The organism is Streptococcus sp. W151 (assembly GCF_053010205.1).
Genome location: NZ_JBRKNT010000008.1, coordinates 1 through 56796 on the forward strand (window position 1 = coordinate 1; position 56796 = coordinate 56796).

A 56796-nucleotide genomic window follows, 5' to 3' on the forward strand; every position below is an offset into this window, starting at 1 on the left:
TGAATGTTGTAGAGTTTCAATTCAGGTTTATCAACAACTGGTGGTGTTGGTGGAATTGAAGTGGTTACCAATTTGTTAGTGAAGGATTTCTTATCACCATATGCTACAGAAGCTTTGAGTGTATTGCTTGCATCATCTTTTGTGACAGTTACAGTCGCATCAATACTTCCTTCATCGTAGGTCATTCCTTTTGCTTTGCTTTCAGGAATAACTTCTTTAATCGTGTAGTGGAAGGTTTTTCCTGCGTCCTCTGATGAATATGAAAGGTCATCAAAGGCTACCGTACCATCTGCAGCATTTTGTTTTGTTTGAAGAACTTTTCCGGTCTCATCCAACAATTGGAAATTGAATTCACCATTCTTCAATTCAGCACCTTCTAAAATCTTGCTCGCTGAAATTTTAGCTTTTGCTGGTTGAGGAGCTGTATAAGTATTTGAGAAGGTTTTATTATCTGGATAAGCCACATCTGCTTTCAGGTTGTCGCCATCTTTTTTCACCTTAACAGTTACTTGTTTATCAGTCTTGTCATAGGTAATACCTGGGGTATTTCCAGCTACTTCCTTAACAGTGTAAGTGTGTTCACCTTCTTCGGTGTACTCAATTGGTGCAAATGTTACTTTTCCGTTTTTGTTTGTAACAGTTTGAAGCTTGTTTGTACCTTCGTACAATTCAAAGCTGAATTCGCCATCTGTTAGAGAACGACCTGTCAACTCTTTTGTCAACTCAATTGTTGCAGTTGTTGCGTTTGGTGTGAAGGCGTTGGTAAATGTTTTGCTTTCTGGATAGACGACTTCTGCCTTCAAGGCATCTCCATCACGAGTGACTTTAACAGTCACTTGTTTTTCAGAAGAATCGAAAGTAATAGTGGCATTGTCGCCTTTGACCTCTTTCACAGTATAAGTGTGTTCACCTTCTGCTGTGAACTCAATCGGCTCGAATGTAATTTTCCCGCTTTGGTTAGTCGTTGTTTGAAGCTTGTTTGCACCTTCGTACAATTCAAAGCTAAACTCACCGTCCACCAAGTCACGACCTGTTAGAATTTTATCCAGCTCGATAGTAGCTTGGGTTTTGGCTGGCTTCTCTTTCTTGTTTACAATTGTTTTGCTAACAGGTTTAGTTGGTGTCGTAAATTCACTAGCTTCAACAATTGTATCTTCTGCCAATCCATACCCTTCCGGAGCTTGAATTTCTTTGATGATGTATTTGTCACGAAGGATGTTCTTGACAGTAAATTCACCGTTCGCATCTGACTCGAATTCACCAATCACTTGACCAGTTGCTTGTCGAACAACTTGGAATTTTGCTCCTTTAAGAGGTCTGTTTTGTTCGTCTACCTTAGTAACTTTAATACTAAATTCGTAACCAATACCTTCACCACCAGCAATTTGGATTTTCACTGTACTATTTGATGAGTATTCATCCTTATTGCTTCCCTTGATAGTAGCTTGGTTAAGAATTTTTTCACCATCAACAACAGCATAGTTTACATCTGTCCCATATTCAATAGCAAATTGATCATCAGCAGCAATGTTACCTAGATTAATAGAAAATGAATTTTCATTAATATTCACTGTATAGTCAGCGGTAACATCTTTTGCGTTTTTGAGTTCCCATTTACCATTGTTATATTCCCAAGTTCCTTTTTTAATCTTGAAACTTCCTGGCTTGTAGGTGATACCTGGTGATTTCAAGGTATCTGTAACAACAGCATCATTAATGACTTCATTCGTTCTGTTTACAGAAATTCGGAAGCCAAGCTCTTTGTTTCCTTTTTCGCTCCAACCCGATTTAATGATAGAGTAGCGGTTACCTCCACCGATTGTCCCACTTGTAACTTTTCCTGTGAATTTCACTTTATCATTTACAGAAACTTTAACTGGAACTTCTCCATCATTTGGAGATTTTACTTTATTAACTTGAGCATAGAAGAAGAATGAACCTGAAATATCATTTTTCTCTTCAACAAACTTTGTGAATGTCAATACAATTTTACCAGTAGTTGCATCAACTTTTGCCTTGGCAATTACTTTACTAGTAATTGAGTCAGTAATTTCAAAATCCTGAGATTTGATGTCAATTGGAGAAGCAATAACTACTTCCGTCGTATCTCCTGCTTTAACGTTTTTTCCTTCCAAAGCAAACTTTGCATTAAGACGGAAAGTATCGTATCTTCCAAGCGGAGCTGTTAAATCCCCGCCATCACTGTTTTGAACTTTTACATCTGTGATGACATCCACTTTTTTTGACGTTTCTGCATTTACAATTTTAGAAAAAAGCGTAAAGCATACCATTAATAACGAGAGCATCATCAATAGATATATTGCTAACTTTTTCATTTTATCTCCCCTTATGTTCATAATAATAAGTGAAATTATTATATCAAAAACTAGTAATAATGCAAGTAAAAGGTAGCATTTTTTTATTTAGCATCTTGTCAAAATGAAATGTCCTCACAAAACAATTGATGATCATACAAGTTTTTTTACCTATATTATGTTAAAATAGAGAGGAAAATAGAATCGCCCTTCAAGGCACACATTTGGCCGTTTCGAAGGCGCAAGCGCTAGATTTCTAGCCTTGTTGAAAATAGACATAGAAATGGAAGATACAATGGAAAAACAAACCGTTGCAGTATTGGGTCCTGGTTCATGGGGAACAGCCCTTTCACAAGTCCTCAATGATAACGGCCATGAAGTCCGTCTCTGGGGAAATATCCAAGAACAAATCGATGAAATCAATACCGCTCATACCAATCAACGCTATTTCAAAGATATCGTTATTAGCGAAGACATCACTGCTACGACTGATTTGAAAGCAGCTTTGGACGGTGTGGACGCTATCCTCTTTGTCGTTCCTACAAAGGTGACCCGCCTGGTCGCAAAACAAGTTGCTGAAACACTGGATCACCCTGTAACAGTCATGCATGCTTCTAAAGGGCTAGAACCTGGTACACACGATCGGATTTCTCAAATCCTTGAAGAAGAAATTCCTGCTTCTCTTCGCAGCGAGGTGGTGGTCGTTTCTGGACCTAGTCACGCCGAAGAAACCATCGTACGGGACATCACCCTCATTACAGCTGCCTCAAAAGATATAGAAGCCGCACGCTATGTTCAAGAACTCTTTAGCAATCACTACTTCCGCCTGTATACCAATACCGATGTCATCGGGGTGGAAACTGCTGGAGCCTTGAAGAATATCATCGCTGTCGGAGCTGGGGCCCTGCACGGTCTTGGTTATGGTGACAATGCCAAAGCAGCTATCATCACGCGCGGTCTCGCTGAAATCACGCGCCTTGGTGTTAAGCTAGGAGCTAGCCCATTGACCTATAGCGGTTTGTCTGGGGTTGGTGACTTGATCGTTACCGGTACTTCTGTTCATTCCCGCAACTGGCGAGCTGGGGATGCTCTCGGACGTGGCGAAAAATTGGAAGACATCGAAGCCAACATGGGCATGATCATTGAAGGGATCTCTACGACCAAAGTCGCCCATGAACTGGCACAAGAATTGGATGTCTACATGCCGATTACACAGGCCATTTACCAAGTCATCTACGAAGGAAAAGATATCCGCGAAGCCATCCACCACATGATGAGCAATGAATTTAAAGAAGAAAACGAGTGGAAATAAGTCAACCACCCTAACATCAATCCTACCTTTTAGAAAGGAAACTATATGACTAAAGTTAGAAAAGCAGTCATTCCTGCGGCTGGTTTGGGGACACGCTTCCTCCCAGCTACCAAAGCTTTGGCAAAGGAAATGTTGCCAATCGTTGACAAACCTACGATCCAATTCATCGTAGAAGAAGCTCTGAAATCTGGAATTGAGGAAATTCTTGTCGTAACAGGGAAGGCCAAACGTTCGATCGAAGACCATTTCGATTCTAACTTTGAATTGGAATACAACCTCGAGCAAAAAGGCAAGACTGACTTACTCAAGTTGGTCAATGATACAACAGCGATCAATCTTCATTTCATCCGCCAAAGTCACCCTCGAGGTTTAGGAGACGCGGTTCTTCAAGCGAAGGCCTTTGTTGGAAATGAGCCTTTTGTTGTCATGTTGGGAGATGACCTGATGGACATCACCAATGATGATGCCTTGCCATTAACCAAACAATTGATGAACGACTACGATGAAACCCATGCATCCACTATCGCTGTGATGGAAGTCCCTCACGAAGAGGTTTCTTCATACGGTGTGATCGCACCTCAAGGCGAAGGCATCAATGGTCTTTATAGCGTTGAGACCTTTGTCGAAAAACCAGCTCCAGAAGATGCACCGAGTGATCTCGCCATCATTGGCCGCTATCTTTTGACTCCAGAGATCTTTGACATTCTTGCAAATCAAGAACCAGGTACTGGTAATGAAATTCAATTGACGGATGCGATCGACACCCTCAATAAGACCCAGCGAGTCTTTGCCCGTGAATTTAAAGGCCAACGCTACGATGTAGGTGACAAGTTTGGTTTTATGAAAACATCGATTGATTATGCTTTGAAGCATCCACAGGTTAAAGAGGATCTCAAACAGTATATCATTGATCTTGGAAAACAATTAGAAGAAACTGGGATAACTGTGGACTAAACGATTCACAAATTATAAGAATATAAAAGAGAGGCTGGATGAAACATCCAGCCTCTTTCATTTATTCTCTTGTTTATCTATTTTTTAAGGATGAACATTGTAAGAATAGTTTGTATTTGAATAAGTCTCAATTTCGCCTGGATGGAAATTAGAACCGAATCGATTATTGTTATTTACACTGTTTCCTGCTACAGGAGCTTCAGTTGGAGCTTGAACTTTTTCTTCTGGCTTCACAGGAGTCTCTACTTTAGGAGATACAACTGGTTGTTTCTCCTTGTTAGCAGCATAGCCAAAGCGATTGTTTGGATTTCCTTCTGCATTAGCAGGAATATCGCGTGTAGAAGGGGTTGCTACATAATTTGGAGCTGGAATGTGAACCTTGTTCGCATCTTCACTGATTTTTGGTTTTTCTGAAACTGTTGGTGTGTCTGGTTTCTTAGGATCTTTAGGATCTTTAGACTCTTCAGGATCTTTGTAATTATCTGGTTTAGAAGCACGATAAGGATCAGACTTACGTCCAGCTGCCTCTAATTGTTTTTCCATTAATTTTTCATAATCTTTGAAGTGTTGGAAGAGACGATCAGACAATTCAAGGGCATCTTTTGTCACCTTATCTTCAGCAGCTTTTGCAGCTTCAGGTTGATCTTTCAACGCATAATATTCAATATCTTTCTTCTCTTGATCAACAATAAATTGTTTTTCCAGAGCTTTCCAGTGATCTTGAACTGTTTTTCCAAAGACATCTTGGTTATTGATCGCCATGTTGTCAATGTGCCATACTGTCCAATACCATGAATTTGGATCATAAGTTGCTGTTTGAGGTTTGAAGGCTTCGTAAGTATCTTTTAGATTACCATAGAATGGAACATAAGGTGTGTTCCGAGATGGTCCCATACCAAGCCATAAAGTACCACCAAATGATTTTGGAAGTTTTGGATTGATCTGGTAGACATGGGCATCGATAACGTTTTCATTTCCTAAAGCATACTTGTATTGGTCTTTACGAACAGTGTCGTTTGCGCCATTGTCACCTTGTTTCTTCACGCCAATTTGATCGTCCGGTACGAAGCGACCATTTAAGTGCTCAAAGCGATTCCGTTGCATAGCAAAGGCATCTTCTAAAGTGAATTTCTTATTTGGATCTGTTGGTGACCGGAAGAGTTCGTACTCATCATCCTCATATGTCACTTTTGAATTTGGATCCAATAGAGTGATTCCTGCATAGGTCCGTGAGCGGTCTCCTTCAGCATATTTTTCAGGTCCGTAAGATTTCGCAATATGGAAATTGCCATCTTTATCAGTCTTGTAGTTGCCAGATTCCTTGGCTACTTTTTCTACATCTTTAGAGGCAATGACATTTTCAGTGTCATTCAAATCAACATGACCTAGGTAGTAGGTATTGGCAAAAACTGCATATTTGTCTTCTGGAACTTTAACAGCTACATATTGGTGTCCAGAAAGAATTTCCATGTACCAAGTTTCTTTCTGGTCCGCAATAACAACTGTATTCCCCTCAGCTGAACCTTTTTCTTCAATGACTTTCGCAAGTAATTCGATTCCTTCGCGAGCAGATTTTGCACGAGGTAAAATTACATCAAGCATGGCAGCTTCTGGAATTCCGTTTTCTGTCAATGGGTCAGTCTTCAAGACTTTTTTGTTTGGAATGGCCGTAACAGTTGAGGTCATAGAAACGCCGGCTTCGTTAAATCCATGTTCCCCAAAAGCACCGTTACTACCATCTCCACGAGCAGAGTCATAAGTCGCTGTATATTTCATTTCACTAGCAGCATGTGGATAGGTAAAACCATTGGATTCGTCTTCCAGTTGATCCCCTTCCTTATAGTTCTTCGCATCAACAACCACAAAGTTTTTGTTGTGCTTTCCACCATTTGGATAGTAAGGGTAGTCTTCTGTCCGACCAAAGAGAGTGGTCCCATCCTTGGTCAATTGGCGACCAATGATAAAACCACAACAGGCTTGAACAGCTTGAATCGGTAGGAGCAAAAGTGTCATCGCTACCAATGAGAGTTTTAACAACCATTTTTTCATGGCAAATCTCCTTTATTTTTGCGCTATTTCTGACAAAATAACACTATTTTGATTTTTATATCCCCAGTTTACACCTTTTTCAATTCTTTTGCAAGCGCTTTCTAAATGGATGTTTATACTCTTTTATTCATAACCTCCTAGGTTATCATCCTACCAAGACAGGCTTCATTTGCTCATCCTGATAATATTATAATAAATAGTTACAATTATTGGAAATTTTGTCAATTATCTGTTAGTTTACGATTTCGCTACATTTTTTAGGAAAAAGAAAGCCCCTCTCTTAGAGAAGGACTTTTAAAAAAGATTCACCAATTTGCCTAAAAAATAGAGTAATAGTAAGAGATAAGACAAGGCGGCACTGATCTGATAAGTTCGGTTCATAAAGCGGACCTCCCCTCTTACTGGAAAGGCATAAGCCAGCATCACCCCAGCTACTAAGCCACCGATATGCCCTGCCATACTAATTCCTGGCATAAAGCTAAAAATCAAATTGACCACAATCAAGCTCGTATAAGATTGGCTTAAGTGACGAATATAGGGACTTTGAACAATAAAGCGCAAGGCACCAATGGTCCCAAAAAGTCCAAAGAGGGCTGTAGAAGCTCCTGCCGCAATGGCATCTGGTGTAAAAATAGCGACAAAAACATTGCCCATGATACCTGATAAGAGATAGAGAGCCAAGAAAGCCTTGGAACCAAATAGATCTTCTGCCAAATGTCCCAAATAATAGAGGCTAATCACATTGACCGCAAAATGCTCTAAGCCGATATGAACAAAGGTGGCAGTAATCAATCGCCATAGCTGGCTTGGATCCATCTGAATGACCTCTCCAATGACACCACCGCTATAGTAGATAGCAGCACCCGTTTGGTAGTCACCTCCAAATCGGATAAACATAGAAAGAAAAACTGCCGTTGTGACGAGCAACAAGATACTCGTCACAGGATAACGACGATCATAGAGGAATTTCATAGACTAGCACCTCCTGAACTGCTACATCAAAAGCACTTGGCTGGAACTCCCCTTGCTGGATGGAATAAATGGTGCTGACCGTTTTTCCAGTAAAATCTGCTAAATAACGATCATAATAGCCACCACCATAGCCGATCCGATAGCCTTTAGATTGGAAGACCACTCCCGGAACATGGATCAGATCAATCTCTGACTGATCCACAACCTTCCCCGTTTCATTGGGCTCTAATAAACCAAAGCGTGTCTTTTCCAAAATATCAGGATCATATTCCACAAATTCCATCCGACCTTGTGGATAGGTCCGAGGCACACAGACACGTTTCCCACTTTGAAGAGCATCTTGGATCAAGCTAGCTGTAGAAAATTCATGACCCATGGATAGATAGGTTGCCAAGGTCTGTGCCTCTTGAAAGGCTGGAAGCTGGATGAAACGTTGGGTTAATTGGTTATCTGCCTCTGCTTTCACTGATTGAGGCAACTCTTTCATGGCTGCGATGGTTTCTTTTCGTAGTGTTTTCTTCATGCTAACTCCTTTTGTCTAGCTTTCATTGTACCATTTTTTCAGGCCAACCGAAATCATTCCACACAGGAACATAAAAAATCCAACTCCAGACGGAGTTGGATGAAGGGATTATTGATTAACTTTCATTTTCAAAAACTTACCGATATTTTCGACAGCAAAAGGTAGAGCCGCTTCATTTGGGCTCATCTTAGGATGGTGCAGGGCATAAGGCGTATCAATTCCCAGCCAGAACATGACGCCAGGAACCTTGCTCAAGAGAAAGCCAAAGTCTTCTCCTGTCATCGCTGGCAAGATATCAATCAGGTGTACGTTTTCCTCAGCTGTGAAAAAGTCCATGAGTTCTTTAGCCAATTCTGGTTGGTTTTCAACAGGCAGGTAACCTCCTTGCTTGAGTTCCAGATCTAATTCTACATCAAAAGCGGTTGCAACCCCTTCTGCAATCGTTTTGACCCGTTTTTGAGTCAGTAGGTTCATCTCCATGGTCAAAGTCCGGATGGTCCCATGAAGGAAGGCGGTCTCAGCAATCACATTATTGGTGGTCCCTGCATGCATGGAACCAAAAGTGACCACTGCCCCTTCAATCGGATCGACATTTCGACTCACGACCGATTGGACTTGGGTAATAAAGTAAGAAGCTGCTACAAGAGCATCATTGGCTTCATGTGGAAAGGCAGCATGCCCTCCCTTTCCTGTAAAGGTGATCTTGACTTCACAGGTCCCTGCAAAAAGGGTACCCGTATTGGTCGCAATGTCTCCCACCTTTAAATCAGGGCGTACATGCAGACCATAAAATTCATCAGGGAGCCAGTCGCCAAAAGCATTGTCCTTATACATGAGCATCCCACCAGCCTCATTTTCTTCAGCTGGTTGGAAGAGAAAGAGCAGGTTATTTTTTGGTTGCACTTGGACCAGTTGATCCAAAAGCCCGAGGGCTGTCGTCATGTGCATATCATGACCACAAGCATGCATCCGTCCTTCATGCTTAGAGGCAAAATCAAGGCCCGTTTGTTCCACAATCGGTAAACCATCTATATCTGTCCGCCAACCAATGGTTTTTTCAGGTGCAGCCCCATGGAGATAAACTAGGATCCCGGTCCGCCAAGTCCGTTGCTCTACAAAGTCCTTTCCTGCTGTGATCTCTGCGATTCGCTCTAAGAGGTAGGCTTGGGTTTCAAATTCTTCCAATCCAATTTCAGGGATTTGGTGCAAATCCCGTCTTATTTTGATTAAGTCCAATGTCATCGTTGTCTTCTTTCTATTAGAAGAGGCTGAGACAAAAGTCTTAGCCTCTCAATTGTTTTTGGATTGTCAAGCAAGACGCAGTGGTTGAGTGGGCTCTACTACGCTGATTTCATCAGCTTTTACAGCCCTACTCAACTGTGCGGAGGTGGGACGACGAAATCGAATTCTAACGAATTACCGATTTCTGTCCCACTCTCATTTCTATCTTACAAATTACGCAAGGCGTCTTCCAAGGCTGTTTTTTGTTGTGTTTTTTCGTCAATTTCCTTGATGATGCGAGCTGGAACACCAGCTACAACCACATTTTCAGGGACATCTTGAGTAACGATCGCTCCAGCGGCAACGACTGAACCGTTTCCAACTTGAACTCCTTCAATCACAACAGCGTTGGCACCGACCAAGACATTGTCACCGATCCGAACAGGCTCAGCAGAAGCTGGCTCAATGACTCCCGCAAGAACGGCACCCGCACCGATATGGCTGTTTTTACCAACAGTAGCACGGCCACCAAGGATAGCCCCCATATCAATCATGGTTCCTGCACCGATTTCAGCACCGATATTGATGACAGCACCCATCATGACAACCGCATTATCTTCGATGGTTACTTGGTCACGGATAATAGCGCCTGGTTCAATACGCGCATTTAGGTAGCGTTTATCCAGTAATGGGACAGCTGAGTTACGGCCATCTTGTTCTACCACATAATCCTTGTTTTCAGTCAAGTTAACAAGAAGGGGCTCGATATCTTTCCAGTCACCAAACAAAACATTACCTAGTTTCGTAACAGAAGCAGGAACAGCTGTTGCCAATTCCCCTTCAAAGGTTACTTTCACATTTGTTTTCTTTTCTGCATTCCCGATAAAAGCGATAATTTCTTGAGCAGACATTTTTTGTGCAGTCATGAGACTCTCCATTCATTTCAATTAAAGGTATCCATATTATACCACAATCCTAGTGAGATGAACACCTAAGGCGACGTGGAAGTTGATGTCGCTGGATCTTCTAGACCCTTGATTTCACTGATGGTACGATTGCTGCCAAAGTGAATAATGACGGATCGCGAATCAGAAAGCTTATAGTAAAAGGTTAAGAAGGACTCTGAACTCATCATACTCATCCAAGAAACACTGCTAGGAATTCCTACTGTATTCACAAGATCTGAATAGCTCGTTCCTATTTTCATATTGGCAAAATCTTCTCTGTTTAAGCTACCATTTTTATTGGCTAATCGCTCACTGTTTAAGTTTTTAAAATCAAGAGAAGATAAACGGTCAACACCAATTTTTGAAAGTAAAACGGTTACGGAAGAAGGGGACCCTTCAGATCCATAATCCAATTGCGTCATAAAAGGACTGACACCACCTTCTTGGTAGGTTTCTTCCCCACTACTAGCCTTCCCCAGTACAGCTACCACATCCTGTGGAGACAGAGAAGTTGAAGAGTAACGTCCTTGATCCCCCTCACTTAAACCAGGAATCAGGGAAATGGCCTTCTCATAGGTCACTTGAAACTGAAATTCCCCCTCCGGGGCAATCAAGGTACTCGTACCACCCTTCAAGGTTTCCTTTCTGGTCCCATAAGACAGGCCAGTGCTTCCGTATTCACTAGTAGAAGAAGGAGAGCCCTCGCTATGAATACCTCCTGAAGCCAGATAGGCAATTAATCCCAGCATGGCTAATAAACCAAAAAAGGCTGCCAGCGAAGACCCTTCACTCTTAGAGGAAGGAGAGTAGGTTTTCGTCCTATCCGATTGGGAGTCTAGTACCGTTTGTCTTGGTTCTGAATGCCTGCCTCCCCCTATTGAAGCCAGGTCAGCTTCTGAAATCAAGCGACTCCCACCCTGGTGAGAAGAAGTTGCCTTGATGTCTGTCCGTTGATCGTCCAATGATGTCTCCCTTCTTATACCAACACTAATTTCTTGCCTTTTTTCTTGAATTCCATCACCACTTCTGGCCGACCTGGTAGCTGGTAAGTCGCGCGATACCCCATTCCGCCATCTGACACTTCCCCCCAGATTAAGCGTTGAGGATTTCCTAGTTTCTTAATAAGCTGGGCGAATTCTGCACCTTTGTGCTCTTTTTCAGTAATGATTTCTTTCTCACTGCTTGTCTTCTCTTTTGTGTCCAACAAATTCGTCACATCCACCATCGTCAAGCGATACCCCTGGTCTTTCTCTTCTTCAAACCACAAGTTCACACTTTTCTTCCCCTGATCTGTTTGCTTAGCTGCATAAGTCAAGACAAGAATGGTTTGTTCCCCTTGAGCTGTCTTTGTGTAGCGAACTTTTTGTGCTTTTCCCCATTCAGTCACAACTGTTTCCAAGCGGGTTCCTGGTTGCTGACTCTGCTTAAGACGGACTTTCAAATTCGCCACAGCTTCGATGGTCCATTGAAACTGCTTGATTTCTTGATCGTTGCTTACCAAATTCTTGTAATCCTTTGGTTGAAAATGGGAAAGCGTTTGGTCCTCCTTGGTATCGGTTCCCTGCTCTTGCACCTGGATGCTTGCAATCGCAAGTAACAACCCTAAAACAAAACACAAAAACGGCAGCAAGAGTTCTTTTCGATTCTTTTTCATCCACTCGATCATATTTGCTTCACCCCTTCTTCGTCAAACGATACTGACCACTCTGGTCGCGTTCAAAGGTCAAAGAGACCAATCCATCTGTCACCTGATAAGACAAGGCTAAAACTTGCTTGTCCTTTACAGAGGTCAAACTAAGAGAATTGGGAAGACCTGATTTTTTCAAGACTTCTTCTACTGCCGTTCCCTTTTCCTTTTTTCCATCCAAAGGCTTATAACCTGTAAAATCCGCCTGTTTTAAGTTCTTTTTGCTCTGATAGTGAGACGATTTTGGCGCAAATCCTTGAATCGAGCTCAAATAAAAATCATCATCCTGTTTTTGAAATTCTATGGTATAAGGATAGAGCCCCTTCACAGAAGGCCCATAGCCTAACTGGACTTGTGCACCAAAACTCGTATCTTCTTGTGTAAAGCTCGCTGCTTTTCCAAATTTTTTGACGAATGCAGACAAAGTCACCCAACTTTTTTGTACCTTTCCTTCTCCCCTTGCAAGCTCTAATGACAACAAGTCTTCTAGAGCCGGCTCTTTTGAAGAAGGAGCGACAAATTGTTGGCTAGCTTCTTGCATTCGAGATAGGCTCAGCAAACGGTCTTTTGGTAAGGTTTTAACCGGATGAATTATAAACACCAAGCAAGCACCCACTATAAAAGCTAGCAAAGCCCCTGCAGCTTTTTGGAGGATCCGCTTATGATGTTCTATCCACTGTTTCATTTCTTCCATCCTTTATGCTCTTTCTATTCAAACTCCTTCTATTGTATAGAAAATTAGCGCATTTGTCTTGTCTTATTCCAAAAAAGAGGCGCTTGCCTCTTTTTTTATTCATTGGTTTAGTAACTATCCTTACTGCTCAAGAGGAAATCTCCATTTTCTTGACGAATAAAGGTCAAATCTACATAGTCCCCATTTTTCTTTTGGAAGTCCATGACCAATTCCACTATGTCTGAATCATCAGATGAACTCACCGTCAGATTGACTGCATCACCGTATTTTTCTAAGAGTTCTTTGTAAGAGGTCCCTCCAGCACCGGTCTCACTATCTCCAACCTTGAACCCATCTGCAAAGTTATCCTCAACCGTAAGATTTTTCCCAAATTGATTAAATTCAAATTTGACAAGCTGTAATTTTTTTCCTTTCTTAGAGTAGGTCGCTTTGACCTCTTTATTATAAGAGTTATCATCCCAGAATAATTTCAATTCTCCACTATCAAATTGAACAGAACTAGCCTTTCCATAAACGTCGACCATTTCCTCAGGACTCTCTCCATCATCCTTTCCAGTCAAAAATTGAAGTTGCTCGATATCAGACTGCTCCCAGCTAAAATCGGCTTCCGCATCTTCTGCGGTTAATTGCTCCAAATCAATATTGGATGAAGAACCAGACTGGTTGCCTGACCAAGAAGTATGCTTTCTAGATGGTGACGTGCTAGAGCTGGCATGACCAATCAAATAGCCACTGACTCCACCGATGAGGAGACCCACTAAAATCCCAAGGGCAAAACGAATCGCCTTCTTGTCCGCAGTATCCATTGGTTTTCCAACGGGAGGAAGAGGAGCTTGTGTGATATGTGTTCCAGGAACAGGCGCTGTTTGTGGACCAACTGGTTTAACGACCACACTTTGAGGAGCTTCAGGCGCAGGCTGGAATAGAGGGGTCGGTTGGGGAGCAGCGGGCACTACCGCGTCTTCTTCAACTGTCGTTTCAACCACTTTTGGGAGCTCCACCGTTTCTGAAATAACTGGCTCTTTTGCCTCTTCTTCCATTGCTTTCTTCATCTCTGTCGCTGAAACGCCACTAACTTCTGGAACTTCCAAGTCTTCGACTTCTTCTTTTGGGACAAATGCCGGCGCAGCCACATCAAAATGGGGTGTTCCATCTAAGGGAGTCTGTTTCATCAATGGTTCTTGATCTTTCTCTGACATTTTGAATTCTCCTTTTTATTCTTCTCTTCTACTATAACATAAAACCAAGCAGGGACCAACTCCTGTCTTGATAGACTAAAAAAGATCGGAGAGATATCCGACCTTTTAGACACTTATCTTAAAATTTCTTGCGAAAGGCGACAATCGCAATTAGATTACCGTATGATCGAGAAATATAACTAGATCGTATTTTTATAATTGATTCTAAGGGACAAAAATATAAATTTGTTTAGCAAGTAAAAAAACGACCTCTTGCGAGATCGTTTTGTCTATTGATTAAAGACGAGCGTTGAGTTCTGCTCCAAGTTCTTCAAATCCTGGTTTACCAAGAAGGGCAAACATATTTTTCTTGTAGGCTTCAACACCTGGTTGGTCAAATGGGTTAATCGCGTTCAAGTAGCCTGAAAGGGCGATGGCCAATTCGAAGAAGTAGATGGCATAACCAAGAGTGAAGGCATCTTGCTCAGGAAGAGTCACGTACATGTTTGGTACGTCACCATCTGTGTGGGCAAGAAGAACACCGTCAGTTGCTTTTTTGTTTACGAAGTCAACGTCTTTTCCTTGGAGGTAACCAAGTCCATCAAGGTCTTCTTCCAATGTAGGGATGATCACGTTCTTACGTGGTTTATCCACACGGACAACTGTTTCAAACATGATACGAGTTCCTTCTTGGATAAATTGACCCAATGAGTGCAAGTCTGTTGAGAAGTTAGCCGAAGTTGGGTAAATACCTTTTTGGTCTTTTCCTTCTGACTCACCAGCCAATTGTTTCCACCATTCTGAGAAGTATTGAAGAGATGGTTCGTAGTTGACCAAGATTTCAGTTGCATAACCTTTACGGTAAAGGATGTTACGAACTGCTGCGTATTGGTAAGCTTCGTTTTCAGAAAGTTTGTCTGAAGTGTATTCTTTACGGGCTGCATTCGCACCTTCCATAAGGGCTTTGATATCAGCACCTGATGCAGCAATTGGAAGCAATCCAACTGGTGTCAAGACTGAGAAGCGTCCACCGATATCATCTGGAACTACAAATGTTTCCCAACCATTGGCATCTGCTTCCACTTTTACAGCACCTTTGGCACGGTCAGTTGTCGCGTAGATCCGTTTGTTGGCTTCTTCTTGACCATATTTCTTCACCAAGAGTTCTTTGAAGACACGGAAAGCGATCGCTGGTTCAGTTGTTGTACCTGATTTAGAAATCACGTTGACTGAGAAATCTTTATCTGAAACATACTCTACCAAGTCAGCAAGGTAAGTAGATGAGATGGAGTTTCCAGCATAAAGGATTTGTGGAGCTTTGCGTTCTTCTTTTGTTTGCAAGTTTGCAAAGTGGTGGTTCAAGAAGTCAATGGCAGCTTTCGCTCCAAGGTATGATCCACCAATACCGATCACGACCAAAACATCGCTGTCTGCTTTGATTTGTTCAGCAGCTTTCAAGATGCGGTCAAATTCTTCACGGTCATAATTTTCAGGAAGGTCCAACCAACCTAGGAAGTCACTACCAGCACCTGTTCCTTTACGGATCAATTCATCAGCTGCAGTCACTTGTGGTTGCATATATTCCACTTCATGTGGGGCAACAAATTTACCCAAAACTTTTGAGTAGTCAAATTTAATATGAGACATGTTATTCCTCCAATATTTCTTCTCCTATATGATATCGCTTTACAGGGATTTAATCAAGGGAAACCATCCTATAAAACGTTTTCATTTGCTAATTTTTTTATTTTCACAAATCAAGCAACGACGCAATAGCAATCGTTTGCATGTTTGCACTATTTTTGGCTAGAAAATCCAAAAAAAGAAGCTTCTCACGAAACTCTATTTTTTCTCTTTTATTCTTTGAATATAAACGTAATTTCAACATGACTCTGATGAGTGATAGCCCTCACGTCGCTTTGCTCCTCAGGATCAATATCTCTAAGTTCGGTTGCGCCTTACAGGCTAATTTCATGTTACGCTATAGCCCTCACGTCGCTTTGCTCCTCAGGATCAATATCTCTAAGTTCGGTTGCGCCTTACAGGCTAATTTCATGTTACGCTATAGCCCTCACGTCGCTTCGCTCCTCAGGATCAATATCTCTATGATCGGTTCGCCTTCCAGGCTAATTTCATGTTACGCTATAGCCCTCACGTCGCTTCGCTCCTCAGGATCAATATCTCTAAGTTCGGTTGCGCCTTACAGGCTAATTTCATGTTACGCTATAGCCCTCACGTCGCTTTGCTCCTCAGGATCAATATCTCTAAACTCATCTGCGACTTCCAGTCTTGATTCGTTAAGAGCTATAGAAAAAGAGCACACAGCTCACTTCGCTTAGGGCTGCTGGATTCCTCCCCTGACCCGCTTCACGCAGAACTGTTGCTCCGATAGGTATTATATCATAAATTGTTGGATTTGCAAAGGTCCGGTTTTTATTCTTGTGTTTCGGCCTTGGCTGCGAGTTTGGCTTGTTTTTTTCGTTCTCGACCTTGGCGGAAAAAGGTCTGCATGATGGCTGCACATTCTGCTTCCAAGATTCCTGTTTCCACTTCCACACGGTGATTGAGGCGCTCATCTTTCAAAATGTCATAGAGGCTTCCTGCTCCGCCGAACTTCTGATTGGTCGCCCCGTAAATCACCTGGGGAATCCGAGCTAGACCAATGGCACCACTACACATGACACAGGGTTCAATGGTCACAAACAGAGTCGTATCCAGCAAACGCCAGCTCTCTTCATGCTGATTGGCTTCTTCAATCGCCATGATTTCCGCATGCATGACCGCCCGCTGCAGCTCCTCACGCGCATTATGTCCACGCCCGATAATCTGACCATCCTTGACCAAGACACAGCCAATCGGTATTTCATCATTGGCGAGGGCAATCTCCGCCTCCTTCAGGGCTTCCCTCATAAACATCGCTTTTTCCTCTATCGTGTAGTCCATCTCTTCCTTCTTCCTTTTAGTTTCTTTGTTCATTATACCATAGGCAGCTTACGACTCACAAAAAAAGCCGCCGATTGGGCGACTCTTATGGGAGATTATTATGAAAAAGTTTAGGAGGTTTAAACAAAGTTAGGAGGTCTTTGTTTATGCTTCTAGTATAGCTGGCCTATCTTAAATAAAGCTTAAGTTCTCTGAGTATTGATGATTTTGGAAATATCACCACTTAGAATCTCAAAAATATCTGACAAATTGCTGGCTTACTACTATCCGCTTTGTCGCAGAACCAACTATTGTGGCATCGCTCATCCTTTACGTAACTCAAGGATTTGGTCATAGCGCTCTTCTTCATCAATATGATGGGCTATTTCTAGTACCGTGATCGGCAAAGAAAAGATTAGGTCTCTAACCAGACGACTATTTTTTTCGTCCAAAGCTGATGTCACTTCGTCCGCTAATAAAATATCCTTCTCGCGTAAGAGAAAACGAGCCAACTCTAATCTGACACGCTGACCTCCTGAAATGTTTTCACCATTATTATGAATTTCTACATTCAAAATATCCTGAAATTCATCTATTAAGCCAACTCGGTCCAATACCTCCAATAATTCATGGTCCTGAAAAGGCTGACCAAAAGTTAGATTATAGCGGATAGTATCGTTAAACAGGAAGGGATGCTGGCTAATTAAACCGATATTCCCTTGGAAATGACTCGTTATTTGATTTCCATCATACTGAACGAAAATGTCACCCTCATCACATACTTCTTCTCCTAAAATCAAGCGAAAAAGAGTCGTCTTTCCAGACCCGCTCGGTCCTTTGATTAAGACCTTCTGACCTACTGAAATCGTCGCCGTCAAATCAGAAAAAAGCTGACGTTCAGCAAAACTTTTTGAAATATGATTTAAGCGCAACGATTCGAGATTTTCAACAAATTGATCCTTTGTCTCTTCGAAATCAGGTTCTTCCTCGATAATCTTAAACAGGCGGTTCGCAGTCGGCAAGGCACCTTGGAGATTGGCTGCACTGTACATCAGAGTTTGGATCGGTTCTACCAGCATCCCCGCAGCAACATACATAGAGATGAGGCTTGTAATAGAAATAGAATTTCCCTGTAAACTCAAATAAAAGCCTAAAGCAAGAGGAACAACCTGACTAAAAAAGACCATAAATCCATTAAAGAAAAAAATAATATTATGTGTGAAACAAAATCTTTGGATGGCTTTTTGATATTCTCCGTTTAAATCATTCACGCGCTCTTCATTCAGCCTCATGGCCTGATTAATCCGTAAGGTTTGGCTGCCTTGCATACTATCCGAGACAAGCCCATGTAATTTCGTTCTAAGCTTGGACCAGCTGTCTCCCGAATCTTGTAAACGACGATTCATGATGAACTGAGGAATAGGTCTCATAATCGTAAAAATGACAAAAATAAGTCCTAAGAGAAAATTTTGTGAAACAATATAAATGGCTGTAACAAGGGCGACAAATCCCCAACTCACCATAACATTTATATTTTCCAAATAATTATCGCCCACATATTCCATATCTTGAGTTAGCAGACTAACTTTTTCATCATTGGAAAATTTAGGATTCAATATGACTTTCTTAAATAAAAGGGCACGGACACTTTTGTTGATTTCTCTTCGGAATATATTGTGCGAATAGTTTGAAAACAGCATCAGACTATAAATAACAAGATAGACAGACAAACCAAATAAAACAAAATTGAGAATTTTTCCATAAGAAAGGCCGTCTTGATCTAACTTCAAGGCCTTCGTTAAAATCAGAGGTTGCGCCAACACCAAACCACTATTCACAATACGCCCTAAAAAAATAGGAAAAAGATACTTCTTATCAATGTACTTATAAATATTTCTCATAATTATCATCCATCAAATCTGTGTGACTTAACCTACAGTAAGTATACACCGATAGAAATATTAAATCAAGCAATATTCAGCAGATTAGAAAAGTTCCCAACTTTTAATATTTTGGAAAAGGTTATCCTATAAAAGCTGCAATTTCGCCAACTTCTTGAGCAATATAGGTGGCGCCGGCTTCTTCCAATTCTTCCCTGCTTCCAAAGCCATAAAGGACACCGATAGAATCAAGCTTTTGCGCTTGAGCGCCAAGCACATCGTGCTCCCTGTCTCCAATCATGATGGTATGCGCCAAATCTGTAATCCCATTTTGCTCCAAGGCATACTGGATAACATCGCTTTTTTTACTACGTTTTCTATCCATGGTCGCACCAGCGACAAAGTCAAAATAATCATACAAACCAAAGTGTTTGAGAATTTGAATGGAAAATTCTTCAGGCTTTGACGTAGCTACAATCAACTGTTTGCCAGCCTGCTTGAGAGAAGCCAGCAAGTCAGGAACGCCTAGATAGACCTCATTTTCATAAAGGCCTTTTTCGGAAAAATACTCATGATAGTAGTCAATGGCCTTTAAACATTCTTCCTTAGAAAATCCATAAAAGCGCTCAAAAGACTCCTGCAAGGGCGGACCGATGAAAACTCTCAATGCTTTCTTGTCTGGCACTTGAATCCCATATTTTCCTAAGGCATAGGCCACCGAGTTGGTAATCCCTAGTTCTGAATTGGTCAAGGTGCCGTCTAGGTCAAATAAAATCGTTTGATACATTTTTTCCTCTTTCTGCTTTCAAAAAGAGGCTGGGACAAAAGTCCTAGCCTCTCAATTGTCTTTGGATTGTCGAGCAAGACGCAGTGGTTGAGTGGGCTCTACTACGCTGATTTCATCAGCTTTTACAGCCCTACTCAACTGTGCGGAGGTGGGACGATGAAATCGAATTCTAACGAATGACCGATTTCTGTCCCACTCTCTTATCTTCATTTGCTTATAAACTAGACCACACACTTTCAAGGATATTGGTTTGGTCACGATCTGGTCCGACTGAGAAGGTTGAAATGCGCACACCAACTAATTCACCGACACGGCGGACATAGTTGCGGGCATTTTCTGGAAGCTCATCCAAGTGGCGGACACCTGTGATGTCTTCTGACCAGCCTGGTAATTCTTCATAGATTGGTTTGCAACGTTTGAGTTGCTCCAAGCTTGCTGGGTAGTGGTCGATGCGTTCCCCATCCAAGTCGTAGGCTACACAGATTTTCACTGTATCCAAGCCGGACAGAACGTCGATCGAGTTCAAGCTAAGGTTGGTAATTCCTGACACGCGACGGCTATGGCGCATGACAACTGAGTCAAACCAACCAACACGACGAGGACGACCGGTTGTTGTCCCATACTCATGGCCGACTTCACGGATCCGATCACCCACTTCATCGAAGAGTTCCGTAGGGAATGGGCCATCACCAACACGGCTAGTGTAGGCTTTACATACACCGACAACCTTGTCGATCTTGCTTGGGCCGACACCTGATCCGATGGTCACCCCACCTGCGACTGGGTTTGAAGAGGTTACAAATGGATAGGTTCCTTGGTCGATATCCAACATAACCCCTTGGGCTCCTTCAAAGAGCACGCGCTTGCCGTTATCCAAAGCATCGTTCAAGATAACAGAAGTATCGGTTACATATTGTTTGATTTGTTGACCATATTCATAGTATTCTTCAAAGATATCGTCAAATGACAGAGCCTCTGCATCATAGAGTTTGGTAAATTGACGGTTCTTTTCTTCCAAGTTGATGCGAAGACGTTCTGCGAAGACTTCGCGATCCAAGAGATCCGCAATCCGGATTCCCACACGAGCTGCTTTGTCCATGTAGGCTGGGCCAATCCCTTTAATCGTAGTCCCAATTTTGTTGTCTCCTTTAGATTCTTCTTGGAGACGGTCCAATTCAATATGGTAAGGGAGGATGACATGGGCACGGTCAGAGATTCGAAGGCTGTCCGTTGATACTCCTTCGTCATGGAGATAAGCTAACTCTTTAACCAACGATTTAGGGTTGATAACCACGCCGTTTCCGATGACAGAGATCTTTTCAGGGAAGAAGATACCAGAAGGAATCAAGTGCAACTTGAACTTTTTGCCGTCGATTACGATGGTGTGCCCGGCATTGTCCCCACCTTGGTAGCGCGCAATGACTTCTGCATTGGCTGATAGGAAGTCTGTAATCTTCCCTTTTCCTTCATCACCCCATTGGGTTCCTACTACAACAACTGATGTCATAATTCTTTTTCATATACCATAGATAGTATGCTATCTATGCCTTTCTTCAAACTAAGGGCAGGAGTCTCACCTGCAAGTTTGTCTTACACTCTATTATAAGCAATTTTTAATGTTTTTTCAAGATCCACTCGGCTATCGTTTATTTTTCTCCTTTCTTTTTAAACCAACTTCTCTATGAAACTCGTCTTTTACTTGGAAATTGCTTCTTTCTAGAAATAACGTTCGGAATTTTCTTTTCTTCTCGTCCTTCTTCTGAAACGACTGATTTTCAGAATTCTCCTTGTCCCCACTTTGCTTGATTTGTGCTAAAATAGTAGGTATGGACAAAATTATTAAAACTATCTCAGAAAGTGGTGCTTTTCGTGCCTATGTACTAGACAGTACAGAAACTGTACGAACAGCCCAAGAAAAACATCATACACAAGCTAGCTCCACGGTCGCACTTGGCCGTACCCTCATTGCCAGCCAAATCTTGGCGGCAAACGAGAAAGGAGATACTAAAATTACGGTCAAAGTCCTTGGAACTAGCTCACTCGGAGCCATCATCACTGTGGCAGATACCAAGGGAAATGTTAAAGGCTACGTGCAAAATCCTGGAGTGGATATTAAAAAGACTGCGACTGGTGAAGTTCTGGTGGGACCATTTGTCGGAAACGGAGAATTCTTGGTTATCACAGATTATGGTACGGGAAATCCTTATAACTCCATGACCCCTCTTGTAACCGGTGAAATCGGAGAAGACCTGGCCTTTTATCTGACGGAAAGCCAACAAACACCATCTGCAGTTGGACTCAATGTTCTTTTGGATGACGAAGACAAGGTTAAAGTGGCTGGTGGCTTCTTGCTCCAGGTCTTACCCAATGCCAAGGAAGAAGAAATCGCGCGCTTTGAAAAACGCATCCAAGAAATGCCTGCCATCTCCACACTTTTGAAATCTGAAGACCATATTGAAGCTCTTCTTGCTGCTATCTATGGGGATGAACCTTTCAAACGCCTCTCTGAAGAAGAACTTCGCTTCCAGTGCGACTGCAGCCGTGAGCGTTTCTTGAACGCTTTAGCAAGTCTGCCAGCTAGTGATCTAAAAGAGATGAAAGATGAAGATCACGATGCAGAGATTACCTGCCAATTCTGCCAAACCCACTACCACTTTGACGAAAATGACTTGGAGGAACTCATTCGTGACAAATCTTAATACGCCATTTATGATCGGGAATGTCGAAATCCCTAACCGTACTGTCCTAGCCCCAATGGCTGGAGTGACCAACTCGGCTTTCCGGACCATTGCAAAAGAACTGGGAGCAGGGCTCGTTGTCATGGAAATGGTCTCTGACAAGGGAATCCAGTACAACAATGAAAAGACACTGCATATGCTCCATATCGATGAAGGCGAAAATCCTGTATCGATCCAACTCTTTGGAAGCGACGAAGACAGCCTCGCACGCGCAGCTGAATTTATCCAAGAAAATACCAAGACCGATATCGTCGATATCAACATGGGCTGCCCGGTAAATAAAATCGTCAAAAACGAGGCCGGTGCTATGTGGCTCAAGGATCCAGATAAGATTTACTCCATCATCAACAAGGTTCAATCCGTCCTTGATATCCCTCTGACTGTCAAAATGCGAACAGGTTGGTCGGACCCTTCTCTAGCAGTTGAAAATGCGCTTGCTGCCGAAGCTGCGGGTGTCTCTGCCCTTGCCATGCACGGACGAACTCGGGAGCAAATGTATACGGGTCATGCAGACCTTGAGACCCTTCACAAGGTTGCCCAAGCTCTAACCAAGATTCCTTTCATCGCAAATGGAGATATCCGTACGGTTCAAGACGCGAAGCAACGCATCGAAGAAGTCGGTGCCGATGCTGTTATGATTGGCCGTGCCGCTATGGGGAATCCTTATCTCTTCAACCAAATCAACCATTACTTTGAAACAGGTGAAATCCTGCCTGATTTGACCTTTGAAGACAAGATGAAGATTGCTTACGAACATTTGAAACGCTTGATCGATCTCAAAGGTGAACACATTGCCGTTCGTGAATTCCGTGGCCTTGCCCCTCACTACCTTCGTGGTACCTCAGGTGCAGCCAAACTCCGTGGAGCCATCTCCCAAGCTAGCACCCTGGCAGAGATTGAAGAACTCTTACAATTAAACGCATAGAAATAATAAAAGCAGGACCTCACATGAGGTCCTGTGCTATTTTTAAATAAAATAAGTTAAGCAATTCTGCAAAGAAATATAAATATGTTCTAATTTTTTTGAGCGAATCAAGAAAATGCTGAAACTTTCCGCTGTGAGAAAAGTGCTTGAAACATTACGTTTCAAGCACTCGGGAGTTTTGAAACTTTAGGTTCAAAACTAAGTCATGGAACTTCTTCGAAGTTCGCTGACGTCCGTACTCACCTAAGGAAAGTTTTTAATATGGTTTCGTCTTCAATCTGATAGGACCTCACACAGGGTCCTGTTTTTATAGATTATCTGTTTGCAGGCCGAGTTGTTTAACTCTAGCGGTGTAGTAAGTCATGATCAAAAAGAGGTTGGCTGTGATCAGCCAGATGGACCATTGGTGGAGGAAATGCATGAGGATAGCCACGCTAATAGCTCCCGCCACAAAGCTTCCAACGACAATCCCGTAATTCATGGCCTGACGCCGATACTCGACCAAATCTCCTTCCCCGCGAATGATTCGGTACAAAGCCGTCAGCATCTTGCGATAATTTCCGGAAGTCATAAAGATCACATAAGGGTGATTTTCGATCAAGCTCCCTGTAAAGGTCAACATCATCATTCCCGTCCCAAAAGCTATAAAGGGAACTTCTACAGGTGGTATGACAGACACTAAGGGAATCAGGAGTGTCACCACAAACAAAGGAATCAACATCTTGGTTCGCCAAAAGGCTGTCTTGCGATATTCTTTGATATGGAGGGCAACTACAAAGCCGATGGAAAAGAATAAAATAGATGAAAAACGCATGATGGTATTTTCGACACGGGGATCGTGCCAATCAGCGATGAGAAGCAGTAGGTTCCCAGTTTGGGTTGCGACCAAACTCCGGTAGTGCATGTGGCAAAAAACATCAAGGCCCCCTCCGATAAAACCAAGCAGAGCCCCCATCAGTCGTGTATTTTGTGGTAAGATGATTTTTTCTTCCATAGTCGTATCCCTTTTGATTTCAATTATTTTTATTATACCACTTTGCACACAAGTGGAGCAGGAAAAATCAAAAAAGCCCTTGGCTACAAAAAGTAGCTGAGGGCTGATAGAATACATCTCGCTCGACCTACTCTTTTAAGCGATAGGTCTTCCGTGGTTTTTTCTTGGGAACCCGCTTGACGCCTACTTCTTCCACAAATTCTCCGAATTTCACGAGGAAGTTATTGCTAACGATGGGGCGTCCTGGATTGATTAGATTGACCAATTCAGTTGCTTCATAAACGGTGAAGGGCTCCTCTAACAGATAGAGGAAGGTTGGATTCCAGTCCAAACGTCCCTGAATCCGCTTGATCGACTCTTGGATGATTTGATAGTGGTCAAAGGCAAAATCAGAAGCAACTAAGGCTTTCCCCTCTAGCAAACACTGGGACTTCTTGAAATCGACATCGAGAAAAACAACTTCCTTGGCATCGTCACCTGCATGGACTAAGTCTACTGCTTCTGCTGGCAGATAGACCAGATGAGCGATGGTAATGACCCAGCCTCTGGGGTCCCGCCCAGGGGTGGAAACCGTCATGAGCTGCTCCACCTTATTAACTGGAAGATCGAGACCGACTTCTTCTTTGACCTCCCGGATACAAGCATGGGTTGCATCTTCATCCTTGTTCACAAAGCCCCCCACCAAGGCTAGGCGGTGTTGATATGGGTGGGCCTTGCGGCGAATAGCTAAGAGCTTGAGCTGGCCTTCGACAAAACAGTAGGCCACCATGTCCGCTGTGACACTAGGGGTTTCATAAGTCGGTAAGTCTTGTTCCTTGTACCACTTGAGAAAGTCTGCTTCACTTGCGACCGTCTCAAAATACTCTTTCTCCGTCATTCCTGCTGGAATCAAGAGATTGGTCATTTAGGCCACCTCCTTCTTGAGGACTTTGGTCCATTGGTACCAGCCCACTAGACTATTCAGCGTGTAGACCCAGTACATCCCTTGAATTTGAATACTCTGATCCCACCAGAGGAGTTTCATAATATTGACAAAGCCTTGCTTTTTCGCTTCTCGGTGGACATTTGTAAAGTCTTGGATAAAGGTTGTGAATTTTTTAGTGAGATTGTTCATTAGGTGATTCATAAGCTGCTCCTTAGTCGGCTTGGTAGATGGCATCAATAACTTTCTTGGCTTCTTCATAGTTACCGAGGTAGTCTGATGCGAGGAAAGTGGTCGGAATGTTTCCAAGGTATTGCTGGCGCAATTGGTCTAGGTAATTTGAAAAGCTGGTGCGGATCTCTTCATCAGCCATGGTCATGTCTCGGAAACCATCATTGACATAAGAGCCGATCGGCTGAACAAAGAGGATCAAATCCCATTTTTCTTTAGACAAAATACTAACAAAGAGGTTGTCAAAGGTATCGGTCATGCTGATATCCTGGCCTTCGACTTCCATGTAGTAGTCGTAGTAACCTTTGGTCACCAGAGAATTGGTATCTGCGATGACCAGGCCTCGATTGGCACTACTATCGATGAGCTTAGAGGTTTGATCATACTGTCCTAAGAGGAGGTAATAGTAATCTTTCGGTGTGAGTTCATCATCCTGAACATTGTTCTTGATCTGGTATTCACGGGCATACTCAAGACTAACAGGAGCATCGTAAAAGCGAGCCAAGTCTTTTGCAAGGGTCGTTTTCCCGTTGCTGGCGCTCCCCATGATCAAGACTTTTTTCGTGAACTGGCGACGGAAGGGCTGGGCGATGTATTTCCAGTATTTGCTTGGATTTTCCCGGATCATGGTAGCAGAGATTCCAAAGCGACGTTCCTCTAAGTGGACTTCAAACCCTCTCGCTTCCAACTCTTCCTTGTAGGCTTTCTCCCCCACATAAAAGATCAACTCTTCTGTCTCTGTTTGATACTGGATGGTGTCAAGGGCTGTTTGTAACCAAGGTTCCCACCCCAAGGGATAACGAGGAAGTTCCGTCTCATCTAGCTTATAGACTTGGGCCAATTCATCGTTTGAGAAGGCTTCACGGATATAGCGGAAGCGTTTTTGTAAGGTCAAGCCCACTTCTTCGCCACAGTCCCCTTCATAACCAGATACGATGACACGAACACGATCACACTGACGCTTGGCCCGCTGGATCAGGTCAATATGCCCTTGATGAAGAGGAGCAAAGGTTCCAAACACCACAGCGATTCTTTCTTTATTCATACCGACTCCTTTTTATAAATAAGTTTTCTTTATGTTTTTATTGTATACTATATTTTTTGGATGTCGACACTTTTTTATAAAAAAATATATTTTTCTTCAAAACAGCAAAAAAAGATCTGAAAAGATAAGATTTTCTTTTCAAATCTTTCGACTTTTATTCACGAGTGAGGGAGTGGCTGACACCGTCTTTCAGAACCGTCACACTGGATACAGAGCCATCTTTTCCAACTACGATATCTAGAGTCGCTGCAGACCCATCGCCTGCTGAGAGATTAGCATGGTAATGGCCGTCATCCAAGGTATAGTTATAACCGCTGACGCCATAAGCTACGGGTTGACCCCCAGGAAGTTGGATGGTCACTTGACCACCTTGACCAATAGTGACTCCAGTGTCACGTTTGTCAGACCAATTCCCTGCTGCTGCGGAGAAGTCCCCTGCTGCCACGGAATAGACTCCCTTGTATTGGGCATTCTCCGTAGCAGATGCTTGCTTCTTAGCATGAGCATGACCTTCTTCTAGACTTGGCAATTTTTCTTTAGCTGGTGTTGCTGGAGCGGTCACTTCTTTTGTTTCTTTTGTTACTGGCGCTGCTGGAGTCGCTGCTTTAGCTGGAGCAGGTGTTTGACTAGCTGCAGCTTGGGTATTTTTACTACCAACGGTGTGACTTTCTTCTGATTTGCTATCAGATGACGAAGATGCAATCGGATCCTTGCTAGTGATCACTTTTTTCTTGGAAGAAGAGCTGGTTTGTTTGACTTGACTGGTCTTTGAACTGCTTGCTTCTGTTGCCTTTTCTTCTTTATTCCCGCCACAAGCTCCTAGGAAAAGACTAGCTGTAAGAGCTAGCGCTGCTAGGGAAATGATTTTTTTGTTTTTCATAACCGAACCTCTTTTTGTAACATTTGTAATATTTTGTAACGCTATTGTAACACTGTTATATGAGGCTGTCAATAGTTTCTCAAATATTTTTCTAATTTGAAAGAAGTTTTAGGTAAGTTCCTATACTATCACAAAAAGAGCCGGACACACTGTCCAGCTACTCATTATTTGTACACTTCTTGATAGAATTCGATCTTGTCCCCTTTTTTGACAGTAGTTTCTGCCGCTCCTTTAGGAGCCATTTCGCCATTGATCTTGTACATCCAGTAAAGGCCTTTGGCTTCGTCTTGACTGTGACCGTCAATCGAGGTGATCATGCCATTTTTTTCTTCAATCTTGTAGTTGGCTTTGAGCACTTTCATAAGATTGCTCTCTTCTGCTACTTTCAAGGTTTTCGATTGCGCTTCTTGACCTTCTGGCGTTACACTTACTGTAATCGAAATTTCGTTTTTCTTGGTAACTTCTGTGCTAGAAGCTGTTGGTTGATTGTTTGTGCTATGAGACGGAGTGCAACTCACTAAAAGAAGGGCTGCAAGTAAGGTCGTCAGGCTAGAAATGGTTTTTTTCAACATAAAATCTCCTAAAGATATGATAGATAATGGGATAAAAAGCGATCGTTGATAAAGCATGGGCCAGGTTAAAACTAAAACCATTGACCAAAGCATAGGTCCACCAAGGAATATGGTAAATCAAGGCATAAACACTATCGATCAAGACCCCATAAGCAAAGGACAGTAGCCCCACAAAAAGGATCTGAAGGATAAAGGGCAACCACTTGTAACTGATATGCCAAAGAAGCATCAAGCAGCCAAAGGCGACAATCTGAAAGAACACAATCAGGCTCATCCCCAGGAAAAAGGCGGAGACAAACATGGTGATCATCATAACAAGAAAAGCAAAGCTATACCCTTCAAATATCACCAAGAGAAAGAAGATGGCAGAAATAGGTTGGACATTGGGAAAGGGTGCAAAAGCCTGACGTAGGGCGACACAAAGTGCCGCCAAAAGCGAAATACGGGTTAATCGCTGAAGCGTCATGACGTCCTCCTAGACAATCTCGAACTTGATCGTTCCAGCTGTTGTTCCAACCTTGATGGTTTGCCCTTCTTGGACTTGGCCTTTCAGCAATAGCTCTGCTAGTCGATCTTCCACTTCGGTCTGCAAAACGCGACGGAGTGGCCGAGCTCCCATTTCTGGATCGTAGCCTTTGGTTGCTAGCAACTTGAGCGCTGAAGGCTGGAATTTGAGGATCATGCCTTGTTCGGCCAAGGTTGTAATGAGCGGTTTGACCATGACTTTCACCACCTGTTGCATGTCCTCGCTTGAGAGACTATGGAAGACCACCTTTTCATCAATCCGGTTGATAAACTCTGGACGATAGGTCTTCTTCAACTCTTCAAACATGCGTTTTTCCATATTGGCCTGGTCAAAGCGGATATCTTTGGCACCAAAACCAACTGTCTTATCATCTCGAAGGGCTGTTGCTCCCAGGTTTGAGGTCATGATGATAATGGTATTAGAGAAGTCGATCTTCCGGCCTTTGCTATCGGTTAAGACCCCATCATCCAAGACCTGCAAGAGGACATTGAAAATGTCGGGGTGGGCTTTTTCTACCTCATCAAATAAGAGGACAGAATAAGGTTTGTTGCGGACTTTCTCGGTCAACTCGCCCCCTTCTTCGTAGCCCACATAGCCTGGAGGGGCACCGTTGAGGCGGCTAGCCGCAAATTTTTCCATGTACTCACTCATATCAAAACGGATGAGGGCCGATTCATCATCAAACAGAACTTCTGCCAAAGCTTTGGCTAGCTCCGTTTTTCCGACACCGGTAGGCCCTAGGAACATGAACGATCCGATCGGACGTTTATTGCTACGGATACCCGATTGATTGCGACGAATGGCCCGGCTGATACTAGATACCGCTTGGTCTTGACCAATCACGCGCTTATGCAATTCTGTTTCTAAGTTTAGGTACTTCTTGGCATCAGTTTGGGTCAGTTTTTGAGTTGGAATACCCGATAATTGGCTCAAGGTCACCAAAACATCTTGGTCAGTGACCTCTTTTTTGTAGACAATGGGAGCAGCCTCTACTTGTAAGAGCTGGGCTGCTTTCTTCCACTTGCCATCCATCAAAGCCCGGTCCAATGCGGTCAACTCTTCTTTTACCTGGCCGTTTGACTCGCGGTTTTGTACGGTAGCTGCCGCTTCATCCAAGAGATCAATGGCTGAATCTGGCAATTGACGGCTGGTTAAATAGCGGTAGGCATATTTGACAGCTGTTTCGATCGCTTCATCGGTAATGGTCACATGATGGTGGTCCTGGTAGGTTTCTTTCAAGCCTTGGAGAATTTGGATGCTATCTGCAACACTTGGCTCTTCAATAGTGACTTTCGCAAAACGACGAGAGAGAGCCGCGTCTTTTTCGATATGCTTTTGGTACTCATCTTGAGTCGTAGCCCCAACTGTGCGCAAGGTCCCTCGTGCCAGGGCTGGTTTTAGAATATTGGCTGCGTCTAAGGTCGAATCAATGCCCGATCCTGACCCCATAATGGTATGCAGTTCATCGATAAAGAGGATCACGTGACCGTCTTCTTCGATATCCTGGATAATATTGTTCATCCGCTCTTCAAAGTCCCCACGGAAGCGCGTCCCTGCCACCACATTCATGAGATCCAATTCCAGGACACGCATTTGCGCGATTTCAGCTGGAACATTGCCACTAGCGACCCGCTGGGCCAGACCTAATGCAAGAGCAGTCTTTCCGACCCCAGCTTCTCCCACCAAGACAGGATTGTTCTTGGTCTTGCGGCTGAGGATTTGGATCATGCGTGAAATCTCTGCATCCCGGCCGATCACAGGCTCGAGCTGACCTGCACGCGCCATTTCTGTCAAATCACGGGTATAGTCTTCAAGACCTCCACTTGTACTTGGGGGCATGCCCATCATATTCCCCATGGTTTGGCGGTTAGGGTTTTGAGCCCGATAAAGATTCCGGATAGCTTTGATATCATTCTTGTCCCAGCCTGCCTTGTCTTCTAAATTCTTGCGAAGGGAAGCAATGGGAACACCCTTGTCTTGCTCCGTAAAGGCAAAACCTGCAAACTCCATGACTTGGCTAGCCAAAGTCCCACGGTCCGCTAGAAGAGAGAGGAGCACATGCTCTGTTCCCAAGGTCTTGGCATGAAGGACCTGGGCAATCTCCTTTGCGTGCTTCATCATCGCTTCCATCCGATAAGAAAATGGGAAGATTTCATACCGATTGTCGCTTTGAAAAGCCTGGCCTGTAATATGCTCCGCTGCATCCTGAAATTCGTCAATCTGCATAGGATAATCGTTGAGTACAGAACCTGCCACGCTATAGGGATTATTGGCCATGGCCGTCAAAAGATGCCAAGTATCTAAGGTATTCCCTTGGTAGTGGCCTGCTAGTATTTGGGCCGCTTCTATACTTTCTAACAGTGCTGTTGAATAGTTCATCTAGTCGGTATTTCCTTTTCTATCTACTTGTTGAATGATTTTTTTCAGCATATTTGCTCGTATGATGAGAGCATCTCGACCTAGAACCTCATCGGAGGTCGTCGCAAAGAACAGCTGAGTCTCACGTTTTGTCAATAATTTTTCTTCATGGAGCATCTGGAGGATATCATGGAAGACCTGCTGGCTGATGGTCTCTCCAATATTGGCTGCCAAGTCTTGAAGCATCTGATGGTGATCTGAAAACTGGACCTTGCCAATGCGGATATAGCCCCCACCACCGCGCTTGCTCTCTACAATATAGCCTCGGCTCTCGGTAAAGCGGGTCTTAATAACATAGTTAATCTGACTGGGTACGACCTGAAAGACATCTGCCAACTCACTTCTTTTGAGCTCTGCCATGCCAGCTTGAGCCAGCAAGGCCTTGATATAAGCTTCAATGCTATCAGATGTGTTCTTACTTGCCATGATGCTCCTTTCTGACTTGTTTTCTTCTAGATAGATACTCTACTCTTCAGCGCATAAAGATGCCCTTGGAGTGTTCGTTTTGATCATTGACCTTATTTGACTATTATACAATTTTTATGGCTGTAAATAAAGCAAAGACTCTGTGGAAATGGGAATCTCTTAAGAAGACAAAATAAAAGAGAGTGGGACAGAAATCGGTCATTCGTTAGAATTCGATTTCGTCATCCCACCTCCGCACAGTTGAGTAGGGCTGTAAAAGCTGATGAAATCAGCGTAGTAGAGCCCACTCAACCACTGCGTCTTGCTTGACAATCCAAAAACAATTGAGAGGCTAGGACTTTTGTCCCAGCCTCTTATGAGAAGAATCAACTACTCTTTGCGACGAGCAAATTTCTCACCTCCACCCAAGAAACCTAGACCAAGCAGGCCGAACCAAGCGAACAAACCACCTTCTTTCGTACCGGTTTGAGGTAGTTTCCCTTCCGGTTGAAGAGAAGGGCTTTCTACCTTTTCTTCTACTGGATGGTCTGCCGTCAAATTAGGAGTTGCTGGCGGAGTCGATGCTTGTAGGAGCACTGGAGTTTCTTTTTCTTTTTTGTCGTCTGCTTGAGAAAGAGTCGCAACTTCTAGCTGCTCCTTACTTGGAGTTACAAGTGTGTTTGGAGTCGGTATCTCAGGTTTCAAAGGATTTTCTTCTGCTTCCTTTGTACCGATTTCTGTCAGCTGGTCCTGGGCTTCCACTTCGACAAAGGCATCGACTTCTGTCCGAATTTCTTTACCTCCTTCTTGCCGGACCTCGATCAATTTTAAGCGACGACCGACTTTTCCTGCCTGAAGGATCCTGCTTTCGCCCTTGGCCAAATCCTTATTTTCACGCGTTTGACTCTCAAATGGAATCTCCTCCGCTTCTATGAGCAGTTCTGGCTTTTCAAGAATCAAATCCCGAACACCTTCGTCTGGGCGTGTCTGCGTCAGCGATTCATAATTGTGAGCATCTTCTAAGATGGTTTCAAGGGCTTCCACTTGATTCGCTGCAGCAACCAAATCTGGTCGCTCTTGATTCAACAACTGAGTCAATTCCGTCAATTGATGTTGAATAGTCGGTTTGAGATCTGCTTTCAAGCGATCGAGTGAAGTAGCCTTGATCTTTTCTACTCCTTCTTTGATAATCTGTTGTAGCTCTTCTTGACTGAGCAACTGACTATCTTTTCCTGATAGGACAAACCGGTCTACCTGGATGGCTCTAGATGACTGAGGATCATTGAGGGCTGGATCTAGATGCAAGCGTAGCTGGTGGTAGCCTTTTGCTAGGCCTTGCAGATTGACCAAACTCTGGTCGAGTTTGCGTTGATCTCCGTAGCCACTGAAGTAATGATCGCCTTTGATCTCATAATCATGCCCCCGCCCTTCTTCAAAGGCGATTTCTTTTCCGTCTAGGGTGACGCTGTAGAGACCATGGCTTGGATCAACCACTCCTCGAACCTCCACACCAGTTCCCTTAAAGGTGATGGTCACGTCAATGTGTTTCTTGCCTTCCTCATCGGTCACTTGGTTAAAGCTCGACCAGGATTCTGTTCCATTTGAGAAGTTTTGATTGTCTGTCTCATGATGCCAGCCTTGGCTGTAGTGCAGTTTTGGATCTTGGTCATCCACATCTTTACGATTTTCCGGAAGCAAGTCCTCGTTCATCACTTGGACTGTCAGCTCTGGAATAAAGCCGACCAGACTTCCTTGATCCGGATGCACCAATTTGACCTTAAAGTCATAGACATCTGTCGCCTTGCCTGCAAAATCAAGGGTTGGGACTTGGACTGTTTTTTCTGTCTCTCCATCTGCAAACTCGAGAGTGATATTGGTATCTTTATAAACCTTGCCATGAACCCCTGTTCCTGGTTCTGTGATTAATTTAAGACTGGCACTTCCTTTAGAGCCACCTTTTCTCTTGACGACGACTTGCGCTGGGTCGCCTTTCTTAACAGCTAGGGTTGGCTGAGCAAACTCAAAGAGACCCTTTTCTTGGTTATTGAGGGAATAAATCCCTTCCGTTGCGATCGCATTTCCCTTGCTATTGACCAAGGTCAAAGTATGGGCTCCTGCTTTCAAATCCGGTGTTTCATAAACCTTTTGGCTGCGTTTGCGGGTTGGACTTTGGGTATTAACCGTCGCTAGTTTTTGGCCATCAACATAGACATCCATTTCCCCATGACCAGGGTCTACGGTTGCGACCACATAGGCCTTGGTGCCTTCGAACTGATAGGTCACCGAAGCTCCCTTTTCCTTGGTCCACATAGAGGTGCCTCGAACGCCTTCTCCCTCTTCATTCCATTGGCTATTGGCACGGTCAGCAGTCCGGTCAGAATGATAGGCCAAACCAAGCGGATAGCCATCCGTTTCTTCAATGCTAGCTGGCGTCTTATAGACAGAGACGCCGTTCAAGATTGGAGTGGCTTGGGCATCGGTGATGGACACCCGGAGGTAGCGACTATCAACTGGTTGGCCTTTAATCAAACGGCGGTATCCAACGGTTGACCCAGCCCCAAAAGGAACCCATTGCCCATTCACCGCTACATCGATGGTAAAACCGGAAATCCGTTGCCCTTTCTCGATCGTTTCCTTGAGCTCTACCACATCAAAGTGTTGCTCTTTTCCAAGATCGAGCACAAAAGAGCCGGTCTTGGCATCATCTGCTGGTGCCCAACTGGTCTTTTCGTCGCCATCTGTCAAATGGATGGCTGAATAATGAGCATTGCGTCGTGTCGAGTCAGCTTCGACCAAAGCTCCTGCCGCATAGTCCACACTGTAGAGTTGATCCAAGGTCTGGCGGAATTCTTTCAAACGGGCCACATCCGCATCCGCAAATTTCCCATCTTGATTGGGTGGAATATTGAGCAAAAGCGGGGTTCCACGGCCGACCGATTTGAAGTAAATGTCCATCAATTCGCGCAAGGACTTAGGCTCTTGGTTGTCATGGTAGAACCAGCCGGAGCGAATAGAAACATCCGCTTCTCCCACTGAGTATTGCTTCCCTTCTGGATCCCCGTGATTGAGGTAACTGTTGGATGGATTGTTGCGGATCTTATCTGGATTGACCTTTTGCCAAACCGGATCTCCGGCAACCCCCTTTTCATTTCCGATCCAACGAACATTGGTGGGCTCAGCTGAGAAGATGGCAATATCTCCTTGGGCCTTACGAATGGCATCAAACCACTTGTCAAAGGTATAGGTGACTTTTTGAGCCCCATCGCCACGCGCTCCATCCATCCAGACTTCTACGAACTTGCCCTTGTTTCCATATTTTGGATCTTCAAGGATTTCTTTGAGCTGGTTGAGATAGTATTCGTTGTATTGGTCCTCTGTATCCACATGGTAGAGCGGGCTGTGAGCATCCCAAGGTGAGAGGTAGACCCCCATATCCATGTCATACTTGCTGGCAGAAGCAGAAACTTCGGCTAGGACATCGCCTTTTCCTTCCTTCCAACCACTTTTGGCAATGGTATGGTCGGTGTATTTAGAAGGGTACAAGAGGAAGCCATCGTGGTGCTTGACGACCATGATGGTCCGTTTGAAGCCAGCATTTTTCAGGGTTTTGATCCACTGATCGGTATCCAGATGCTCTGGATAGAAATAATAAGGATCTTCTTGCCCATCTCCCCACTCACGATCGTAGTAGGTATTCATCCCAAAGTGAATGAAGGCTGCTAGTTCTTCGCGGTGGTATTGCATTTGGGCCTTACTTGGAAGCGGTCCGTAATCCGCAATCTCAGGCTCCTCATCTAGAGAAGTGGCTGGTTGGGTTGCTTCTGTCCCTTGGCTGACTGCTCGGCTTTCTTTCTCACTCGTTGCGGGTGAAGATTGTTCTGATTCTTCTTGGTGATCTTTCACAGTTTTTTCCTCCTCCCCTTGATGCTCGACATCACTTGTGTCGACTCGTTCTTCACGAGTCTTACTCCTCTCAGCTTGTTCCTCTGCATAACTGGTAGTGACTCCTAAAAAACAAGTCGCTACGACTACAGAGCAAACCCCTACTGAGAGTTTGCGAATGCCAAATCGATTTCTCTTATCAAATAATCTTTTTCCCATATTCCATTCCTTTATGTCATCAGGTAAAGAGGGTGGAGACTCCCCCCATCCTCTTTCTGTTACCTGTGAACTTTTCACCGTATGTTTACTGGTTTATCCAGTTTTTTTACTTGGCCTTATCGGCTCTTTTTTTCTTATCATCCAGCACAGCACCGGCAAGTCCTGCTGCTAGGAGACCTGCAACGAGGCTTGCGACGCTTTCTTCTGATCCTGTATTTGGTAATGTACCTTCGGAAACTGGAGCAGACGAAACTGCTGGCGCCTGAGCTATTTTCTCAACTGCCTTCCCTTCTGAAACGATTCCTTTCTGACTGACAGGTTCCACTCCAACAGATGACTTAGAAGTTTCTGCTGGCTCTGGTCTTTCTGAGACATAAGGACGTTCGGGGCTCGGAAGCGGTTGTGGTTCTGGCTGTGGCTGCAGCTCTGGTTGTGGAGTGTCTGGAAGCACTTCTTTCGTGCCCACCTCTGTGATTTCTGCCACTGGATCTAGCTCTACAAAGGCATCCAGTTCCTTCCGGCTTTCCACACCATTTTCTTGAGAGACCTCCACTAAGCGCAATTTGCGGCCTTTTTGACCTTCTTGAACCACACGTTTCTCACCTTTTGGAAGATCCACATTTGGACGTTCTAGGCGTTCAAAGTCCATCTCTTCTGGCTCAATCACCAACTCTGGCTTGGTATGGACCAGATTCTTAACTCCTTCTTCAGGAATGGCTGAACCTGTAGGTGCTTTTGCGGAGAGAGAAAGTTGATATACTTTTTCGAGCTTGCCGTCTTCTGAGATAACCTTGACAAGAACAGGGGCGTTGGCTCCTTTAGCATCCACGACGGTAACAGCTGTGCCATTCTTGCCAAGTGCTGAAACGATTGGACGTTCTCCCTCATACTCTAGATGATAATCTGTCACATCTGGGTTAAATCCTTCTAGGTCTTTGCCATTCACTTGAATGGTGACGTCTGTTGTCGCCTGAGCCTCTTCCGTTGGGGCATAGGCGCTCAATTCAATGATTCCGATACCTTTAAGATTTTCATCACGAACCATTCTTAAACGGATGGCTTTGGTTCTAGTTTCATTGAAGCTGAGGTTAGAGATGTAGCCAGCCTCAAAGTCATAATCCAAGCTATAAGGTATTTCTTCCCAGTTAGAAGTCTGGTTAAATGGATGATCCGGAAGATTCTTCAGATTGCCATAATCATCCGGAACATCAAAGTCTGGACCAATATAGCGTTCAAGAACAGTTTTCGTTGGCAGACCTGTTTCCTGATCTGCAAAGAAGTCGACTGCTACTTTATTGACTAAACGCTCTGTTACTTGACCATTTTTCTTGAAGATGAGACCGGCAAACACTTCTGTTTGATCTGGTTCTCTCTTCCAGTTGGTCCAACGATAGTACTCGTTGTAGCCACCATCGTTGATGTAATCGATATAGTCGATTTGGTTTGGATCGAGATCATTGGTTTCACTGGCAAAGGCTCTGGTATCCTCTGCATTGTAGTCACGGTTCACAGAGAGGATTTCTCCTGTCTTTTCTGACACCCGGACGGTCAGCTGAGCCGTCAGATCATAGCCAATGACTTTTCCTTCTAGCGTGAAGCTGCCTTCATGAGAAAGCGCATCAGCTGGTACAGCTTGCCAGTCCACGGTCAGTTCTTTGCGGTCATAACCTGTATCTCCTTTGAAGAAGACACCTACTGTAGATGGTAAAACCAGATTTTGACCGACTTTCACAAAACGGCGACCTGCTTCCACTGCTACTGGAGCAGATTGTTTCAGTTTTTCTGCATCACTTGTGAGATGGAGACGGTATTCTTGTAAGATGGTGCCATCTTCTGCTTTGTGGATGACGCGGATTGGCTCTCCTTCATGGACGCTTGGCACAACCGTTGCAAGACCGTGACGGCTAGCTGTCGCTTCCACTTGTGGATAAGCCCGATCATGTGCATCGATGTAGTAATCTGTCACACTTGGGTTGACACCTGGCAAGACATCGCCATTAACACGAATGGTCAGCTGACTCTTTTCTTCTGCTGCAACCTTATTGGCAAAGATCTGAATTTCTGAAATAGAACTTCCACGTTTACCTTCTGGTGTCTTCATACGGATCCGAACGGCATAGGTGTCAACTTTATCAAAATTGAAATGATTCATCTTACCAGCTGCTACTCGTTCTTCAACGGTTAGGTGGCTGACCTCTTTCCAGTTAGCTGGATTGTTAAATGGATGGTCTGTTTCGTCTTTGACCCGATTTGGATTGCTTGGAACAGTTGGGATTTGTTCCCCTGTATAGTACTCAATCACATATTCACTTGGAGCCCCAACACCGTGGTCTTCGTGGAAACCAACATGGAGGTTGTCCACTGCACGCTTGGTCAAGATACCAGAGTCCCCAAACAAGATACCGACAGAATCTTCCGCATTGTCACGGCCCCAGTTGGTCCAACGGTTAGCTGGAGCATCGGTAAAGGAGATGACCTTATCATTGACCTTAGCAACTGGATCTGCATCGTTAGAATCGCTTGCAAAAGCGAGTGGCAAGACTGATCCTGTCCATTGTTCTGCTACGTTGGCTCCCTTGACTGTGGTGCTAGAAACACGAATATGAAGATGTGTTGGAAGATCCGTTCCTTCTACACGACCGGAGAGGACAACTTCTCCTTCTTGGGCCAAGAGTTGCGGATCGACCGCATCCCAGGCTACCTTAGCAGCATAGGTCTTACCATTGGAGTGATAGGTCCGCACGCTTTCTGGAAGTGCTGGTTTTTCACCGACTGGAGTGGTGGTGCTGACTTCTTCTACAGCGATAATGCCTTCAACGGTGACTTGGGCTTGGGCTTCTTTTTCCACACCCTCTACCTGACCTGTGACAGTAAAGCTATGGTAATCCTTGACTTGGTCTGCTGTTACGACATCCCAGGTCACGCGTTTTTCTTTCGGGAATCCCTTATCATACTCAACCAAGACTGTCTCTGGAAGAGCTGGCAAAACGTTTCGATCGGTGCTGATCCGTACAGGACGTACCTTGACAACTGTCTTTTCTTCTGGATTTGGAGTGATGGTAAATGTTAATTCTCCTGTTTGTCCTTGGAAGCTGGCTTCTAAATGAACCAATCCTGCTTCCCGCAGTTCCAAACCTTTCTTGCTTGCGACTGCTTTTCCTTGACTACCGGTTGCCGTTACCACATCGATTTGATCCGCTTGGAGACTAGCCACACTGCCATCTTGGTAATGAGCTAGGACATCAAGTGTGACTGTTTGGTCTTCCTTGAGTTCTTGCCCTTCTGACAGACGCAATTCTAAACGCTGGATCTGTGGACTTTCTTCTTGGAATTGGACCACATAGGTCTGTACAGCTCCCGTATCCTTAGCAGTCACATAGATTTGAGCCTTCAAACCATTTTCTCGATTGGCTTGTAGGACTGTCACTTGAGCATTTTCTGCACTCGCTGTAACTTGACCTGGTTCTTGACCATAAGCCAGCGAACGGAAAATGGTATGGTTACCACTACCAAATTTTGGAAGAGCTACTCCATCTAGCTGAACCGTTGGTTTCTTAGCCTTGGCTACATCTCCTCCTGTAACCACTAGTGTTGCTTGAACCGTTTCCCCATTGCCTAATATTCCTGTCGCTTTCAAGCGTGCTCCTGGTGTGGACAACTGATCTTCTTGACCAGCTTCCAAGGTCCATTGATCAACTTCATAGCTAACTGTTCGACCATCTGTGAAGACCAATTGCACAGTCTTATCCACTGTCGCTAGGTCTGCTCCCTGTGGGATTTGTTTGATAACTGGAAGGACTTGTTCCACGCCGATCACATCAACCAGAGCTTCGACCGTGCGTCCTTGAACATGACCTGTCACACGAACTTGGCCTGCACGACTATAGTCTGCTTTGTCCCACTCAACGGCTTCTTCTTGGGCCTTGCCATCGCTATAGACCACATTGACCTTACTTGGTAAAGCTGGCTCTTCTCCCAGATAAGCGCTTTGTCGAACGGGTTCTACACCCAATACGGTGCGTTCCGCTTGGTCCTTCTTACCTGTAAAGAGGCTGACTTGGTCTGATTGCAAGCGGTCTGAGTCTGCATAAAGAGTAAAGGATCCTGCCTGCTCAGCTGATTTGACAATGACCACCCCTTTGCCGTTAAAGGCTTTGCGTTTCCACGAGCCATCTGCCTGTGCTTTGTAGCGCTCACGGCTGGCTTGTTCTCCGTTGTCGACACCGACAATTTGGCCCTGTCCATGTAAATGGAAATGCACCACATTATTGGCAGTTGGCACGACACGGCCTTCTTCATCAACAATTTCATAGGTAATATAGGTCAAATCCTTACCGTCTGCTGCAATCGCATGTTCTTCTTTCAACAAGCGAACACCTGCAGCCTTGCCGGCTGTTTCGACTTGATCTTTCGCAATCACGTCGCCCGCTTCATTGCGCGCAATGGCTTCCACCTTACCTGGTACATAAGGAACCAACCACTCTAGATAGAGTTCATCCGGATTTGCCCCTTCCTGATAGGTCCGGCCATCAGCTGTGGTCTTCTTGGTAAAGGTCTTCACTCCTTGTGATTCCCCATTGACAATCAATTCCACACTGTGGGCATTGGAGAAGGTCCGAACAGGAATCCGACCTTCTTCATCCATGACACGATTGGCCAATTCTGGGTTGTCCCAGTTCCAATGTGGCAAGAGATGCACCATCGGATGCTTTTCAGCCGATACCCATTGGCTTTGGTAGAGGTAAAAATCATTCTTTGGAAGACCTGCCGTATCGACAATACCGAAGTAAGAACTTTTCACAGGTGTGTCATTTTGGTTGTGCCATGGTGTTGGCTCACCGATATAGTCTGTACCAGTCCAGATAAATTGCCCTGCATAGCCAGCATGATCGCGGTCAAAGGTCCAAGAGGCTGTCGCTGTCCGACCCCAACCAACCCGGTCATTGCCGTAGTCTGATTGTTCATAGTGGCGATCTTCTTGGTTGCTTCCGACCCATTCTCTTTCAGGGTGGTAGTAAGAGCCCCGTGTCCGCGTCGCAGAAGAGGTTTCAGAACCATAAATGAGCCAGTTTGGGTGTTTCGCTCGAAGGCTTTCATAGTTGGCTTCTGAATAGTTAATTCCAACTGCATCGAGCTCTGCCGCTACCTTTTCATGCCCTCCTGATCCATCACCAAAGCGGAATTTATCAGCTCCCATGGTGACATAGCGAGTTGCATCCACTTCCTTGATGGTCTTGACCAACCGACGAACGGTTGCGACAGACTTATCAGATCCATCTGCTTCACCGACTTCGTTACCGATTGACCACATGACAATGGCTGGATTGTTCTTACCCCGCTCTACCATGGTCCGTAGATCGTAATCTGACCAAGTATCCCCTTTCCGAGCTTCTGGGTGAGTGGCGTCCTTTTCAAAGAAACGACCGTAATCGTATTGTTTCTTGCCTCCATACCAAGTATCAAAAGCTTCTTCTTGGACCATCAAGCCCAACTCGGCAGCAATTTTTAATGTTTGTTCACTCGCTGGGTTGTGGGTCGTCCGGATAGCATTGACCCCCATGTCCTTCATCTGTTTGAGGCGGCGGTACTCAGCCTTGTAATTTTCCTCAGCACCAAGAGCCCCGTGGTCATGGTGAAGGGAAACACCGTGGAATTTCGTAGCCACCCCATTGAGGAAGAAGCCACCTTCTGGCGTCCAGTTCAGATAGCGATAACCAAAACGTTCCTTTTGCACATCCACCAACTGTGAATCCCGATAAACCCGCGTATACAAAGTATAAAGAGCTGGATGATCCGTTTTCACATCCCAGAGGGTCGGTTTTTCAACATGAAGGGTATGTGAGAGGTTGATTCCTTGACCAGCTAAAACAGATTGCGCCTCACTGCGCGTTTTTTCGCTCACCATTTGGCCATTTTGATCGACAATTTCATATTCCGCATAAATACTATGAGCTTGATCATCCTGGTTGACAATGTGGCTCTTCACCACAGTATCCACTGCCCCACCTTGCTGTTTTTCCAACTGAGGGGTCGTAATCGTAGTCCCATACTGCGCCAAATGAACCTTGTCCGTTACACTCAGCTTAACATCCCGGTAAATCCCACTACCAGAATACCAACGGCTACTTGGTTGTTGATTGACCACATGAACGGCGATGGTATTTTCACTTCCATCTGCGTTCAAATAAGGGGTAATATCATAAGAAAAGGCATTGTAGCCATTTGGGTAATGACCGACAAATTGTCCATTTACATAGACTTTGGAATCCATGTAAACCCCGCCAAATTCCAAGCGGACCTTCTTATCTAAATCTTTGTCATCCAAACGGAAGGTCTTACGATACCAAGCATCCCCACCGTTCAATTGCCCCCCTTCATTTTGAGCAGGAGAGTTGTGATCGAAATCAAAGAAAATAGACCAGTCATGAGGAAGATCTAATTTTTTCCAATCCTTGACATCCACTTGACGCCCTTCTGCACCAGGAGCCGCATTCAATTTAAAATACCAATCTTTATTAAAATCACGTTCTCGATCTTGCACAATATCCTCCGCTACACGATTTTGATCTGGAGCAGCTGCTGCTTCCGTTCCTGTAGCACGCTCAGATGAAGTAGAAACGGGTTGACCATCGTCTTGAGACGCTGGTTTTTCCTCAGCTCTGGTAGGGGTAATGACAGCTGGAGCTTCCGAAACTCTTGCAACAGCTTCAGGAACTTCCGTTCCTGATTTTTCCGTCACAACACTTGGTGTCTCAATCGAAGTCGGCTCACTTTCGAGGGCTGGCTTTTCTTCCGCATGAACCCTTGAAAGCCCAAAGGCAGAAAGCCCAATCACAACAGAACAAGCTCCAACAGAGAGCTTCCGAATACTAAACACAGGACGCTTTTCAAAAAAAGACTTTCCCATAAGAACCTCCTCTTAGGTTTAACAATTAAATTTGTAAGCGCTTTCTTATACCTGCGAGCGCTTACAGAAAATCACATATTAACTATACCAAAAAAATAGGAGCGATAGGCCTCGATTTCGCTCCAACTATAGTTAGATTAAGAATTCCTTTAATTAGTGGAAATCTCCTACGAACCAAAAAAATAGAAGCCAAAGGCTTCTATTTTTTATGATCTTATAATCCTGGTTCTTGACCAAGTTCAGCAGCCACCATCCAAATGTTCTTTTCAAGTTCTGCTTTAGCCCCAACAAAGATATCGTTAGTTACATCGTCACCTTCAGCATCAGTGACATCCAATGCTTTTTGGTAAAGGCCATCAATGTAATGGAAGATTTCAAGAACACGTGTCAAGCTTTCTTCTACATTTTTTGTAAATGCTCCACGGCGTTCTTCAATATTGCTGTGTTCCAAAAATTCAGTCATGCTAGAATAAGGAGCGCCACCAAGAGTGATCAAGCGTTCGCTCACTTCATCCAAGGTTGCATCCAAGCTGTCCATGTATTCATCCATTTTTGGATGCCAAACCATAAAGCCACGTCCACGCATATACCAGTGTACTTGGTGAAGGGCAATATGAGCCACGTAGAGATCTGCTACGACTTGGTTCAAGAGGGCTTTTGTTTCTGGAAGAGTTTCTTTATTAGATGGTGCAAAAGTTGCTACATCAGTAGCTGCTTCATGTTTCATAGTTGTCATATCATTTCTCCTTTTTTATAATGATTCTAATTAATTATGTCTTTATTATATGCTTTCTCCATCAGAAAGTCAAGATATAAGATTTAAAAAGATCATTCCAAAGCTGGAATAGTTGTCAATTACTGGAAGATACGATAGAATGAAGAGGACTAATCGAAAGGCATAACCAATGAAATATATCTTTACCTTCCTGATCTCCATGGTTCCCCTCGTTGAGTTGCGTGGGGCCATCCCTTTTGCCATTGCAAATGGCATTCCCTTATGGACAGCGCTCCTCATTGGAGTGATCGGAAACCTTCTCCCTGTCCCTCTGATCTTCTTTTTCGCCCGCCATATTCTCACCTGGGGCGCAAAGAAACCAATTATCGGAGACTTTTTTAGCTGGTGTCTCAGTAAGGGACATAGAGGCGGCCAGAAATTGGAGAAAGCCGCGGGTGACAAAGGAATCTTCTGGGCCCTATTGCTCTTCGTTGGAATTCCTCTTCCGGGGACTGGGGCTTGGACTGGGGCCCTTGCAGCTTCTATCCTTGACTGGGACTTCAAACGCAGTAGCCTGGCCGTCATGCTCGGAGTAATCCTAGCCGGCCTCATCATGGGAACTCTTTCCCTGCTTTTAGGAATCGATACCTTTGCACATTAACCAAAAGACTGAAGCATCGACTTCAGTTTTTGCATACAAAAAAGAGGCTTCAGTTCCTCTAAGAGTATAGACAAACTGTTTTTTTACAAATCTAATAAATTCTATAAAACAAAAAAATTTATTTATTAGAATTATTCAGTCATCTACTAAAACTTTCCGCTGTGAGAAAAGTGCTAGAAACAATCATGTTTCTAGCACTCGGGAGTTTTGGAACCTTAGGTCCAAAACTAAGTCATGGAACTTCTTTGAAGTTCGCTGACGTCCGTACTCACCTAAGGAAAGTTATTTAGATGACTTTATCTTACAAAAAAAGAGGTTCCCATCGAAACCTCTTATTTTTTTATTCTTAGTTGTTAAGAGCTGCTGCCATTGTAGCTGCAACTTCTGATTCAAAGTCGTTAGCTGCTTTTTCGATACCTTCACCAACTTCAAAGCGAGCAAACTCAACTACTGAAGCATTTACTGATTCAAGGTAAGCTTCCACTGTCTTGCTGTCATCCATGATGTAAACTTGTGCAAGAAGAGTGTAAGCTTGGTCAACTTTAGTGTTGTCAAGCATGAAGCGATCCATTTTACCTGGGATGATTTTATCCCAGATTTTTTCTGGTTTACCTTCAGCTGCCAATTCAGCTTTGATATCTTCTTCAGCTTGAGCGACAACTTCGTCAGTCAATTGAGCTTTAGATCCATACTTCAAGTGTGGAAGGGCTGGTTTACCAACCATTGCACGACTTTCGTTATCTTGGTCGATGACGTGGTTCAATTGTGCCAATTCATCTTTCACGAATTGCTCATCCAATTCTTTGTATGAAAGAACAGTTGGTTTCATTGCAGCGATGTGCATTGAGATTTGTTTAGCAAGTGCTTCGTCTCCACCTTCGATTACAGAGATAACACCGATACGTCCACCGTTGTGTTGGTAAGCACCGAAGTGTTGTGCATCTGTTTTTTCAAGCAAAGCAAAACGACGGAATGAAATCTTTTCACCGATTGTAGCTGTTGCAGATACATATGCAGCTTCAAGAGTTTCACCTGAAGGCATTGTCAACGCAAGAGCTTCTTCATTGCTAGCTGGTTTACCTTCAGCGATCACTTTCGCTGTTGCGTTCACCAATTCAACGAATTGAGCGTTTTTCGCAACGAAGTCAGTTTCAGCATTCACTTCAACAACTGCTGCAACATTACCGTCTACATAAACACCAGTCAAACCTTCAGCGGCAACACGGTCAGCTTTCTTAGCTGCTTTAGCCATACCTTTTTCGCGAAGCAATTCGATCGCTTTTTCGATATCGCCTTCCACTTCAACCAATGCCTTTTTAGCGTCCATGACACCAGCACCAGATTTTTCACGCAATTCTTTTACAAGCTTAGCTGTAATTTCTGCCATTTTTGTTCTCCTATATTTTTTTAATAAAAGAAGAGGGTCGGGCTGAGCCCTGCCCTCTTAGGTTCGTTACTTATTGAATGAAATTAAGCGTTGTCGCCTTCTACAACTTCAACGATTTCTTCGATTGAATCAGCTTGGCTTTCAGTAGCTGCCAATTCAGCTTCTACTGTAGCAACACTGTCTTCACCTTGACGACCTTCGATAACAGCATCAGCCATTTTCGCAGTGATCAATTTAACAGCGCGGATAGCGTCATCGTTCGCTGGGATGATAACATCGATGTCATCTGGGTCAGTGTTTGTGTCGACCATCGCTACAACTGGGATACCCAATTTCTTAGCTTCTTTAACAGCGATTTGTTCTTTATGTGGATCCACAACGTACATTACGTCTGGAATACGAGGCATGTCTTCGATACCGCCCAAGAATTTTTCAAGACGAGCGCGTTGTTTGTTCAACAATGCAACTTCTTTCTTAGGAAGAACTTCGAAAGTTCCATCTTCTTCCATGCGTTTGATTTCTTTCAAACGAGCGATACGTTTTTGGATTGTTCCCCAGTTAGTAAGAGTTCCACCCAACCAACGGTGGTTGATGAAATATTGACCTGAACGAACAGCTTCTTCAGCAACAGCATCAGCAGCTTGTTTCTTAGTACCTACGAACAAGATCACTGCATCGTTTGCAGCTGCATCACGCATGAAGTCGTATGCTTGGTCTGCATATTTTACAGTTTGTTGCAAGTCGATCACGTGGATTCCGTTACGTTCAGTGAAGATGTACTTAGCCATCTTAGGGTTCCAGCGACGAGTTTGGTGACCGAAGTGTACACCAGCCTCAAGAAGTTGTTTCATTGAAATTACTGCCATGAGTAGTTTCTCCTTTTTTGTTTTTTTCTCCTCTCTCAGACGTCAACTTGCAGCACGACCACAAGGGCAACGGTGCCACAATGGATCCGAGATGAGTATTTGCTGTCTTAGACAACTCTATAAGTATAGCAGAAATCCCTAGAATTCGCAAGCTATTTGAGAGATTTTTTCAGCATTCTTCATCTGTAATGATTTGAAGGAAAAAGTTTTTCTTGACCTATCTTGTTTTTTAGGTTACAATATTATATGTTACGGCGGTATAGCCAAGTGGTAAGGCACGGCTCTGCAAAAGCTTGATCGTCGGTTCAAATCCGTCTACCGCCTTGATAATAAAATTTTTTATCATCTTTTATCTTTTAAAAATTCCCCTAGCAATAGGGGATTTTTTGTTTCCGTTTGCTCCATTCCTTGATTATTGATATAATAAAACCTCGCCTGATCGGCGAAGCACATTAGAAAGGGTCATTATGAAAAACATTCGTTTCTTTACGATCGGCCTTCTTTCACTAGTAACACTAGCAGCTTGCTTACCTGCCAATTCTGCGCAACAAGCAAAAACAGCTTCTAGTTCTAGAAAACCGATCAAACAATCTTCAACCAAAAAATCATCTAGTAAACCGTCGAGCACTTCTTCAGACAGCACTAGCTCAGATGATTTTTCAGATCGCTTCAGCTTGGATCCAGATGATGGCGCGTCTCTCCAATATGTACCAGGAGCCGCATCCATTCCTGAGATCGAAAAGCTCAAGAACCTCCACCCTACCACTGGTTTTGTATTAAGAACCGAAGATGGACAAGAGGTTGGTGGGCCAAAAGAAAGAAGCAGTTACGATGACGTAGTTGCAGCCTTTGGTCAATCCGTAAGTAGTACAGACAGTGCGAATCCTGGCGATGGGGTCAATGTTTGGGCAACAGACAATGGCGATATCATGGCTTTCTTCCGTAATAATGTGTTAACAGATATCACCTTCCGACTAAGAGGGGGCGATGCCAACCACCAGTCTACTGGCAGCATTTCCAAATCCGATACACCAAAAACAGCTCTCGAGCGTCTCGGAAAACCCTATGCCATTATGCGTTCAGAAAATGGGACTAGCTATGTCTATAAAGATAGCAACGGAGATGAATCTAGCTTCTCTACACAAGGAAATAAGATCTTCAATGTTACGTCTGCTGCAGAAACCAAGCAGTTAAAAAAGATCACAGGTCTGGATAAAAATCAATAACGATCTATACAAAGAGGCTGGGACAAAAGTCCTAGCCTCTTAATTGTTTTTGGATTGTCGAGCAAGACGCAGTGGTTGAGTGCTCAAAGCACTGCTTTGAGGTGGTGGATAGAACTTGCGAAGCAAGTATCCTAAGTCTTTGTTCGCTTTTTAAGCTTCAAAAATACCCTATGTTGACGGAAACTATGTTTCCTTTATCTGCAACTTTCAACAGTCTCCCAGACTGTTGAAGCTGTCCCACTCTCTCTTTCTTACAATTCAGCAATTTGGTTCAAATTCACTTCTGCAACCGTATCGTTACCGAACATAGAAATGACCATTTTGACCTTGTTGTTATCAATTTCAGTGATCTTACCAGTATAGTCTGTGAAGGCACCGTCGATGATACGAACTGTATCGCCCACTTTGACATCCAAATCAAACTCTTGAACAGTTTGACCCATAGAGAGCAAGATACTGCGGATTTCTTCTTCCAACAATGGAGTTGGTTTTGAACGGTTTCCGTGGGATCCAACGAAACCAGTAACGTTCGGGGTATTCCGGACAACAAACCAAGCTTCATCTGTCATGACCATTTCGACCAAGACATAACCTGGGAAGCGGTTTTCTTCGATTTCTTTTGTTTTACCGTTTTTCTCAACTTGTACGGTTTGAGTTGGAATCTCTACGCGCAAGATGTTTTCTAACATATTGTAAGTTTGCGCACGTTGCAAAAGATTCTCTTTTACCTTGTTTTCATATCCTGAGTAGGTTTGTAGTACAAACCAGCCTTTATCAAAACTGTCCATTTGGGCATCCTTTCTTTCTGTTTAGCCTGCTCGAGCTTTTGTGAACACACTAAAAAAAGCCTCTTGGCTTTCCTTTTCCTAGCTTCATTATACCACATTTTGCCGGAATGCAAAGAGGTTTGCTGATTTATTTTTAAGAAAAGACCATAAAAGCAGGACCCTTGGGATCCCGCCTGGCTTCTTTTCTTAAAAGAAATTGATCATGTGCAATAGGCCACGTGCAATGACTTTGTCGAACAAATAAATCAATGCAACAAAGAAAGCGGTGTACTCAATCACTGAGATAAAGTTTTTCCATCTTTCCTTGCGATTTGGCCAAGTTGTATCTTTTAGTAAGACGAAAATATCTTTAATGAATTTCACAACTCTCTCCTATCGTGTTTCTTTATGGATGGTATACTTGCTGCAATGTTTGCAGAATTTATTGACTTCTAGACGTGTTGGTTTTGGCGTCCCACTCAACTTAATGGAGTAATTGCGTGACCCACAAACCGTACACGCTAGACTTGCTTTTTTTAATGCCATAACGCCTCCGTTCACCCCATTATAGCAAGTTTTCCACGTTTTGACAAGGACAGAAAATCTACTGTTAATAAAAAAGCAAATCTAAAGCGTTATCACTCTAGTTTTTTCCTCATTTTTGGTAAAATAAAACAAAAGGAGACGAATATGAAAAGTGATAACTTAAAAGAAAGTAGAAATATCGAAGACCGTCGAGGGCAAAGCTACTCCCAGTCTTCAGGCAACAGTAACCTTGGCGGGGGCATTTTACAGATTTTGCTATCGCCTGGTAGCTTCAAGAGTAAGATCATCATCATCCTTCTCATGGTCCTTCTAGGAGGGGGAGCTAGCCTTGGGGGCCTCTTTGGAAATGGGACTTCACAACCTTACCAGTCCACCCAAGTCACGCGCACCAACAAGACCCATGTCGATGATGCAGACGCCCAGTTCGTCAGCAAAGTCCTTGGGACAACAGAAGATCATTGGCACAAGGTCTTTCAAGCAGAAGGACGGACCTACCAGGAGCCCAAACTAGTCTTCTATACCGGACGGACAAAGACAGGCTGTGGGGTTGGGCAAGCATCGGCTGGCCCCTTCTACTGTCCAACCGATAAGAAAATTTATTTGGATATGAGTTTCTACAAGGAATTGACCACCAAATACAAGGCTAGTGGTGACTTTGCCATGGCCTACGTCATCGCCCACGAAGTCGGCCATCACGTACAAAATGAGCTGGGAATCCTTGGCAAATACCACCGGATGCAGCAAGGACTTTCTGAAAAGGAACGAAATGCCATCAGCGTCCGCATCGAGCTGCAAGCAGATTACCTAGCAGGTGTCTGGGCCCGCTCCATTCAAGACCGAAACCTTTTGGATATCGGTGATATCGAAGAAGCTATGAATGCGGCCCATGCAGTCGGTGACGACACTCTCCAGGAGCAAGCATACGGCTACTCGGTGCCAGATAGCTTTACCCACGGGACTTCGGAGCAACGCATGCGCTGGTTCAAACGGGGCTACCAGTACGGGGATCTCCAACACGGCGATACCTTTAGCTTGTCAGATAGTGAACTTTAAACAAAGATCTATTCAGAAATACTTCTGAATAGATCTTTTAGAATATAGACAAATTGCATTTTACATAAAACAACCTAAGTGACGTTGAAAAATTAAAATAATTAATACTATTAGGATCATTTCAACAGAAACTTTCCGCCGTGAGAAAAGTGCTAGAAATAGGATTGTTTCTAGCACTCGGGAGTTTTGGAACCTTAGGTCCAAAACTAAGTCATGGAACTTCTTCGAAGTTCGCTGACGTCCGTACTCACCTAAGGAAAGTTGCTAAGATGACTTTATCTTCAATCTGCAAAAAACGATTCAGAAGAATTTCTGAATCGTTTTTTTGATTAGAAACCAAGCCAACCTTTGAAAGTATCCCAAGCATTTTTCGCTTTTCCTGGAATATCGGCCTCGTCGATTGCTTTTTTCGCATCATCGACCATATTCGACGCCTTTTCTTTGACATCCTCAAAGAAACCTTTGTCTTCTTTGCTGTCTGTTTCTGTCGTTTCTTCTCCGACTGGCGCAATGCCATTTTCAGCATAAGAGTTCTTCACCGAATCAAACTGGGTACCGTCTGTATAAGGCAGGACACTGTTGGCAACATTGCGGAAGATCTCTGACGCCGTTCCGGCACTACTATCGGTCAGGTAATGACCTTCATCGGTCGTTGGGAAACCAAGCCATTGACTGATGACCACATCTGGCGTGTAGCCGATCACCCATTGGTCTCCAGAGAGGTCCTTGTTAAAGCTGGTCTCTGTCGTACCGGTTTTCCCTGCCATGGTATAGCCATAAGGCGCAGCATTGACCCCTGTACCATTACTGAAGGTTCCCAGCATCATGTTGGTCATCTTATCCGTTGTGGATCCACTAAGCACCCGGGTTGATTTCTGACTGTGGCTCTTGACCACTTGGCCACTGGCATTTTCGATCTTGGTAATGAGGTGGGCATCATTCATGACCCCGCCATTGGCAAAGGTTCCATAGGCTTGGGCCATCTGCATCGGATTGGTTGTCACACCAGCTCCCAAGGCAACAGCAAGCGACTTGTCCACCTTGTCCATGTTGAGACCGAATTTTTTTCCGTACTCAAAGACCGTATTGAGGCCCAATTCATTAGCGGTCGCTACTGCTGGAAGGTTGAGAGATTCTGCCAAGGCCTGGTACATCGGTACCGTTGGGCTCGACTGGATTCCCGCGTAGTTATTGACTTCATAACTTCCGTATTGGGTGGTACTATTATCCAGTTCCTTATTGGTCGACCAACCTTCTGCAACAGCTGGGCTATAGACCACTAAAGGTTTGATGGTCGATCCCGGACTACGAGCAGCTTGGGTGGCATAGTTGTAGGTTCGAAATCCTGGATTTTCATCGCTACCGACACGACCTACGAGAGCCCGAACCCCACCAGTCTTAGGATCAAGGGCCACACTACCGGACTCTGCGCGCGTGCCGTCTTCCGCTACTGGGAAGAGGGCTGTATTGTCATAGATTACCTGCATGCTTGCTTGGTAATTTTGATCCAGCTCGGTGTAGATCCGGTAGCCATTTTTGACAATATCTTCTTCGGTGAGACCGTATTCGTTGACCGCTTCATTGATGACCGCATCAAAATAGGATGGGTAGCGGTAGTCCTCTGACTTGCCTTCATAGGCATCGACTAGCTGGCCATGGATATCAACAGCAGCAGATTGATCGGCTGTTGCCTGGTCAATATAGCCGGCCGCTACCATATTTTGAAGGACCGTATTGCGGCGGTTGGTCGCATTCTCTACTGAATAGAGCGGGTTATAGATCTCCGGTCCCTTGAGCATGCCTGCGAGAACCGCTGACTGATCTAGGCTTAATTGACTGGCTGAAACCCCAAAATACTTCTTGGAAGCATCCTCAATTCCCCAAACCCCATTTCCAAAATAGGCATTGTTGAGGTACATGGTGAGGATCTCTTTTTTACTGTATTTCTTATTGATTTCAAGTGCCAGGAAGAATTCCTTGGCCTTGCGCTCCACCGTCTGATCCTGGGACAGATAAGCATTTTTAGCTAGCTGCTGGGTGATGGTCGATCCACCACCTGAGCGACCCAAAGTCAAAATTGCTAAGAAGAAGCGACCATAGTTGATCCCACTATTCTTGTAAAAGCTCCGGTCCTCTGTTGCGACCACGGCATTTTGCAGATTCTCACTAATGGCATCGAGTTCGACGTAGGTTCCTTTTTGTCCGGTCAAACTTCCAGCCTGGTCCCCATTCTTATCATAGATAATAGTCGTGGCCTTCAGTGCATTCTGCAAATCCTTGACGTTGGTCGTCTTTGCGAGATAGAAGAGATAGCCCCCTGTCAAGAGACTAAAGCCTAATCCAATGATCAGGAGAATCTTGGTCAAATGGAATCGGCGCCAAAAACGACGGAAGGGGTGCTGAGAGAGAGGCTTGCTTCTGTGCTTGCCTGAGCGACTATAAGTTGGCTCCACTGTCTCTTCCGGCAATTCCGTGTTGGGCACTTCTTCTGCCACCGCTTTGGGCGGATGATCCTTTCTAAAAAAAGTGATCAGGTTTTCAAATAATTCTTTTATTCTATTCATACCTGTTATTGTAACACCTTATCCTTGTCCTAGCAAGAAAAGATAGCTCCTCGCTATTTCTCATTTAGTTTTCTTTAAGCTTAGATTTTGCTACAATAGGGTCATGAACTATCAATTTACCATTCCAGAATCCTTTCCCCAAATGACTGTGAAAGAGCTCCTTGAAGACTACTTCCTCATCCCCCGTAAGATCCGGCATTTTTTACGAGTCAAAAAACACGTCTTGGTGAATAGAGAGACCATCAACTGGCAAAGCCCCGTTCAAAAAGGAGACCAGATCCAGCTGATCTTTGACGCAGACGATTACCCTGAAAAAGAGCTCCTTGAAGGAGACCCCAGTCTCGTCGAAGAACTCTATCAGGATGAGCACGTCATCATCGTCAATAAGCCCGAAGGCATGAAAACCCATGCCAACGAACCGATGGAAATTGCTCTTCTCAACCATGTTTCCAGCTATGTTGGATCCACCTGCTACGTCGTGCACCGGTTAGATAAGGAAACCAGCGGAGCGATTCTATTTGCCAAGAATCCTTTTATTCTGCCTATACTCAACCGAATTTTGGAAGATAAAAAAATCCAACGCGAGTACTGGGCCTTGATCCAAGGAAATTTAGCGCAAAAGACCATCATCTACAAGGATAAAATCGGACGTGATCGCCACGATCGGCGCAAGCGCCTGGTCGATCCACGCAAGGGACAGTACGCAGAAACCCAGGTGACGCAACTGAAAAAAATCGGGCGAAACAGCCTGGTCAAATGCCAGCTCAAGACGGGGCGTACCCATCAGATCCGGGTTCATCTCTCCCATCATGGGCACCCGATTGTCGGGGATCCTCTCTATAACCCTGAACGCGGAGAGCGACTCATGCTCCATGCCCATCGCTTGACCTTCACCAATCCATTAACGCTTGAAACCATACAAGTTGAGGCGCCTTCCAAGAGTTTTGAAGAAGGATTGAAAGATTGAAAAAAGAAGCCTATGGCTTCTTTTCTTTGTTATTGATAGCGAGGAGTTGCAAATCCACGAATATTACCATGTCCAATCCGATAGGTATTGCGACGGACTTGGTTGTTGGAGTTTCCTTCAATGGTATGAATGATCCCATTTGAGACGCTCTCAACAATTCCGATGTGATCCGCAAAACCATTATTTTGCTGGCTATTTTGATCCCAGTTAAAAGTGATGATGTCCCCTGCTTTTGGTGTAGTGGTCCCATCTTCATTCCAAATGCCCAAACGTTTGAAGATCTGAATGTGACGTTCGACTCCACATTCACGACCAATCAAACCACTCAAGCCCTCACGCTGGAAGACTGTTGTGACAAAGATATCACACCAATCATCGGTCGTCTTCACTGCATAACCTACAGGAAGTGGTTTGACACTGTTGTAATCATTGACCAATTGATGGTGAGCTGCAGTTCCGCCACGAACACCAACTAAACTAGCTGCTGCCCGTAAGACACGGTCCCGTTGCCCATTCGTTACACGAGGACTAAAAGCAGTTTGATCTACTGTCGCACGAGGATGAAGGGCTGTTTGACCGAGGTTAAAGCCTTCAACGCCACCATCGACATAGTCCACATAGACGTGAGTCGTATAGTTGCCTGATTGGTACTGGTGATTGGCTGTAGAAACCTGCACTTCTGTGTGCATACCAGAAGGTGCTGTTGAATACCAGAAGAGATTTTCCTGATGAGCTTGAGACCACGCAGCGACACGGATGTTCTTAATCTGACGACCTTGAGGCGCTTGATCCACCGTTACTGTATAAGTTCCAGCACCAGAATTGACATTCTTGATAGAAGCTTGAGTCTTGGTCTTGGCATTTCGGAACTCCACTTCTGTAGTCGTTGTACCAGCACCCACACGAGAACCATCATTTTGAATGTAGTAAAGATGAACATGGTACTTACCAGTAGAGTTCTTGTGATCGCTTGCTTTAACAGATACCTTGTAGTCTCCGTTCGCTTGACGAGTCGCTTCATACCAGCGGATATCGTCTTGGCCGTCCTTATCCGACCAAGTTGGAACTTGAACGGTCCGCACACCTTTAGGGCTGTAGACATCCTTGATAATGACGTCAAAGGTACCTGTATCCTTGTTATTGTTTTGGATTAGGATCGTACCAGAACGGCGGGCTTGACGCACTTCTGTCGTAGTCTCTGTGATGTAGTTCCGTTTGTCAGCTTGATCTACATAATAAACATGGACATTGTATTTACCATCCTCATTTTTATGGTCTGAGGCTTTGATGGTTGCTCGGTAGCTGCCATCACTTTGACGGACTGCTTTGTGCCATACTAGATCATCTTGCCAGTTCTTGTCTGACCAGGTTGGGATCAAGACTTCCTTCAAGCCATTTGGAGCTACTATATTGCGAATTACTGCATCAAACGTGCCTGTTTCAACATTATTATTTTCAATTGTTAAAGTACCACTTGGTTTTACGTGGTGTACTTCTGTCGTAGTCTCTGTGATGTAGTTCCGTTTGTCAGCTTGATCTACATAATAAACATGGACATTGTATTTACCATCCTCATTTTTATGGTCTGAGGCTTTGATGGTTGCTCGGTAGCTGCCATCACTTTGACGGACTGCTTTATGCCATACTAGATCATCTTGCCAGTTCTTGTCGGACCAGGTTGGGATCAAGACTTCCTTCAAGCCATTTGGAGCTACTACATTGCGAATTACTGCATCAAATGTGCCCGTCTCGACATTATTATTTTCAATCGTTAAAGTACCACTTGGTTTTATGTGGTGTACTTCTGTCGTAGTCTCTGTGATGTAGTTCCGTTTGTCAGCTTGATCCACATAATAAACATGGACATTGTATTTACCATCCTCATTTTTATGGTCTGAGGCTTTGATGGTTGCTCGGTAGCTGCCGTCACTTTGACGGACTGCTTTGTGCCATACTAGATCATCTTGCCAGTTCTTGTCGGACCAAGTTGGAACCAAGACTTCCTTCAAGCCATTTGGAGCTACTACATTGCGAATTACTGCATCAAACGTGCCTGTTTCAACATTATTATTTTCAATTGTTAGCGTGCCACTTGGCTTCTCTACTTTCTCAACCGGCAAACTATTATCTTCTGATTCTACCACTCGTGCGCGTGCGCCATATGGAGCGCGACTAGCTACCACAGCTGGTGCTGGATGCTCTGTTGCACCCTTCTCGCTAGTGACCTGCTCAGAAGACGGGGTATCACTAATAGTTGGTGTGATAGGTGCTGTCTCTGTTAGAACGGTATTTTCTGTCTGAACACCTTTCTCAACTCCCACTCCTTCGTTCACAGTATTCTGCGCTTCTGATGAAGTTATTGTTTTTGCAACGACAGCTGATGTATTTTCTGGTGTTTGATCGGACGCCTGTTGCTCATCGGCTTTGACTTGTTGTGTCGAAAAAGCTAACAAAACAGCTGTCCCAGCATAAAAAATAAGATCTTTCTTTTTCATGTATCTTCCCTTGCATTTTTTTATACGGATTCTACCCACATAGTAGTATTATAGCACAAACCGTCAGATCACGAAACAACTTCATTAGAAGATTTCATACTTAATCTAAAGAAAAAAGAAGGCCAATTTGGCCTTCTGATCAGCTTACGCAAAAATTGAGAAGAAAGGTGCTCCGAGCTTGTTATCCATCGGATCCTTACTCTTAATAGAGTGAAGATAATTGATGGAGTACCAGCCGTTGTTGCCGCTATTATATGGATCGCGTACATAGGTTCTACCATTATCATAGCCATGCAAGACCAACTCATGGGTATAAGGATCGCTAGTAAATTGGCTATTGCCTACCGCAGCAAGTACATGCTTGCCAGCCATGAGGGCTTCTGCAATACCTCCAGCTCCGTTAACCAATTGACTCTTCAAGCCCCAGTTACGAGTAGCAGATACAATCCCATCTGCATCCGTTCCTGCTTCACCTTTGTTAAATGAATCAGTATTGTTGTAAAGATAATCAGCCACTGTTGTTGGCAAAATCGTTCTGCCAAGGATATCTGTGAAGGTCATAGCAAGAGAGGTTGGCACACAACCTGACTGATCGACATTGCTCACACCATACCACTTCCCAGCCCAACGAGGGTCTCGTTGAGAATAATAGGTTGTTTGTGGATTCACCTTTTGATTCCGTGGAGACAAGGCCGTTTGACCCAGGTTAAAACCTTCAACTCCTCCATCTTTGTAGTCCACATAGACGTGAGTCGTGTAGTTGCCTGCTTCATTACCGTGATTATTGGCAGAGACTGTGATCTCTGTGTGCATACCTGTTGGGGTTGCGGAATACCAGTAAAGATTTTCTTGATGAGCTTTAGACCAAGCAGCGACACGAATGTTCTTAATCTGACGACCTTGAGGCGCTTGATCTACAGCTACTGTATAAGTCCCGTTCGTTGCATTGACATTCTTGATAGACGCTTGGGTTTTGGTCATGGCATTTCTAACTTCCACATCTGTGGTTGTTGTACCAACACCAATCCGAGAACCATCATTTTGGATGTAATAAAGGTGAACATGGTATTTTCCAGTTGAGTTCTTGTGGTCACTCGCTTTGACAGATACCTTGTAATCTCCGTTCGCTTGACGAGTCGCTTCATACCAACGGATATCATCTTGACCGTCCTTATCAGACCAAGTTGGGACTTGAACAGTTCGTACGCCTTTAGGGCTGTAGACATCCTTGATAATGACGTCAAAGGTCCCTGTATCCTTGTTGTTATTTTGGATTAAGAGAGTACCAGAACGACGGGCTTGACGCACTTCTGTAGTAGATTCTGTGATATAACTCCGTTTGTTATTTTGATCTACATAGTAAACATGGACATTGTATTTGCCATCATCATTTTTATGATCTGAGGCTTTGATGGTAGCTCGGTAGCTGCCGTCACTTTGACGA

42 protein-coding genes, 1 tRNA gene, 1 other RNA gene and 1 pseudogene are annotated in these 56796 nt (G+C 44.2%); 9 read left to right on the plus strand and 36 right to left on the minus strand.

Annotation, left to right across the window (positions count from 1 at the left end):
- The coding region (locus tag ACVC7Q_RS09505) for a Spy0128 family protein (protein ID WP_447265670.1) at window positions 1-2336 on the minus strand (2336 nt) is incomplete at its 3' end.
- A gap of 274 nt (window positions 2337-2610) precedes the next feature.
- Here ACVC7Q_RS09505 and ACVC7Q_RS09510 point away from each other — a divergent pair.
- Both ACVC7Q_RS09510 and galU read left to right on the plus strand, forming a co-directional pair.
- Window positions 2611-3627 (plus strand): NAD(P)H-dependent glycerol-3-phosphate dehydrogenase, encoded by a 1017-nt coding sequence (locus ACVC7Q_RS09510; protein ID WP_447265671.1) that lies wholly within the window; start codon window positions 2611-2613, stop codon window positions 3625-3627.
- A 45-nt stretch (window positions 3628-3672) separates the two neighbouring features.
- On the plus strand, window positions 3673-4581 hold the full coding sequence (galU, locus tag ACVC7Q_RS09515; RefSeq protein WP_447265672.1) for a UTP--glucose-1-phosphate uridylyltransferase GalU: 909 nt from the start codon (window positions 3673-3675) through the stop codon (window positions 4579-4581).
- A gap of 84 nt (window positions 4582-4665) precedes the next feature.
- On the opposite strand, the gene ACVC7Q_RS09520 is transcribed toward galU, so the two are convergent.
- The 15 genes from ACVC7Q_RS09520 to ACVC7Q_RS09590 form a co-directional block, all read right to left on the minus strand.
- Window positions 4666-6630, minus strand: coding sequence for a C69 family dipeptidase (locus ACVC7Q_RS09520; protein WP_447265673.1), 1965 nt, complete (start codon window positions 6628-6630; stop codon window positions 4666-4668).
- Window positions 6631-6924: 294 nt separating this feature from the next.
- Window positions 6925-7602: a rhomboid family intramembrane serine protease gene (locus tag ACVC7Q_RS09525; RefSeq protein ID WP_447265674.1), complete on the minus strand. Its 678-nt coding sequence runs from the start codon at window positions 7600-7602 to the stop codon at window positions 6925-6927.
- Window positions 7586-8125: a 5-formyltetrahydrofolate cyclo-ligase gene (locus ACVC7Q_RS09530; protein ID WP_447265675.1), complete on the minus strand. Its 540-nt coding sequence runs from the start codon at window positions 8123-8125 to the stop codon at window positions 7586-7588. The genes ACVC7Q_RS09525 and ACVC7Q_RS09530 overlap by 17 nt, the downstream gene beginning before the upstream one ends.
- Before the next feature lie 108 nt (window positions 8126-8233).
- The gene (locus ACVC7Q_RS09535) at window positions 8234-9367 is read right to left on the minus strand and encodes an N-acetyldiaminopimelate deacetylase (RefSeq protein ID WP_447265676.1); all 1134 of its coding nucleotides are present in this window, start codon (window positions 9365-9367) and stop codon (window positions 8234-8236) included.
- Window positions 9368-9573: 206 nt separating this feature from the next.
- Window positions 9574-10272 (minus strand): 2,3,4,5-tetrahydropyridine-2,6-dicarboxylate N-acetyltransferase, encoded by a 699-nt coding sequence (dapD, locus tag ACVC7Q_RS09540; protein ID WP_118096092.1) that lies wholly within the window; start codon window positions 10270-10272, stop codon window positions 9574-9576.
- A gap of 65 nt (window positions 10273-10337) precedes the next feature.
- Window positions 10338-11255 carry a hypothetical protein gene (locus tag ACVC7Q_RS09545; RefSeq protein ID WP_447265677.1) on the minus strand — a complete coding sequence of 306 codons (918 nt, stop codon included), beginning with the start codon at window positions 11253-11255 and terminating at the stop codon, window positions 10338-10340.
- Window positions 11256-11269: 14 nt separating this feature from the next.
- Window positions 11270-11959 carry a hypothetical protein gene (locus tag ACVC7Q_RS09550; RefSeq protein WP_447265678.1) on the minus strand — a complete coding sequence of 230 codons (690 nt, stop codon included), beginning with the start codon at window positions 11957-11959 and terminating at the stop codon, window positions 11270-11272.
- Between the two features lie 7 nt (window positions 11960-11966).
- Window positions 11967-12674, minus strand: coding sequence for a hypothetical protein (locus ACVC7Q_RS09555; protein ID WP_447265679.1), 708 nt, complete (start codon window positions 12672-12674; stop codon window positions 11967-11969).
- A gap of 107 nt (window positions 12675-12781) precedes the next feature.
- Window positions 12782-13873: a hypothetical protein gene (locus ACVC7Q_RS09560; protein ID WP_447265680.1), complete on the minus strand. Its 1092-nt coding sequence runs from the start codon at window positions 13871-13873 to the stop codon at window positions 12782-12784.
- Window positions 13874-14149: 276 nt separating this feature from the next.
- Complete coding sequence (locus ACVC7Q_RS09565) at window positions 14150-15499, minus strand: glucose-6-phosphate isomerase (RefSeq protein ID WP_003002120.1); 1350 nt, start codon at window positions 15497-15499, stop codon at window positions 14150-14152.
- Window positions 15500-16151: 652 nt separating this feature from the next.
- Window positions 16152-16246: signal recognition particle sRNA small type (gene ffs / locus ACVC7Q_RS09570), an RNA gene on the minus strand.
- 39 nt (window positions 16247-16285) lie between these two features.
- A complete protein-coding gene (gene tadA / locus ACVC7Q_RS09575; protein ID WP_447265681.1) occupies window positions 16286-16795 on the minus strand; it encodes a tRNA adenosine(34) deaminase TadA in 510 nt (169 codons plus the stop codon).
- Between the two features lie 302 nt (window positions 16796-17097).
- Complete coding sequence (locus tag ACVC7Q_RS09580) at window positions 17098-18675, minus strand: ATP-binding cassette domain-containing protein (RefSeq protein ID WP_003016812.1); 1578 nt, start codon at window positions 18673-18675, stop codon at window positions 17098-17100.
- Between the two features lie 121 nt (window positions 18676-18796).
- On the minus strand, window positions 18797-19441 hold the full coding sequence (locus ACVC7Q_RS09585; protein WP_003002091.1) for an HAD family hydrolase: 645 nt from the start codon (window positions 19439-19441) through the stop codon (window positions 18797-18799).
- 214 nt (window positions 19442-19655) lie between these two features.
- The gene (locus ACVC7Q_RS09590) at window positions 19656-20948 is read right to left on the minus strand and encodes an adenylosuccinate synthase (RefSeq protein ID WP_369087909.1); all 1293 of its coding nucleotides are present in this window, start codon (window positions 20946-20948) and stop codon (window positions 19656-19658) included.
- A 319-nt stretch (window positions 20949-21267) separates the two neighbouring features.
- Here ACVC7Q_RS09590 and hslO point away from each other — a divergent pair, with 319 nt between their 5' ends.
- Complete coding sequence (hslO, locus tag ACVC7Q_RS09595) at window positions 21268-22140, plus strand: Hsp33 family molecular chaperone HslO (protein ID WP_447265682.1); 873 nt, start codon at window positions 21268-21270, stop codon at window positions 22138-22140.
- The gene (gene dusB / locus ACVC7Q_RS09600) at window positions 22127-23104 is read left to right on the plus strand and encodes a tRNA dihydrouridine synthase DusB (RefSeq protein WP_223325472.1); all 978 of its coding nucleotides are present in this window, start codon (window positions 22127-22129) and stop codon (window positions 23102-23104) included. The genes hslO and dusB overlap by 14 nt, the downstream gene beginning before the upstream one ends.
- A 307-nt stretch (window positions 23105-23411) precedes the next feature.
- On the opposite strand, the gene ACVC7Q_RS09605 is transcribed toward dusB, so the two are convergent.
- The 12 genes and pseudogenes from ACVC7Q_RS09605 to ACVC7Q_RS09660 all read right to left on the minus strand — a co-directional run bounded on the left by ACVC7Q_RS09605 (window position 23412) and on the right by ACVC7Q_RS09660 (window position 42841).
- Complete coding sequence (locus ACVC7Q_RS09605; protein WP_447265683.1) at window positions 23412-24098, minus strand: YoaK family protein; 687 nt, start codon at window positions 24096-24098, stop codon at window positions 23412-23414.
- Window positions 24099-24225: 127 nt separating this feature from the next.
- Window positions 24226-25002, minus strand: coding sequence for an NUDIX domain-containing protein (locus ACVC7Q_RS09610; RefSeq protein ID WP_447265684.1), 777 nt, complete (start codon window positions 25000-25002; stop codon window positions 24226-24228).
- A pseudogene (locus ACVC7Q_RS09615) lies at window positions 25003-25089 on the minus strand (nicotinamide riboside transporter PnuC); the annotation flags it as partial.
- Between the two features lie 145 nt (window positions 25090-25234).
- Window positions 25235-26296, minus strand: a complete 1062-nt coding sequence (locus ACVC7Q_RS09620) for an AAA family ATPase (protein ID WP_447265685.1) — start codon at window positions 26294-26296, stop codon at window positions 25235-25237.
- Window positions 26297-26450: 154 nt separating this feature from the next.
- Entirely contained in the window at window positions 26451-27176 is a 726-nt protein-coding gene (locus ACVC7Q_RS09625; RefSeq protein ID WP_447265686.1) for a hypothetical protein, read from the minus strand.
- A gap of 164 nt (window positions 27177-27340) precedes the next feature.
- The gene (locus ACVC7Q_RS09630) at window positions 27341-27748 is read right to left on the minus strand and encodes a DUF4430 domain-containing protein (RefSeq protein WP_447265687.1); all 408 of its coding nucleotides are present in this window, start codon (window positions 27746-27748) and stop codon (window positions 27341-27343) included.
- Window positions 27726-28214 carry an ECF transporter S component gene (locus ACVC7Q_RS09635; protein WP_195423744.1) on the minus strand — a complete coding sequence of 163 codons (489 nt, stop codon included), beginning with the start codon at window positions 28212-28214 and terminating at the stop codon, window positions 27726-27728. The genes ACVC7Q_RS09630 and ACVC7Q_RS09635 overlap by 23 nt, the downstream gene beginning before the upstream one ends.
- A gap of 9 nt (window positions 28215-28223) precedes the next feature.
- Complete coding sequence (locus ACVC7Q_RS09640) at window positions 28224-30653, minus strand: ATP-dependent Clp protease ATP-binding subunit (protein WP_447265688.1); 2430 nt, start codon at window positions 30651-30653, stop codon at window positions 28224-28226.
- Window positions 30654-31118: a CtsR family transcriptional regulator gene (locus tag ACVC7Q_RS09645; protein ID WP_447265689.1), complete on the minus strand. Its 465-nt coding sequence runs from the start codon at window positions 31116-31118 to the stop codon at window positions 30654-30656.
- Between the two features lie 369 nt (window positions 31119-31487).
- Window positions 31488-35198: an alpha-L-fucosidase gene (locus ACVC7Q_RS09650; RefSeq protein ID WP_447265690.1), complete on the minus strand. Its 3711-nt coding sequence runs from the start codon at window positions 35196-35198 to the stop codon at window positions 31488-31490.
- A 106-nt stretch (window positions 35199-35304) separates the two neighbouring features.
- Window positions 35305-42105, minus strand: coding sequence for an Ig-like domain-containing protein (locus tag ACVC7Q_RS09655; protein ID WP_447265691.1), 6801 nt, complete (start codon window positions 42103-42105; stop codon window positions 35305-35307).
- A 214-nt stretch (window positions 42106-42319) separates the two neighbouring features.
- Window positions 42320-42841, minus strand: coding sequence for a Dps family protein (locus ACVC7Q_RS09660; RefSeq protein ID WP_447265692.1), 522 nt, complete (start codon window positions 42839-42841; stop codon window positions 42320-42322).
- A gap of 169 nt (window positions 42842-43010) precedes the next feature.
- Here ACVC7Q_RS09660 and ACVC7Q_RS09665 point away from each other — a divergent pair, with 169 nt between their 5' ends.
- The gene (locus ACVC7Q_RS09665; protein WP_447265693.1) at window positions 43011-43481 is read left to right on the plus strand and encodes a COG2426 family protein; all 471 of its coding nucleotides are present in this window, start codon (window positions 43011-43013) and stop codon (window positions 43479-43481) included.
- Between the two features lie 346 nt (window positions 43482-43827).
- On the opposite strand, the gene tsf is transcribed toward ACVC7Q_RS09665, so the two are convergent.
- Together tsf and rpsB are read right to left on the minus strand one after the other, a co-directional pair.
- Window positions 43828-44868 carry a translation elongation factor Ts gene (tsf, locus tag ACVC7Q_RS09670; protein WP_049492557.1) on the minus strand — a complete coding sequence of 347 codons (1041 nt, stop codon included), beginning with the start codon at window positions 44866-44868 and terminating at the stop codon, window positions 43828-43830.
- An 83-nt stretch (window positions 44869-44951) separates the two neighbouring features.
- A complete protein-coding gene (gene rpsB, locus ACVC7Q_RS09675; protein WP_049506885.1) occupies window positions 44952-45734 on the minus strand; it encodes a 30S ribosomal protein S2 in 783 nt (260 codons plus the stop codon).
- A gap of 253 nt (window positions 45735-45987) precedes the next feature.
- Between rpsB and ACVC7Q_RS09680 the strand changes: the two genes are divergently transcribed.
- Together ACVC7Q_RS09680 and ACVC7Q_RS09685 are read left to right on the plus strand one after the other, a co-directional pair.
- Window positions 45988-46058, plus strand: a tRNA-Cys gene (locus ACVC7Q_RS09680).
- Between the two features lie 143 nt (window positions 46059-46201).
- On the plus strand, window positions 46202-46960 hold the full coding sequence (locus ACVC7Q_RS09685; protein WP_447265694.1) for a hypothetical protein: 759 nt from the start codon (window positions 46202-46204) through the stop codon (window positions 46958-46960).
- A 251-nt stretch (window positions 46961-47211) separates the two neighbouring features.
- On the opposite strand, the gene nusG is transcribed toward ACVC7Q_RS09685, so the two are convergent.
- The 3 genes from nusG to rpmG all read right to left on the minus strand — a co-directional run bounded on the left by nusG (window position 47212) and on the right by rpmG (window position 48273).
- Window positions 47212-47748 carry a transcription termination/antitermination protein NusG gene (nusG, locus tag ACVC7Q_RS09690; RefSeq protein WP_003002077.1) on the minus strand — a complete coding sequence of 179 codons (537 nt, stop codon included), beginning with the start codon at window positions 47746-47748 and terminating at the stop codon, window positions 47212-47214.
- 186 nt (window positions 47749-47934) lie between these two features.
- Window positions 47935-48111: a preprotein translocase subunit SecE gene (gene secE / locus ACVC7Q_RS09695; protein WP_003002261.1), complete on the minus strand. Its 177-nt coding sequence runs from the start codon at window positions 48109-48111 to the stop codon at window positions 47935-47937.
- Between the two features lie 9 nt (window positions 48112-48120).
- On the minus strand, window positions 48121-48273 hold the full coding sequence (rpmG, locus tag ACVC7Q_RS09700; RefSeq protein ID WP_003009043.1) for a 50S ribosomal protein L33: 153 nt from the start codon (window positions 48271-48273) through the stop codon (window positions 48121-48123).
- 144 nt (window positions 48274-48417) lie between these two features.
- Between rpmG and ypfJ the strand changes: the two genes are divergently transcribed.
- On the plus strand, window positions 48418-49326 hold the full coding sequence (ypfJ, locus tag ACVC7Q_RS09705) for a KPN_02809 family neutral zinc metallopeptidase (RefSeq protein ID WP_049483800.1): 909 nt from the start codon (window positions 48418-48420) through the stop codon (window positions 49324-49326).
- A gap of 329 nt (window positions 49327-49655) precedes the next feature.
- On the opposite strand, the gene pbp2a is transcribed toward ypfJ, so the two are convergent.
- Window positions 49656-51890: a penicillin-binding protein PBP2A gene (gene pbp2a / locus ACVC7Q_RS09710; RefSeq protein ID WP_214259991.1), complete on the minus strand. Its 2235-nt coding sequence runs from the start codon at window positions 51888-51890 to the stop codon at window positions 49656-49658.
- A gap of 103 nt (window positions 51891-51993) precedes the next feature.
- Between pbp2a and ACVC7Q_RS09715 the strand changes: the two genes are divergently transcribed.
- A complete protein-coding gene (locus tag ACVC7Q_RS09715) occupies window positions 51994-52857 on the plus strand; it encodes an RluA family pseudouridine synthase (RefSeq protein WP_447265695.1) in 864 nt (287 codons plus the stop codon).
- Between the two features lie 29 nt (window positions 52858-52886).
- Here ACVC7Q_RS09715 and ACVC7Q_RS09720 read toward each other — a convergent pair whose 3' ends face one another.
- Window positions 52887-55352, minus strand: a complete 2466-nt coding sequence (locus ACVC7Q_RS09720; RefSeq protein WP_447265696.1) for a GBS Bsp-like repeat-containing protein — start codon at window positions 55350-55352, stop codon at window positions 52887-52889.
- Window positions 55353-55496: 144 nt separating this feature from the next.
- Window positions 55497-56796 (minus strand): GBS Bsp-like repeat-containing protein (locus ACVC7Q_RS09725; RefSeq protein WP_447265697.1); only part of this gene is annotated, 1300 nt, incomplete at its 5' end.

Coding starts and splice junctions, on each gene's coding strand:
- ACVC7Q_RS09525 (WP_447265674.1), bottom strand. CDS start 7,602: ATGAAATTCCTCTATGATCGTCGTTATCCTGTGACGAGTATCTTGTTG.
- ACVC7Q_RS09610 (WP_447265684.1), bottom strand. CDS start 25,002: ATGACCAATCTCTTGATTCCAGCAGGAATGACGGAGAAAGAGTATTTT.
- ACVC7Q_RS09650 (WP_447265690.1), bottom strand. CDS start 35,198: ATGGGAAAAAGATTATTTGATAAGAGAAATCGATTTGGCATTCGCAAA.
- ACVC7Q_RS09550 (WP_447265678.1), bottom strand. CDS start 11,959: ATGATCGAGTGGATGAAAAAGAATCGAAAAGAACTCTTGCTGCCGTTT.
- ACVC7Q_RS09625 (WP_447265686.1), bottom strand. CDS start 27,176: ATGAAAAACAAAAAAATCATTTCCCTAGCAGCGCTAGCTCTTACAGCT.
- ypfJ (WP_049483800.1), top strand. CDS start 48,418: ATGAAAAGTGATAACTTAAAAGAAAGTAGAAATATCGAAGACCGTCGA.
- ACVC7Q_RS09655 (WP_447265691.1), bottom strand. CDS start 42,105: ATGGGAAAGTCTTTTTTTGAAAAGCGTCCTGTGTTTAGTATTCGGAAG.
- ACVC7Q_RS09520 (WP_447265673.1), bottom strand. CDS start 6,630: ATGAAAAAATGGTTGTTAAAACTCTCATTGGTAGCGATGACACTTTTG.
- pbp2a (WP_214259991.1), bottom strand. CDS start 51,890: ATGAATAGAATAAAAGAATTATTTGAAAACCTGATCACTTTTTTTAGA.
- ACVC7Q_RS09565 (WP_003002120.1), bottom strand. CDS start 15,499: ATGTCTCATATTAAATTTGACTACTCAAAAGTTTTGGGTAAATTTGTT.
- ACVC7Q_RS09665 (WP_447265693.1), top strand. CDS start 43,011: ATGAAATATATCTTTACCTTCCTGATCTCCATGGTTCCCCTCGTTGAG.
- rpmG (WP_003009043.1), bottom strand. CDS start 48,273: ATGGCATTAAAAAAAGCAAGTCTAGCGTGTACGGTTTGTGGGTCACGC.
- ACVC7Q_RS09645 (WP_447265689.1), bottom strand. CDS start 31,118: ATGGCAAGTAAGAACACATCTGATAGCATTGAAGCTTATATCAAGGCC.
- rpsB (WP_049506885.1), bottom strand. CDS start 45,734: ATGGCAGTAATTTCAATGAAACAACTTCTTGAGGCTGGTGTACACTTC.
- ACVC7Q_RS09530 (WP_447265675.1), bottom strand. CDS start 8,125: ATGAAGAAAACACTACGAAAAGAAACCATCGCAGCCATGAAAGAGTTG.
- ACVC7Q_RS09580 (WP_003016812.1), bottom strand. CDS start 18,675: ATGAGAAATATTTATAAGTACATTGATAAGAAGTATCTTTTTCCTATT.
- hslO (WP_447265682.1), top strand. CDS start 21,268: ATGGACAAAATTATTAAAACTATCTCAGAAAGTGGTGCTTTTCGTGCC.
- ACVC7Q_RS09660 (WP_447265692.1), bottom strand. CDS start 42,841: ATGACAACTATGAAACATGAAGCAGCTACTGATGTAGCAACTTTTGCA.
- tadA (WP_447265681.1), bottom strand. CDS start 16,795: ATGGACTACACGATAGAGGAAAAAGCGATGTTTATGAGGGAAGCCCTG.
- ACVC7Q_RS09715 (WP_447265695.1), top strand. CDS start 51,994: ATGAACTATCAATTTACCATTCCAGAATCCTTTCCCCAAATGACTGTG.
- ACVC7Q_RS09560 (WP_447265680.1), bottom strand. CDS start 13,873: ATGTCAGAGAAAGATCAAGAACCATTGATGAAACAGACTCCCTTAGAT.
- ACVC7Q_RS09590 (WP_369087909.1), bottom strand. CDS start 20,948: ATGACATCAGTTGTTGTAGTAGGAACCCAATGGGGTGATGAAGGAAAA.
- galU (WP_447265672.1), top strand. CDS start 3,673: ATGACTAAAGTTAGAAAAGCAGTCATTCCTGCGGCTGGTTTGGGGACA.
- nusG (WP_003002077.1), bottom strand. CDS start 47,748: ATGGACAGTTTTGATAAAGGCTGGTTTGTACTACAAACCTACTCAGGA.
- ACVC7Q_RS09620 (WP_447265685.1), bottom strand. CDS start 26,296: ATGAATAAAGAAAGAATCGCTGTGGTGTTTGGAACCTTTGCTCCTCTT.
- ACVC7Q_RS09635 (WP_195423744.1), bottom strand. CDS start 28,214: ATGACGCTTCAGCGATTAACCCGTATTTCGCTTTTGGCGGCACTTTGT.
- ACVC7Q_RS09720 (WP_447265696.1), bottom strand. CDS start 55,352: ATGAAAAAGAAAGATCTTATTTTTTATGCTGGGACAGCTGTTTTGTTA.
- ACVC7Q_RS09640 (WP_447265688.1), bottom strand. CDS start 30,653: ATGAACTATTCAACAGCACTGTTAGAAAGTATAGAAGCGGCCCAAATA.
- ACVC7Q_RS09510 (WP_447265671.1), top strand. CDS start 2,611: ATGGAAAAACAAACCGTTGCAGTATTGGGTCCTGGTTCATGGGGAACA.
- dapD (WP_118096092.1), bottom strand. CDS start 10,272: ATGACTGCACAAAAAATGTCTGCTCAAGAAATTATCGCTTTTATCGGG.
- ACVC7Q_RS09630 (WP_447265687.1), bottom strand. CDS start 27,748: ATGTTGAAAAAAACCATTTCTAGCCTGACGACCTTACTTGCAGCCCTT.
- ACVC7Q_RS09585 (WP_003002091.1), bottom strand. CDS start 19,441: ATGTATCAAACGATTTTATTTGACCTAGACGGCACCTTGACCAATTCA.
- ACVC7Q_RS09535 (WP_447265676.1), bottom strand. CDS start 9,367: ATGACATTGGACTTAATCAAAATAAGACGGGATTTGCACCAAATCCCT.
- ACVC7Q_RS09605 (WP_447265683.1), bottom strand. CDS start 24,098: ATGGAAGAAAAAATCATCTTACCACAAAATACACGACTGATGGGGGCT.
- tsf (WP_049492557.1), bottom strand. CDS start 44,868: ATGGCAGAAATTACAGCTAAGCTTGTAAAAGAATTGCGTGAAAAATCT.
- ACVC7Q_RS09555 (WP_447265679.1), bottom strand. CDS start 12,674: ATGGAAGAAATGAAACAGTGGATAGAACATCATAAGCGGATCCTCCAA.
- ACVC7Q_RS09685 (WP_447265694.1), top strand. CDS start 46,202: ATGAAAAACATTCGTTTCTTTACGATCGGCCTTCTTTCACTAGTAACA.